Annotated in this window: 46 protein-coding genes, 7 pseudogenes and 3 riboswitches (2 of these 56 only partly in view); of the genes and pseudogenes, 18 read left to right on the top strand and 35 right to left on the bottom strand. The window is 52.7% G+C overall.

All coding sequences use genetic code 11. From position 1 onward, the window contains the following. Together GC56T2_RS04775 and GC56T2_RS04770 are read right to left on the bottom strand one after the other, a co-directional pair. Positions 1-733, bottom strand: partial view of a Ger(x)C family spore germination protein gene (locus GC56T2_RS04775; RefSeq protein WP_144973435.1) — the 5' portion only. It extends 356 nt beyond the left edge of the window; the window shows 733 of its 1,089 coding nt (coding positions 1-733); the start codon lies at positions 731-733; the stop codon falls past the left edge of the window. 78 nt (positions 734-811) lie between these two features. Continuing rightward, entirely contained in the window at positions 812-2,326 is a 1,515-nt protein-coding gene (locus GC56T2_RS04770) for a spore germination protein (protein ID WP_144973434.1), read from the bottom strand. 433 nt (positions 2,327-2,759) lie between these two features. Between GC56T2_RS04770 and GC56T2_RS04765 the strand changes: the two genes are divergently transcribed. After that, the gene (locus GC56T2_RS04765) at positions 2,760-4,421 is read left to right on the top strand and encodes a methyl-accepting chemotaxis protein (RefSeq protein ID WP_144973433.1); all 1,662 of its coding nucleotides are present in this window, start codon (positions 2,760-2,762) and stop codon (positions 4,419-4,421) included. Positions 4,422-4,485: 64 nt separating this feature from the next. On the opposite strand, the gene GC56T2_RS04760 is transcribed toward GC56T2_RS04765, so the two are convergent. Both GC56T2_RS04760 and GC56T2_RS04755 read right to left on the bottom strand, forming a co-directional pair. Then, on the bottom strand, positions 4,486-5,526 hold the full coding sequence (locus GC56T2_RS04760) for a YkvI family membrane protein (RefSeq protein ID WP_172706099.1): 1,041 nt from the start codon (positions 5,524-5,526) through the stop codon (positions 4,486-4,488). A gap of 288 nt (positions 5,527-5,814) precedes the next feature. Continuing rightward, positions 5,815-6,573: a FixH family protein gene (locus tag GC56T2_RS04755; RefSeq protein WP_144973429.1), complete on the bottom strand. Its 759-nt coding sequence runs from the start codon at positions 6,571-6,573 to the stop codon at positions 5,815-5,817. Between the two features lie 269 nt (positions 6,574-6,842). Between GC56T2_RS04755 and GC56T2_RS04750 the strand changes: the two genes are divergently transcribed. Continuing rightward, positions 6,843-8,978: an ATP-dependent Clp protease ATP-binding subunit gene (locus tag GC56T2_RS04750; RefSeq protein ID WP_144973427.1), complete on the top strand. Its 2,136-nt coding sequence runs from the start codon at positions 6,843-6,845 to the stop codon at positions 8,976-8,978. A gap of 261 nt (positions 8,979-9,239) precedes the next feature. Beyond that, positions 9,240-9,848 (top strand): hypothetical protein, encoded by a 609-nt coding sequence (locus tag GC56T2_RS04745; RefSeq protein ID WP_144973425.1) that lies wholly within the window; start codon positions 9,240-9,242, stop codon positions 9,846-9,848. Positions 9,849-9,965: 117 nt separating this feature from the next. On the opposite strand, the pseudogene GC56T2_RS04740 reads toward GC56T2_RS04745, so the two are convergent. The 3 genes and pseudogenes from GC56T2_RS04740 to GC56T2_RS04730 all read right to left on the bottom strand — a co-directional run. Continuing rightward, positions 9,966-10,337, bottom strand: a pseudogene (locus GC56T2_RS04740) (TetR/AcrR family transcriptional regulator); the annotation flags it as partial. Beyond that, positions 10,338-10,853, bottom strand: a complete 516-nt coding sequence (locus tag GC56T2_RS04735; protein WP_144973423.1) for a GNAT family N-acetyltransferase — start codon at positions 10,851-10,853, stop codon at positions 10,338-10,340. 78 nt (positions 10,854-10,931) lie between these two features. After that, complete coding sequence (locus GC56T2_RS04730; RefSeq protein WP_144977044.1) at positions 10,932-12,626, bottom strand: M3 family oligoendopeptidase; 1,695 nt, start codon at positions 12,624-12,626, stop codon at positions 10,932-10,934. A gap of 553 nt (positions 12,627-13,179) precedes the next feature. Next, a riboswitch (Lysine riboswitch) is annotated at positions 13,180-13,359 on the top strand. A 77-nt stretch (positions 13,360-13,436) separates the two neighbouring features. On the opposite strand from GC56T2_RS04730, the gene GC56T2_RS04720 reads away from it, so the two are divergent. Together GC56T2_RS04720 and GC56T2_RS04715 are read left to right on the top strand one after the other, a co-directional pair. Next, positions 13,437-14,861 (top strand): amino acid permease, encoded by a 1,425-nt coding sequence (locus GC56T2_RS04720; protein ID WP_144973421.1) that lies wholly within the window; start codon positions 13,437-13,439, stop codon positions 14,859-14,861. Positions 14,862-14,981: 120 nt separating this feature from the next. After that, a complete protein-coding gene (locus tag GC56T2_RS04715) occupies positions 14,982-17,000 on the top strand; it encodes a S9 family peptidase (protein ID WP_144973419.1) in 2,019 nt (672 codons plus the stop codon). A gap of 193 nt (positions 17,001-17,193) precedes the next feature. Here GC56T2_RS04715 and GC56T2_RS04705 read toward each other — a convergent pair whose 3' ends face one another. Then, entirely contained in the window at positions 17,194-17,763 is a 570-nt protein-coding gene (locus tag GC56T2_RS04705; RefSeq protein WP_172418596.1) for a phosphate propanoyltransferase, read from the bottom strand. Positions 17,764-17,842: 79 nt separating this feature from the next. After that, entirely contained in the window at positions 17,843-18,304 is a 462-nt protein-coding gene (locus GC56T2_RS04700) for a MarR family winged helix-turn-helix transcriptional regulator (RefSeq protein WP_144973417.1), read from the bottom strand. Positions 18,305-18,945: 641 nt separating this feature from the next. On the opposite strand from GC56T2_RS04700, the gene GC56T2_RS04695 reads away from it, so the two are divergent. After that, positions 18,946-19,680, top strand: a complete 735-nt coding sequence (locus tag GC56T2_RS04695) for a ZIP family metal transporter (protein ID WP_144973415.1) — start codon at positions 18,946-18,948, stop codon at positions 19,678-19,680. A gap of 638 nt (positions 19,681-20,318) precedes the next feature. On the opposite strand, the gene GC56T2_RS04690 is transcribed toward GC56T2_RS04695, so the two are convergent. The 5 genes from GC56T2_RS04690 to GC56T2_RS04670 all read right to left on the bottom strand — a co-directional run bounded on the left by GC56T2_RS04690 (position 20,319) and on the right by GC56T2_RS04670 (position 24,870). Continuing rightward, positions 20,319-20,861: a 1,2-dihydroxy-3-keto-5-methylthiopentene dioxygenase gene (locus GC56T2_RS04690; protein WP_144973413.1), complete on the bottom strand. Its 543-nt coding sequence runs from the start codon at positions 20,859-20,861 to the stop codon at positions 20,319-20,321. A 31-nt stretch (positions 20,862-20,892) separates the two neighbouring features. Beyond that, positions 20,893-21,525, bottom strand: a complete 633-nt coding sequence (locus GC56T2_RS04685) for a methylthioribulose 1-phosphate dehydratase (RefSeq protein ID WP_144973412.1) — start codon at positions 21,523-21,525, stop codon at positions 20,893-20,895. Further along, complete coding sequence (gene mtnX / locus GC56T2_RS04680) at positions 21,522-22,184, bottom strand: 2-hydroxy-3-keto-5-methylthiopentenyl-1-phosphate phosphatase (protein ID WP_144973410.1); 663 nt, start codon at positions 22,182-22,184, stop codon at positions 21,522-21,524. The genes GC56T2_RS04685 and mtnX overlap by 4 nt, the downstream gene beginning before the upstream one ends. Continuing rightward, the gene (gene mtnW, locus GC56T2_RS04675) at positions 22,181-23,422 is read right to left on the bottom strand and encodes a 2,3-diketo-5-methylthiopentyl-1-phosphate enolase (protein WP_144973408.1); all 1,242 of its coding nucleotides are present in this window, start codon (positions 23,420-23,422) and stop codon (positions 22,181-22,183) included. Before mtnW ends, mtnX begins: the two co-directional genes overlap by 4 nt. 67 nt (positions 23,423-23,489) lie before the next feature. Continuing rightward, positions 23,490-23,597, bottom strand: a riboswitch (SAM riboswitch). Positions 23,598-23,694: 97 nt separating this feature from the next. Beyond that, positions 23,695-24,870 carry a pyridoxal phosphate-dependent aminotransferase gene (locus GC56T2_RS04670; RefSeq protein WP_144973406.1) on the bottom strand — a complete coding sequence of 392 codons (1,176 nt, stop codon included), beginning with the start codon at positions 24,868-24,870 and terminating at the stop codon, positions 23,695-23,697. 98 nt (positions 24,871-24,968) lie between these two features. Here GC56T2_RS04670 and GC56T2_RS04665 point away from each other — a divergent pair, with 98 nt between their 5' ends. The 6 genes from GC56T2_RS04665 (at position 24,969) to GC56T2_RS04640 (ending at position 32,109) form a co-directional block, all read left to right on the top strand. Next, the gene (locus tag GC56T2_RS04665; RefSeq protein WP_144973404.1) at positions 24,969-25,784 is read left to right on the top strand and encodes a carbon-nitrogen family hydrolase; all 816 of its coding nucleotides are present in this window, start codon (positions 24,969-24,971) and stop codon (positions 25,782-25,784) included. 93 nt (positions 25,785-25,877) lie between these two features. Beyond that, a riboswitch (SAM riboswitch) is annotated at positions 25,878-26,046 on the top strand. A gap of 85 nt (positions 26,047-26,131) precedes the next feature. Next, positions 26,132-27,322 carry an S-methyl-5-thioribose kinase gene (mtnK, locus tag GC56T2_RS04660; RefSeq protein ID WP_144973403.1) on the top strand — a complete coding sequence of 397 codons (1,191 nt, stop codon included), beginning with the start codon at positions 26,132-26,134 and terminating at the stop codon, positions 27,320-27,322. A gap of 70 nt (positions 27,323-27,392) precedes the next feature. Further along, the gene (gene mtnA / locus GC56T2_RS04655) at positions 27,393-28,460 is read left to right on the top strand and encodes an S-methyl-5-thioribose-1-phosphate isomerase (protein WP_144973401.1); all 1,068 of its coding nucleotides are present in this window, start codon (positions 27,393-27,395) and stop codon (positions 28,458-28,460) included. Then, on the top strand, positions 28,447-29,607 hold the full coding sequence (locus GC56T2_RS04650; protein ID WP_144973399.1) for a sugar ABC transporter substrate-binding protein: 1,161 nt from the start codon (positions 28,447-28,449) through the stop codon (positions 29,605-29,607). The genes mtnA and GC56T2_RS04650 overlap by 14 nt, the downstream gene beginning before the upstream one ends. Next, a complete protein-coding gene (locus GC56T2_RS04645) occupies positions 29,604-31,154 on the top strand; it encodes a sugar ABC transporter ATP-binding protein (RefSeq protein ID WP_144973397.1) in 1,551 nt (516 codons plus the stop codon). Before GC56T2_RS04650 ends, GC56T2_RS04645 begins: the two co-directional genes overlap by 4 nt. Then, the gene (locus tag GC56T2_RS04640; protein ID WP_033017633.1) at positions 31,096-32,109 is read left to right on the top strand and encodes an ABC transporter permease; all 1,014 of its coding nucleotides are present in this window, start codon (positions 31,096-31,098) and stop codon (positions 32,107-32,109) included. Before GC56T2_RS04645 ends, GC56T2_RS04640 begins: the two co-directional genes overlap by 59 nt. Before the next feature lie 62 nt (positions 32,110-32,171). Here the strand turns inward: GC56T2_RS04640 and GC56T2_RS04635 are convergent, their stop codons facing one another. Beyond that, positions 32,172-32,663: a methylated-DNA--[protein]-cysteine S-methyltransferase gene (locus GC56T2_RS04635; protein WP_033017632.1), complete on the bottom strand. Its 492-nt coding sequence runs from the start codon at positions 32,661-32,663 to the stop codon at positions 32,172-32,174. Beyond that, positions 32,653-34,869 (bottom strand): PAS domain-containing sensor histidine kinase, encoded by a 2,217-nt coding sequence (locus GC56T2_RS04630; protein ID WP_144973395.1) that lies wholly within the window; start codon positions 34,867-34,869, stop codon positions 32,653-32,655. Before GC56T2_RS04630 ends, GC56T2_RS04635 begins: the two co-directional genes overlap by 11 nt. A 198-nt stretch (positions 34,870-35,067) precedes the next feature. On the opposite strand from GC56T2_RS04630, the gene GC56T2_RS04625 reads away from it, so the two are divergent. Beyond that, a complete protein-coding gene (locus GC56T2_RS04625; protein ID WP_144973393.1) occupies positions 35,068-36,840 on the top strand; it encodes a B12-binding domain-containing radical SAM protein in 1,773 nt (590 codons plus the stop codon). Between the two features lie 142 nt (positions 36,841-36,982). Then, positions 36,983-37,600 (top strand): annotated as a pseudogene (locus tag GC56T2_RS18450) (DUF4277 domain-containing protein). Positions 37,601-37,735: 135 nt separating this feature from the next. Here GC56T2_RS18450 and GC56T2_RS04610 read toward each other — a convergent pair. The 9 genes and pseudogenes from GC56T2_RS04610 to GC56T2_RS04585 form a co-directional block, all read right to left on the bottom strand. Further along, positions 37,736-38,176, bottom strand: a complete 441-nt coding sequence (locus tag GC56T2_RS04610) for a hypothetical protein (RefSeq protein WP_235597990.1) — start codon at positions 38,174-38,176, stop codon at positions 37,736-37,738. A gap of 299 nt (positions 38,177-38,475) precedes the next feature. Next, positions 38,476-38,805, bottom strand: a pseudogene (locus tag GC56T2_RS04605) (UPF0236 family transposase-like protein); the annotation flags it as partial. Between the two features lie 411 nt (positions 38,806-39,216). After that, positions 39,217-39,369 (bottom strand): hypothetical protein, encoded by a 153-nt coding sequence (locus tag GC56T2_RS17740; RefSeq protein WP_172706097.1) that lies wholly within the window; start codon positions 39,367-39,369, stop codon positions 39,217-39,219. Further along, positions 39,362-39,529, bottom strand: a complete 168-nt coding sequence (locus GC56T2_RS17735) for a hypothetical protein (RefSeq protein ID WP_011230441.1) — start codon at positions 39,527-39,529, stop codon at positions 39,362-39,364. The genes GC56T2_RS17740 and GC56T2_RS17735 overlap by 8 nt, the downstream gene beginning before the upstream one ends. Beyond that, complete coding sequence (locus tag GC56T2_RS17730; RefSeq protein WP_172706096.1) at positions 39,526-39,681, bottom strand: hypothetical protein; 156 nt, start codon at positions 39,679-39,681, stop codon at positions 39,526-39,528. Before GC56T2_RS17730 ends, GC56T2_RS17735 begins: the two co-directional genes overlap by 4 nt. 59 nt (positions 39,682-39,740) lie before the next feature. Next, positions 39,741-39,938 (bottom strand): annotated as a pseudogene (locus tag GC56T2_RS04600) (glutathione-dependent formaldehyde dehydrogenase); the annotation flags it as partial. A gap of 75 nt (positions 39,939-40,013) precedes the next feature. Continuing rightward, positions 40,014-40,985 (bottom strand): annotated as a pseudogene (tnpB, locus tag GC56T2_RS04595) (IS200/IS605 family element RNA-guided endonuclease TnpB); the annotation flags it as partial. A gap of 63 nt (positions 40,986-41,048) precedes the next feature. Continuing rightward, the gene (locus GC56T2_RS04590) at positions 41,049-42,236 is read right to left on the bottom strand and encodes an IS701 family transposase (RefSeq protein ID WP_144973391.1); all 1,188 of its coding nucleotides are present in this window, start codon (positions 42,234-42,236) and stop codon (positions 41,049-41,051) included. Positions 42,237-42,357: 121 nt separating this feature from the next. After that, positions 42,358-42,513: pseudogene (locus GC56T2_RS04585) on the bottom strand (helix-turn-helix domain-containing protein); the annotation flags it as partial. 85 nt (positions 42,514-42,598) lie between these two features. Here GC56T2_RS04585 and GC56T2_RS17725 point away from each other — a divergent pair. After that, positions 42,599-42,751, top strand: coding sequence for a ribbon-helix-helix domain-containing protein (locus GC56T2_RS17725; RefSeq protein ID WP_172706093.1), 153 nt, complete (start codon positions 42,599-42,601; stop codon positions 42,749-42,751). An 83-nt stretch (positions 42,752-42,834) separates the two neighbouring features. On the opposite strand, the pseudogene GC56T2_RS04580 reads toward GC56T2_RS17725, so the two are convergent. From GC56T2_RS04580 to GC56T2_RS04550, 7 genes and pseudogenes are all read right to left on the bottom strand, one after another. Further along, a pseudogene (locus GC56T2_RS04580) lies at positions 42,835-43,770 on the bottom strand (alcohol dehydrogenase catalytic domain-containing protein); the annotation flags it as partial. Beyond that, a complete protein-coding gene (locus tag GC56T2_RS04575) occupies positions 43,742-45,010 on the bottom strand; it encodes an MFS transporter (protein ID WP_144973389.1) in 1,269 nt (422 codons plus the stop codon). The gene GC56T2_RS04575 and the pseudogene GC56T2_RS04580, both read right to left, overlap by 29 nt. A 170-nt stretch (positions 45,011-45,180) precedes the next feature. Then, entirely contained in the window at positions 45,181-46,008 is an 828-nt protein-coding gene (locus GC56T2_RS04570) for a carbohydrate ABC transporter permease (RefSeq protein ID WP_144973386.1), read from the bottom strand. A 14-nt stretch (positions 46,009-46,022) separates the two neighbouring features. Then, on the bottom strand, positions 46,023-46,922 hold the full coding sequence (locus tag GC56T2_RS04565) for a carbohydrate ABC transporter permease (protein WP_144973384.1): 900 nt from the start codon (positions 46,920-46,922) through the stop codon (positions 46,023-46,025). A gap of 126 nt (positions 46,923-47,048) precedes the next feature. Further along, entirely contained in the window at positions 47,049-48,317 is a 1,269-nt protein-coding gene (locus GC56T2_RS04560; protein WP_144973382.1) for an ABC transporter substrate-binding protein, read from the bottom strand. A gap of 60 nt (positions 48,318-48,377) precedes the next feature. Further along, positions 48,378-50,474: an amylo-alpha-1,6-glucosidase gene (locus GC56T2_RS04555; protein ID WP_144973380.1), complete on the bottom strand. Its 2,097-nt coding sequence runs from the start codon at positions 50,472-50,474 to the stop codon at positions 48,378-48,380. 176 nt (positions 50,475-50,650) lie between these two features. Further along, positions 50,651-51,667, bottom strand: a complete 1,017-nt coding sequence (locus GC56T2_RS04550; protein ID WP_144973378.1) for a LacI family DNA-binding transcriptional regulator — start codon at positions 51,665-51,667, stop codon at positions 50,651-50,653. A 178-nt stretch (positions 51,668-51,845) separates the two neighbouring features. Between GC56T2_RS04550 and GC56T2_RS04545 the strand changes: the two genes are divergently transcribed. After that, positions 51,846-52,046 carry an alpha/beta-type small acid-soluble spore protein gene (locus tag GC56T2_RS04545; protein WP_033018461.1) on the top strand — a complete coding sequence of 67 codons (201 nt, stop codon included), beginning with the start codon at positions 51,846-51,848 and terminating at the stop codon, positions 52,044-52,046. A 12-nt stretch (positions 52,047-52,058) separates the two neighbouring features. Here the strand turns inward: GC56T2_RS04545 and GC56T2_RS04540 are convergent, their stop codons facing one another. The 3 genes from GC56T2_RS04540 to bcaP form a co-directional block, all read right to left on the bottom strand. Further along, complete coding sequence (locus GC56T2_RS04540; protein ID WP_144973376.1) at positions 52,059-53,090, bottom strand: anti-sigma factor domain-containing protein; 1,032 nt, start codon at positions 53,088-53,090, stop codon at positions 52,059-52,061. Beyond that, positions 53,087-53,836, bottom strand: coding sequence for an RNA polymerase sigma factor SigI (gene sigI, locus GC56T2_RS04535; RefSeq protein ID WP_370454518.1), 750 nt, complete (start codon positions 53,834-53,836; stop codon positions 53,087-53,089). Before sigI ends, GC56T2_RS04540 begins: the two co-directional genes overlap by 4 nt. A 516-nt stretch (positions 53,837-54,352) precedes the next feature. Then, entirely contained in the window at positions 54,353-55,768 is a 1,416-nt protein-coding gene (gene bcaP / locus GC56T2_RS04530) for a branched-chain amino acid transporter BcaP (protein WP_144973372.1), read from the bottom strand. Positions 55,769-56,086: 318 nt separating this feature from the next. Between bcaP and GC56T2_RS04525 the strand changes: the two genes are divergently transcribed. Both GC56T2_RS04525 and GC56T2_RS04520 read left to right on the top strand, forming a co-directional pair. Further along, entirely contained in the window at positions 56,087-56,428 is a 342-nt protein-coding gene (locus GC56T2_RS04525; protein ID WP_144973370.1) for a DUF485 domain-containing protein, read from the top strand. Then, positions 56,428-57,671, top strand: the 5' portion of a protein-coding gene (locus GC56T2_RS04520; protein ID WP_144973368.1) for a solute symporter family protein. Its footprint extends 292 nt past the window's final position; the window shows 1,244 of its 1,536 coding nt (coding positions 1-1,244); its start codon is at positions 56,428-56,430; the stop codon falls past the right edge of the window. The genes GC56T2_RS04525 and GC56T2_RS04520 overlap by 1 nt, the downstream gene beginning before the upstream one ends.

Genomic DNA, 57,671 nt, shown 5'->3' with positions numbered 1-57,671 from the left:
GCATGACCCGATCCTCGCCTTGTTTTCCGCGATTGCCAACCTTCAGCTGATAAACACCGTTTTTCGTTTCCCCGAGCAAAATTTTCATTAAAAAGGCATCGCGCAAGCTGACGTGCCCGACATAGTTGTCGTCGCGAAACAACGCGAGCCCCTCGAGCTTCACAAAATCGCCTTTTTTCTCAAAGTACGGCAAAAACGGATCGCTCCCCGGGGAAAAGTAGCGATACAAAAACAGATGCAAGTTCGTCTTCGGCAAGTTCATCGACTGTTCATTTTGCTCGACGAGGTTCGGCAAATAGAGCGTATCGCTGAGCGTTGTCTTCGCTGTGATGTGCAACAGCTCCTTGGCGCTGCCTTTGGCCACGCCAAGCAGCAAATGGCTTCCGACTTTGTTGTTGCGTGCCAAGCTGTGCGTAATCTGCGTCACTCCCCGCTTCGCAAACTCCTTGCCGAACAAAATGAGGCGCAGCTGCCCCTCCTCGATCGGCAACGGCGATTTCGACGACAGGCGCGGAATGAGGTCGTAAATCGTTGGCGACGTCGTCGTCAATATGTTCGGTTTCGTCATCGGTCCTTGTTTGAATGTCGGGTACACGGCTGTCCCTGTATAACGACCGTTTTCAAAATCATATCCCATCTGCTGGATAATTTGAATTTCGTCGATCGGGCGTGACGAACTGGCGCACCCGCCTAGCAACAGCAGCGCCCCGATCCATAGCCACCCGCGCCGCATCAACATCCCCCTTTACTCATCAATATCGCGCTTTTGCTTCTCGTCAAAACGGGCGGCGATCATGTCGGTCATCGTACTTTACTCATCAATATCGCGCTTTTGCTTCGCCTCCTTCGGGTCAAAGCGAAACCGCGACCGCGGGCGAAGAAACTGCGGCCGCTCCGCCGCTTGGCTGTACGGGGAGCGAATAAAGGTATCGTTCAAATGCGGAAACCGCAACGGATAAAACGGCACCAAATACGGATACCCAAACGACTGCAACCGGCCTAAATGAATGAGCAGCCAACAGACGGCAAAAGCAATCCCGACCCCGCCCCAGCCGGCAGCAAACAAAATGAATGGAAACCGGATGAACCGAATCGTGTTGGACATTTTGAAAATCGGTGTGGTAAACGACGCGAGCGCGGCCAAGGCGACGACAATCAACAAAATCGTGCTCGTCAAACCGGCATCGACGGTCGCCTGCCCGATCACAATCCCGCCGACAATCCCGAGCGTCTGCGCGACTTTCGTCGGCAGCCGCGCCCCGGCTTCACGCAGCAGCTCAATCGTAATTTCCAAAAACAGCACTTCGAGCACGGGTGGAAACGGCACATTGGAACGCGAATAAATGATCGGGCCGAGCAGATCCTCGGGAATCATTTCGTAATGATACGTCAACACGGCCACATAAACCGGCGAAGCCAGCACGGAAAACGCCACGCCGAAAAACCGGATCAGCCGAAAAAACGAACCGAGTACCCACGGCAAATAGTAATCTTCCGGCGACGTAAAAAAATCGAACAGCGCCGCGGGCCCGATCACCGCATACGGCGAACCGTCGCAAAGCACCGCGACTTGCCCGGAAATGAGGGCATACACCGCGCGATCGATCCGCTCGGTCGAGATAAAGAGCGGAAACGGCGTTCGCGAATTGTCGGCGAGCAGCTGATCCAAAATCGCGTTGTCAAACACGACGTCAAAGTGAATCGTCTCAAGCCGCTGCGTCACCGTTTGCACCACTTCCGGATTGGCCACGCCGTCGATATAGGCGACGACGACTTTCGTTTTCGATACAGAACCGATCGCCATTTCCCGAAACACCAAATTCGGGATGGCGATTTGCCGCCGGAGGAGATGAAGGTTGACGCCGATGTTTTCGATAAACCCGACTTTCGGCCCGACGACGCTGAACTCATTTTCCGAATCGTTGTTTTCCCGCAGCCCTAAATTGTCAGCCGGGGCGCTCATAAGCGCCGCTTTGTTCGGCTGCTCGCGGAAGGTGACAGCGACAAATCCTTTCAGCACTTTTTCTTCGATCAGCGCCGTGTCTTCGCTCACTTCAATGCGCTGAATCGGCACGATTTGCTGCAAATCTTCCAGCCGGACGTCTGGATGCTTTGGAATGTCATTTTGCAGATGGCAAAGAATCCGCTCTTGCAACAGTTGGGGATCGACGAGTGAATCAAAATAATAAATCGAAAGCTCTTTGCCTCCAACGCGAAACGATACTTCGGCAAAGTCGCTCGATTGCCGCAATTGTTCCCAAAGCTGCGAAACAGGGCGCTTGGGAGGGCGTTTCTTCTTATTTTTCCAAAACGTGAACAACCCCACGTCCATCCCCTCGCTTTTCCGTTTACGCCATAGTCTCCCAGCTATCCATGAGTTTTATTCATCCTCAGCAGCCGACTTGGAGGCGGACGAACCAAGAAGGTTGGTGATTTAAAGGGAAATACTGCTCTCCAACCATGTTTCTCAAACGGAAAAACCTTGCAACGTCATCATGTCATTCCTTGTAATTTCTCATCAATCGAGCGAATCTATTTTTTTCGCCAGCTTTCAAGTCCACTTCCAACCATCGATGATTTTTCTTCATCCCCCTCTGATCTCCTATTGATTCGACAAAATCTTCTATATATTATTAAAAATAGCCCCCTTGGTGAAACGTGCCGACCAGAAGGAGGCGTCTTCTTCCCTATCACGCCAGTGCGTGCTCTTTGGCTGGACGCGTGTAAAAGACTGACGAAAAGAAAAAGGAGAATGCCGAATGAGTGACTTGACGAAGCGACGCCGCGCGAAACAGGCGTTGAAAAAAGCGACAGAAACAGCGGAATGGCTGCGGCGGTCCATGGACCCGACGCGCCCCCTTGAGGAGCAGCTTGACCGCCTCCGCGCCTTGTTGGATGAGCGGCTCGGCCATGACGAATACTTTGTCGTTGTCGACGAAAACGGATACGGCCTCATCCATACTAACCGTCTACGCGAAGGGCGAACCTTCGCCGATCCGGTCGGGCTCGCCGCCGCCCGCACGAATGAGCCGCTATTGCAAGTGTACGAACGCGACACGGGCGAAGTGTTGATTGACGCTAGCTGCCCGCTTTGGACAGAGCCGAGTGGAAGACGGATCAATTTGCGGCTGGGGCGGCTCATGCATCGCCCGTATTTGCCGTGGGTGTTCGCCAGCCTCGTCGCCCTTCCCGTCGCAGTTGGCGGGGGAATGGCGGCCGCTGGGCTGCCTGTCTGGTTGGCCGCCTTGGCCGCGATGATAGCGGGCGCAGCGCTTTCGTTTTTCTGGGAACGGCGGCTGACAACCGAACTGCGCCGTTGGTACCGCGTTGCCCGCACCGCCTCTTCCGGCCAATTGCACGCCGAAGTGGAAACGGCGGGGAAACGGAACGAATTTCACCAAATCGCTTACGAAATCAACAAAATGATTCTCGGCATCCGCACGATGATCACCGAGCTCGGCAAAGCAGCGAAAACGGTGCGGGATGTCAGCCATGAGCAGCAAATGGAAATGCGCCGCTTGTCCGAATCGTTTGACGAAATCGCTGCCGCAGTGGAAACGTTCCGTGAAGGAGCCAAGCAACAAACCGATGCCGTCCGACAAGCCGATAACGTCATCCAACAAATGGTCGAGCGCGTCCAAGGAATGCGTTCCGCTGTAGAGCGGGTCGTCAGGCAGGCGGATGAAGCGTGGTCATCGGCGGCTGAGGGCATTCGCCTCATGGACGAAACGAAAACGAATATGGATGCCATGCAGATCGGCATCGGGGAGACGACCGCCTTAATCGACAAGGCGGCCAAAGAAGCCGGGCGCGTTCATGAGATGATCGCCGCCATTCGCACGATCGCCAAACAGACGAACTTGCTCGCCCTGAACGCGTCGATCGAGGCGGCGCGGGCCGGCGAGGCGGGGCGTGGGTTTTCCATCGTCGCCCAAGAGGTGCGCAAACTCGCCGAGGACACGAACGCGTTTGCGTCAGAAATTTTTTCCTCCCTCGACGCTATGGCGAACGCGCTCAAAGAAGCGGTCGATGCCGCGCAAGGAAGCGGCCGGCACGTAGAAAAAACGAAAGATTCGCTGTGGAAAACCGGGGAAACATTCACGGCGCTCGGCAACATGTTTGCACAGCTGAACGGCTTGCTTCAACAAAACGAAGCCTACGTCAACGATATCACCGCCGACGGCAGACGCCTCGGCGAATTGATGGAAGGCGTGCGCACTGTCGCCACCGAATTTTCCAACATGGTTCATGAAACATCGGCCGGGCTCGAACAGCAGACGCTCGCTCTTCATCAGCTGGCGCGTGAAGCGGATGCGCTGGCAGCGGCAGCGCGCGAATTGGATAAGATGATTTCCCGCTTTCACTTCGAAAAGACCGAGAAAACCGTTGAAGTTGGTGACAGGCCCACCTCCCTTCAATGACCGGTTTTATCAAAGCAAGCCCTTTTGCTTCTCGGCCGCTTGGGCAAGGAACAAAAGGGCTTGTTTACCGCTTTGGCATGCGCCGGCGCCAAAGAAGCCATAACAAACAAACGCTTATGTAACCGAACAACGGATAAACCATCGACAACAGCTCCCCGTAGCGAAACGGGCTGACAGCGGCAAACAGCAGCACAAGCAGCACCCCAAGCGGTTTCCCACCCCCGGGCCACCAGGCGCGCGCCTGACGTTCCAGCCCAAACAATCCGCCGATGACGGAGGTGAAAATTTCCCCGTAAATCACGACGACATAAAACCAATAAAGCACGGCGAAAAACGTCCGAACCACCTGAGCCATCGGGATTTCATCGCCCGCGTGATGCGGAAACGACAACAGCACCGTATGATTCAACAGCAGCAGCCCCGTCAGCAGCAAGCCGCCCAACACCGCGCCGCGCTTGACCACCCGCTCATTCGCCGCTTCGCGGGCGACGGGAACAAGCACCGCTTGCGCCATGGCCAAGTTAAACGCCGCATAAGAAAACGGCGCCATCATCGCTTTCAGCGAATAGTCCGCTGCTGTTGCCCCCGGTCGGCATAGATGCCCGGCTGTCGCCATTTTGAGCAAAATCGTGACGCTAAACAACACCATCATCGGCACTACAAACACATTCACGCCAAACAGCCCTTTGCGGTCGAGCAACATGACCGTCAACGCCGCGCCAAGCGTCAGCGCAATCCCCGCCTGCCGCGGCCAGCCGAGCTGCTCTTCAAACACCGCGCCCGCCCCGGCAATCATCACCGCCGTCACCCCTGCCACCATGCACGTCATCACGAAGGTCACTAGCGGACTGAGCCGTTTCCCGAACAAATAGCGGTTCAATTCATCGTAAGAGGCGGCGCCAAGGCGGCGCGCCATCACCATGAGCCGCGCCCCGCCCCAAGTGAACAGCGCGCCGCTGACTGCCACCCCGATCGTCCCCGCTGTTCCATACCGGGTAAAAAATTCAATGATTTCTCTGCCCGTCGCGAATCCAGCGCCGATCACCGTACCGACATACACGGCGGCAATTTGCCACGCCTCCGCCCATTCCGTTTTTTTTCTCACCGTCTGCCATCTCCTTCTCTTGCCCTCTCTTTTCATTCCATGTATATGTCCGCAGCGGACAAGAAAGACGGCCGAACCGGAGAATGTTCCTCAATAGAAAAAACAGGCTGACCCAAAGGGTTGTCTGCCTTCAAGAATAGAAAAAACGGTGCTGACCCAAAAGGTTGTCTGCCTTCAAGATCGACACAACATATAGTGCTGCAGAAGCAGTCAGCACGTTAGGTAGCAACGAAAGAATGGTAACGAAGACGAGGGTATCCCGATCCTTTTGGGACACCCTCGTCTTCGTTAGTGCGCCATCACTTGTTCGACTTGATGTTCATGCAGGGAGGCCGCTTCGACATGCACTTTCACGGAATACGTTCCCGGCGTAGCAAACGTCACCTCCGCCTGATAGTCACCGTTTCCGGCTTCTTTTGTTTCGACAAACTCATGTTTGTTGTCCGCCTGCCAAATCTCAAAACGGACGGTCGCCTTCGTCAGCGGCTTTCCGTCTTTCATGATGCGAACCGCTAAGGTCGCTGGTTTTCCGGCTGTCACCGAATGGGAAGATAACGACATGGACACACTGTTGTCGTGGTGATGGTCTGCCTCACCGTGCTGATGATCCGCCCCGCCGGACGGGTGGCTGTCCGATTCTCCTTTTTCAGCCGCTTGGCTTGGATTGCCGACGACAACATCTTTTTTCGGCATGTTGTGCATATCGCGCGCCGTCACATGGGCGACAACGGAATACGTCCCCGCTTCGGTGAACGTTTTGGTGACCGAATAGCGCCCGTTGCCATCGCGCTTCGCTTCCAGCATGTCGCGATCGCCGGCGCCGTGCTTCCACACTTCAAATTTTACTTCGCTCGCATCGTCTACTTTTTCACCGCCATACGTCACGACACAAGCGAGCTTCGTCGGCTTGTTCAACTCGATATGATCGGGTATCTCCATCTTCACATCAAGCACAGCCGGCGCTTCTGCCCGCTTATTGTTGTCCGAGCAGGCCGCCGCTGTGAGGCCGATCAACACGGCCGCACACGCTAACGCGAACCGTTTCATGTTCCTGTTCTCCTTTCCATCTAAGAGCTGTCATGCCATTTGCCCGACCGGACAGGTGAACAAAACAGTCTCTTTTTCTGTTTTTCAGTTTATCATAGCTTCGTCCCACCTCTATTAGTCTTCACCATTTTTTCAAAAACATTTCATCGTTATCACAAATTTTTTTGCACAAAACACTTGAAAGTCAAAAAAGGTCAAAGTATAATAAAGTCAGAAGGTCAAAGAAAGTCAAAGTCAAACTACTAGTAACGGAGAAGGGGGTATTCCTCATGCGTTGCCAAGCATGCCAACAACGTGAAGCAACGGTGTTTGTCAACTTGCAATGGAATGGTGAGAAAAAACAGCTTCATCTTTGCCATACATGCTATGAAAAACAAAAACAACAACTGTCGATTCCAATGAACTTCGGCTTTTCGCCGTTTTCGTTTGACGACTGGTTCGCTGGTCATCTGGCGGCGGCCAACGCGCAAGCGGCCGCGCCGGAAACAGCGGCCAAACACCCGCAGCGTCATGGCGGAGGATTTTTGGATCAATTTGGCCGCAACTTGACGCAAATGGCCAAAGCGGGCTTAATCGACCCCGTCATCGGCCGCGACAAAGAAATTGCGCGCGTTATTGAAATTTTGAACCGCCGCAACAAAAACAATCCGGTGTTGATCGGGGAGCCGGGCGTCGGGAAAACGGCGATCGTTGAAGGGCTTGCGCTGAAAATCGCCGAAGGAAACGTGCCGGAAAAATTGTTGAACAAAGAAGTGTACTTGCTTGATGTGGCATCGCTTGTCGCCAATACCGGCATCCGCGGTCAATTCGAAGAGCGGATGAAACGGCTCATCGCCGAACTGCAAGAGCGGAAAAACGTCATCTTGTTCATTGACGAAATTCATCTGCTCGTCGGCGCTGGCGCTGCCGAAGGGTCGATGGATGCCGGCAACATTTTAAAACCGGCGCTCGCCCGCGGTGAACTGCAAGTCGTCGGGGCAACGACGTTGAAAGAATACCGGCACATTGAAAAAGACGCCGCTCTTGAACGCCGCTTCCAACCGGTCATCGTAAACGAACCGACCGTTGACGAAGCGATCGCCATCTTAAAAGGCATTCAACCAAAATATGAGCAGTTCCACCACGTTCGTTATACAGACGAGGCGATCGAAGCGTGCGTTAAACTCGCGCACCGCTACATCCAAGACCGCTTCCTGCCGGACAAAGCGATCGACTTGTTGGACGAGGCCGGTTCGAAAGCGAACTTGCGCCTCGGCCCGACCGATGAAAAACAGCTGCAAGAGCGGCTGATGCAAATCGCGAAAGAAAAAGAACAAGCGGCGAAAGAAGAAAACTATGAGCTGGCGGCGAAACTGCGCGATGAAGAGCTGAAACTGGAGAAACAGCTCGAACAAGGCGTCGCGCAAGAACGCCCGACGGTCGATGTTGCTGACATCGAGCAAATCATCGCCGAGAAAACTGGCATCCCGGTCGGCAAGCTGCAAGCCGATGAAAAAGAAAAAATGAAACATCTCGAAGACAACTTGGCGAAAAAAGTGATCGGCCAAGCGGAAGCGGTGAAAAAAGTGGCGAAAGCCATTCGCCGCAGCCGCGCCGGCTTGAAGGCGAAACACCGTCCGATCGGTTCGTTCTTGTTCGTCGGCCCGACCGGCGTCGGGAAAACGGAGCTCGCCAAAACGCTCGCCGAAGAGCTGTTTGGCACGAAAGACGCCATGATTCGCCTCGATATGAGCGAATACATGGAGAAACATTCCGTCTCGAAGCTGATCGGTTCACCGCCGGGCTATGTCGGCTTTGAAGAAGCCGGTCAGCTGACGGAAAAAGTGCGCCGCCATCCGTACAGCATCATCTTGCTTGACGAGATTGAAAAGGCGCACCCGGACGTGCAGCACATCTTCCTGCAAATTTTGGAAGACGGCCGCTTAACAGACAGCCAAGGCCGCACCGTCAGCTTCAAAGACACGGTCATTATCGCGACAAGCAACGCCGGCGTCACCGACAAAAAAATCACCGTCGGCTTTGAAAAACAAAGCGGCGGCCCATCAAGCGTCCTTGACTCACTCAGCGCTTACTTCAAGCCGGAATTTTTGAACCGCTTCGACGCCATCATCGAGTTCAAGCCGCTCGAAAAAGCGCACTTGCTTGAGATTGTCGACTTGATGCTCGCCGATGTCAAAGCGGCGATGCGCGAACAAGGCATTGAACTCGACGTGACGGAAGCGGCGAAAGAAAAACTGGCCGAACTCGGCTACCATCCGGCCTTCGGCGCCCGCCCGCTCCGCCGCGTCATCCAAGAGCATGTCGAAGACAACATCGCCGACTGCCTGCTTGACGCTGACCAATCGGTGCGCGCGATCCGCATCGATGTTGAAGGAGACGCCATCGTGGCGCAAATCGCCTCATAACCGTCTGACGAACATCGTCTCACCTTGAACAAAAGGTGAGGCGTTTTTTTATGACCAATACCACAAACCACAAGTCGAAAGATGTCGAATTTTCACTAACGGTTGTGCTTGGCATTTTTCTTATTTGATGAGACAATCAATTTGAAAATATTGTTAGTGTTTGTAGCGTAAAAAGCGATCCTGTCTCTCGGCCTTGGTTTTGGCATCTGAAAAGGCGGGAATCCAATTCCCCCAACTTATCTTCATGAAATGGGTGATTTTATGAAGGAAAAGTTCTTCTACCCTCTTTTTATCGGCGTTCTCTTGCTGGCGGCGTGCGAGCGCGGACATGATCCTACCCCCGCTCCGCACTATGGAGAGAAAGAAGCGGCGCAAGGAAACGAGCAAAAGGAAAAAGCAAAAAAGGAACAGAAGCCGTTATCGCTAGAGGAGAAATTTCTGCCGCCACATTTTTTAGTCAATGAATTTACCGCCAAAGCAACGAGCCGATCGATTCACTTGACGATGCATTACACCCTCTCAGAGCAGCTGTATCAGTTGCTTGAACAGTATCGAGATTACTATTTCGTCATTCAATATCCAGAGGAACTTTCTCGCGTGACCCATGTTGACCGTTCGAACGTCGTCAAAGGCCCTTTGCCGGCCAACGGACAGTTGTCATATACCATCACCATTTCTTCCTCATGGATAGACGATATACCAAAAGATTTGATCAATCGAATCAATCATGGAGACTTGCGGTACAATCTTCTCATCTTGGACAAAGAGCGATCCCCTGTCCATATTTTTAATGATGTCCAGTGGTATCCATCGTTCGATCCAAACAAAGGGTCCAGCGTCATTTCGGAAGACGGCGGTGCCAGAACATGACGGCCGTTCGGTCAAACGTTTTGACCGAACGCACGTCCGTCGCTGCTTGATGCCGAAGCTATCCTCCGTTATGCGAAAGAAAGCAACCAGGCCGGCTCCTTGGCGGAAGCCGGCCGGTTAGCGCCGCAGACCGTTCATCAACACGCGGATCGTCCGTTCCATTTCGGCCTCATCGTCCCAGTTGTGGTCAGGCAAAAGGAGAAAGCGGGCGGCCAAAAAGCCGGCGAGCGATGTGATCGTCAAGCGGATGACCGAATCGACCGGCAGCTCGGCCAACTCCCCTTTCTCTTGAAAATGGCGGACAATGCGGGCGAATTTTGGATACACATGCTCGGTAAACACGCGTTGAAAGCACTGTTTAATCTCGGAATGAAAGGCCAGCTCCTGCCAGAGCACGCGAATCGCCGGCAGATACGTTTTCACAAAGGCGTAGCGGTTGGAGAACACCGCGCGCAAAAACTGTTCGTACGTCTCATATTCGTTGTCAAACTAGTTCATCGTTTGAATGTCTTGCCAGCCGTAGCACCACTCCGATAACGCTGTTCCGCCGATTTCCACCCTTTCCTCGGCCAGTTTTTCACCGCCAAGCCGTTCGTAAAAACCGCGTGACGGATTGTCGGCAAGCACCCAGACGACGAGCGAATGAATGCCTTTTTGCGCCAAGTCGCGGGCCAAGGCTTGCACAAGCCGCCGTCCCCATCCTTTTCCTTGCGCCTCTTTGAGCAAATACACCGCGTACAGCTCCCCGTCATATCGGGCCGCTGGGCCGTCGCTCGCCCGGTTTCGTCCGCCGGAGATGAATCCAACGACGCGCCCGTGTTCCTCGGCGACAAACACGGAATGGTCCGCTTGGCTGAGCCCCTTCTCCCATAACGCTTGTTTTTCTTCCACTGCCAACGTCTCCAAGTACGCGTCCGGCACGATGCCGCTGTACGTTGTCTTCCAACTTTCCACATGGACAGCGGCAATCGCCGGCGCATCAGTGAAAACTGCTTTCCGAATCATCGTTTTTCCCCCTAGCGCAATGAGTGCTTCTCCGTCTTGAAGAAAGAAGGTGAAACGATGCCGTTCCACCTTTTTCATTCACAACGCTTTGTCATCGACACTGTCCAGCCACCGCTCGATATGGCCGATAACCGAAGCGACCGCCCCGTCGGCAAACGGCGATTGGAGGTTGGCGCATTGGACGAGCTCGGTAAACGGCCGGCTGCCGCCCAATCGGCAAAGCGCCACATAGTCGCGCCACGCCGCAGCCCGGTCGTCTTGCGCCCGCTTCCAAAACTGGAACGCGCACACTTGCGCGAGGGTATAGTCGATGTAATAAAACGGATCGGTGTAAATGTGCCCTTGCCGCTGCCAAAAGCCGCCCCGTTCAAGGTAATCGTGGCCGTCGTAATCCTTTGTCGGCAAATACACGTTCTCAATGTCGCGCCATGTTTTCTTCCGCTCGGCCGGCGTCATGTCCGGGCGCTCGTAGACGGCGTGCTGGAATTCATCGACCGCGACGCCGTACGGCAAAAACAAGAGCGCGTCGCTCAAATGGGCGAACCGATATTTGTCGGCATCTTCGGCGAAAAACAGCTCCATCCACGGCCACGTGAAAAATTCCATGCTCATCGAATGGATTTCGCACGCCTCAAGCGTCGGCCAGTTGTATTCCGGGATATCGTAATGGCGGCTTTCGTACACTTGGAACGCATGGCCGGCTTCATGGGTCAATACGTCAATGTCGCCGGATGTTCCGGTAAAGTTCGAGAAAATAAACGGCGCTTGGTAGTCGTCAATATACGTGCAATAGCCGCCGCTCGCTTTCCCTTTTTTGGCGACGAGGTCCATCAGTTCATGTTCGATCATATAGCGGAAAAACGCGCCCGTTTCCGGCGACAGCTCTTCATACATGCGCCGGCCGTTGTCAACGATCCAAGCGGCGTCCCCTTTTGGCGCTGGGTTGCCGCTCGGGAACATGAACGGCTCATCATAATACGTAAGCCGGTCGACCTGAATCCGTTGCCGCTGGCGCTCGCGCAGCTTGGCGGCGAGCGGGACGATGTGCGTTTTCACTTGCCGGCGGAAGTTGGCGACCATCTCAGCATTGTAATCGGTCCGGCCTAAACGGGCATAACCGAGCTCGACAAAATTTTTGAACCCGAGCTTCTCGGCGATCGCCGTGCGCACATGAACGAGCTCATCGTACAGCTCATCAAGCTCTTTTTCATGATCGGTGAAAAACGAAAACCTCGCTTCGCTCGCCCGTTTGCGCACCGAGCGATCCGGCGATTCGACGAACGGCTGCAGCTGGGCGAGCGTCCGCTCTTCGCCTTCAAACATGATTTTCGCTGAGGCGATCAGCTTCGTATATTCGCTTGCCAGCTTGTTCTCTTTTTGCAAGTCTTCCATCACTGCCGGAGCGTACGTTTTCAGCTGCGTTTCCGCCAAGGCAAACAGCTGCGCCCCCCACGTTTTTTCGAGCTCGGCGCGAAACGGCGACTCGACAAGGGCGCGGTAATAGTCGTTGACGAGCCCTTTGACGATCGGCTCCGTTTCATCGAAAAAGTCTTGTTCTTTCTTATAAAACTCATCGTTTGTATCGATCGTATGGCGAATGTGGCACAAATTCGCCATCGTGCTGTAGCGGCGGCGCAGCTCGTTCACCCGTTTCATCGCCTCGTGCTGACCGGCGGCGCTCCCGGCGCGGCGGAACGCATCGAGCGCTTCTTGAAACGCGTCCTGCAACTGATCGATGTCCGGCCGCTCATAGCGAAACTCGGAAAATTTCATCGTCATCCCCTTCTCTCTTCACGAATGATCTCATCACCATGCATTGGGCTCGTATTTTTTCGCCCTTTTTGTCTATTCGCCGTCGTGCAAAAATCTCCTGCCTTTTCCAACCTTTGAATTTTGCCCGGACGATCCGAAAAAAGCGGGAACATCCTTCTTCCGTCCCACATCTTTCTAAGAGGCGGTGATTTACTCGCGCAACCGCTTCCCAGCATCGTTTTTCAAATAGAAAAGCCTTGCAACAGTGCACACTTTTTTTCATCGACCAAAGTCACCAGCCTTTAAGAGGTCGGTGATTTAAGGAAGCAAGCCGCTGATCAAACCTGTTTCTCCAATAGAAAAGCCTTGTCGCATCAGGATCGTCTTTCAAACGCTCCCCCACCGGTCAAAAGAAACAACCGTTTTTCACAAGACATCTAAAAGGCTGGTGAAAAACCGCTTCGTACCGGCTTTTTCCATCCGAACGGTTCGGCACCGTTTCCAGCAAAAACAACTTGACGTTTTTTGTCGAATTAAGTACGATAATGTCGGCAACCATATACCCCCTCTCCACCAATGGGATAGAGGTTGCGGTGAACAAAAGTAGCGCTGCCGAGGCTCGGAGCGGCTGATGACGCAGCGGGAAAGGGTTCACCGCCGAAGTTTGCGGCGCGCTCCGGCGCCGCAAGCTGGGACTGCGGCCGAACAGGCGCAGGACTGCCATCGCCTACGGCGATGGAGCGCTATCGCCATTCAGTCTGGATGCGAACATGCCATGCACCCGCTGAAGAGGCGCGGGTGCATATTTTTTTCGAAAAGGAGTGTTAGCGGTTGGGCAAGCAACAAAAACTAGGCGTTTGGGTATTAACGGCGCTAGTCGTCGGCAATATGGTCGGTTCGGGAATTTTTATGCTGCCGCGTTCGCTCGCGGAGGCTGCCAGCCCCCTTGGCGTCATGCTCGCTTGGCTGTTGACCGGAACGGGCGTTTTGATGACGGCGCTTGTGTTTGGAAACTTAGCGATTCGCAAACCGAACTTGAGCGGCGGGCCGCAAATTTACGCGAAAGAGCTGTTCCCGAAAGGGTCGAACTGGTCGATTTTATCCGGGTTTATGTCATCATGGGGCTATTGGGTCGGCAACTTTGCCGGCAATGTCGCCATCATCACAACGTTTGCGAGCTACTTATCGACATTCTTTCCTGTCTTGACAAGCGACCACACCGTGGCCATGATCGGTTCGTTTCCTTTGAAACTAGGAAATTTGCTGACGTTTCTCGTCTGCACGGCGCTCCTTTGGGGGATGCATGCCATCATTTTGCGCGGGGTGGAAAATGCTGGAAAGCTCAATTTTGTGGCTACCGCCGCCAAAGTGCTCGGCTTTTTCCTGTTTATCGTCGTCGCGCTGTTTGCCTTTGACAAGGCGGTCATCGGCCCGCTTGACGCTCCGCGCTATGACGGGGATGGGCAAGCGATCAGCCTGCTCGGGCAAATCAACAACGCCGCGTTAGCGACGCTCTGGGCGTTTGTCGGCGTTGAATCGGCGATGGTGTTCGCAGCGCGGGCCCGCAAACAGGCGGACGTCAAACGGGCGACGATCGCCGGTCTTCTGATCGCTTTGGCCATTTATATCGGCATCAGCTTTTTGGTGATGGGCGTCTTGCCGCAAGAGAAGCTCATTCAATCGGAAAAACCGCTCGTCGATGCCATTGTCGCCATCGTCGGTCCTATCGGCGGCTACGTGCTTGCCGGACTCGGCCTCATCAGCTTGCTCGGTTCAACGCTCGGTTGGATTTTGTTGAGCGCTGAGGTGCCGTACCAAGCGGCGAAACAAGGGATGTTTTTGCCGTCTTTTTTAAAGGAAAACGACAGACGGGCGCCGAGCTTTTCATTGGCCTTGTCCAATGCGTTGGCCCAGCTGTTTATCTTTTCAACGATTTCCCACTCGATGGCCGCGGCGTTTGACTTTGTCATTTACATCGCCACGCTGGCGTACCTCGTCCCGTACTTGATTGCGTCCGTCTTTCAATTAAAGCTTGTCATCACGGGCGAAACATATCAAGGGGAGCGCAGCCGCCTAACGGATGGCGTCGTTGCCGCTGTAGCGACCGTCTATTCGGTCTGGGTCGTCATCGCTGGCACGGCGGACATCAAAACGTTCCTCTTTGGTCTCACTTTGCTCGCGAGCGGTTTGATCTTTTACCCGCAAGTGAGAAAAGCAGCACAGCACGAGCGACAAAAACAAAAACGATCGGCATAATCGAAAGCGGGCGTCCGTCTCAACGGACGTTCGTTTTTTTTTCACCAAAAGCAGGATTTTTCTTTCGAAAAGCGAAACAATCTATCAACCAAGCATTTCTTACGAAAGAAGGGATCAGGCATGAACAGCGAACACGAAACGAAACGCCGCGGCATGACGGCAGAAGACTTGCTTCGCCTCCGCTCCGTGCGCGACCCGCACTACGCCCCGGACGGGACGCGCGTCGTGTTTGTGGAAAAATCGATCGACGAGGAAAAACAGTACCGCTCGCATCTATCGATGTGGAGCGAAGACGGCTCCGTCCGTCCATGGACGTTCGGGCGCTGGCGCGATACGAAACCGCGCTTTTCCCCAACGGGGGAAGAGATCGCCTTTTTATCCGACCGCTCCGGACGCGCACAGCTTTGGCGATTGCCTGCCCATGGCGGCGAAGCGCACCAGCTGACGTTTTTCAAAAATGGGGTGCGCGATTACGTTTGGGCGCCGGATGGAACGTTTCTCATCGCCCTAACGACGATCGGCGACGACGAAACGATCGCCGACCGCGAAGAGCCGGAAAAAAAGGAAGCGAAGCCGGCGGACCCGAAACCGCGCGTAGTCGAGCGTCTCTATTACAAATCAGACGCGGCAGGATTTCTTGACGACAAACGACCGGTGCTCGTGCGCATCGATGCGGCGACGGGAAAAGCGGAAGCGTTAACGAGCCGCGAGGAGGAAATCGGTTCGTTTGCGGTGTCGCCCAATGGACGGACGCTTGCCTTTGTGGCCAACCGGAACGAAGATCCCGACACCGTCTTTACACGCGACATTGTGCTGCTTGACCTCGAATCGAAAGCGGAAACGAATGTGACGAACGGATGCGGCACCTTCACCTCGCTCGCTTGGTCGCCGGACGGAACAAAACTCGCCGCCATCGGCCATGATTTGGCTTATCTCGGGGCGACGCTTCACCGGCTTTACGTTTTTGAGCCGGAGCGTGGAACGGCGCGGGTGCTGACCGCCGATTGGGACGTCCATCTCGGCGATGCGATGATCGGCGACATGCACGCTGATGCGAAAGGCCCGGGCCCGATTTGGGCAAACGACGGGAGCGGCCTGTATGTCACCGCCTCGGAGCGCGGGCGCGTCAACGTATTTTTCATCCCGCTTGACGGACCCGTCGTTCCGATCATCGAAGGAGACTTCCATGTATACGGCCTCGCCGTCCATCCGAACGAACAGCAGGCCGTTGCCGCGATTAGCGAGCCGACAGTGATTGGGGATTTGTATGCCATCTCACTTGAAAGCGGCGCAAAAACGCGGCTCACCACGGTCAATGAAGCGCTCGAGAACGAAGTCGCGCTCGCTGATGCCGAACCGTTTACCTACCAATCAACAGACGGTTCGGACATTCAAGGCTGGATCATGAAACCGCCCGGGCTTGGCGAAGGGGAAAAGGCGCCGCTTATCGTCGAAATTCACGGCGGGCCGCATGCGATGTACGGATTTACCTTTTTTCATGAATTTCAATTGCTCGTTTCGCGCGGTTATGCCGTCTTATTCACGAACCCGCGCGGCAGCCACGGATATGGCCAAGCATTTGTCAATGCCGTGCGCGGTGACTATGGCGGCATGGATTATGAAGACATTATGGCCGGCGTCGACGCCGCCATTCGCCAATTCGACTTCATTGACGAAACACGGCTTGGCGTCACCGGCGGCAGCTACGGCGGCTTTATGACAAACTGGATCGTCGGGCATACGAACCGGTTCAAAGCGGCCGTCACCCAACGTTCGATTTCCAACTGGCTCAGTTTCTCCGGCGTGAGCGACATCGGCTACTTTTTCACCAAATGGGAGGTCGGCTGCGACATGTGGGAAGACGCCGAGCGGCTTTGGCATCATTCGCCGCTCAAATACGTCAAACAGATGAACACGCCGCTCCTTATTCTTCATAGTGAGCGCGATTACCGCTGCCCGATCGAGCAGGCGGAACAGCTGTTTATCGCCTTGAAACAACTCGGGCGAGAAACGAAATTCGTTCGCTTTCCGGACGCCAACCATGACTTGTCGCGCACCGGCAACCCGACGCTTCGCCTCGAGCGGCTTCGCCATATCGTCGAATGGTTTGACCGTTATTTGAACGAATCGCTGCATTAACCCGAAAGGAGGAGCGGCCATGCACGCCCTTGTCATCAATCAGCGGCGGTGTCATTGATGCCATTCGACGTGATGCGCCGTTTCATCTCATCGGCACCCTAGATCGATCAGAGAAGAAGCGTCCGCGTTAAAGGGAAGCGCCCTCTCGGTACAAACGAGAGGGCGCTTTGTTCGCCTTTGACACGAATGATTTTCACGACGGAAGCAGCTCAACATAATCGCCCGTTTTCAGGCCGGCTGCGTTCGCTTCATCCGTGTCGATGTGCATATCTAAGGCAAAATCGTCGCTGACGCGGACGATGACTTCATCAAAAATGAGCGCCCGCTCCCCTTGCGTTTTCACCTTCACGACTTGCTTGTCGCGAACGCCGAACGTCTCGGCATCTTTCGGCGTCATATGAATGTGCCGTTTGGCAATGATCACCCCTTTGTCGACGGTCACCGTCCCCTTCGGTCCGTGAATCGTAATGCCCGGCGTTCCGTCAATGTCGCCGGATAAGCGAACCGGTGGCGCGACGCCGAGCTTGAAGCTGTCTGTTTTCGAAATCTCGAGCTGCGTCAGCGAACGGACGGGACCGAGGACGCGGACGTTTTCGATTTTCCCTTTCGGCCCTTCGACCGTCACCGTCTCGTTCGCCGCAAACTGCCCGGGCTGCGACAACGGCTTGAGCACCGTCAACTCGACGCCTTCGCCAAACAGCGCCGCCATATGCTCGCTCGACAAATGAATGTGGCGGTTCGACACCCCCACGGGAATCATCATACACGTTCCCTCCTTTGGCGTTGTTGCTTTCTTTATTAACGTATCCATTTTCGGCAAAAATAAAGAGACTGACACACCGTCAGTCTCGATCGGTAAGGGCATGTTTCGCCCCGTATCCTAATTTTTTCAACAAAGCGATGGCCTGCTCCTTCTCCTCTGCCGTAAGCGCGGACACGGTGTCATGAATGGTTTCGGCGTGTTCTGGAAAAACGCGCTCAATAAACCGCCGTCCTTCTTCCGTAATCGAAGCGTATGTGACGCGGCGATCCCGCTCGCAAGCGCGGCGGACGATCAACCCTTTGTTTTCCAGTTTATCGACAACGTACGTGATGCTGCCGCTGGCGAGCAAAATTTTCTCACCGATTTGCTGGAGCGGTTGATCGCCTTTATGATATAACAGTTCCAACACGGCAAACTCCGTGGGATTGACCCCGAATGAGTGGATCGATTTGTTGACTTGATCGCTGACCGCACGATACGCCCGCGAGAGAACGATAAATAATTTTAACGATTGCTCGAGTGCTTGTCCTTTCTGTTCCATAACATCCAATCCTTTGCATTTGGCCGTTTCTTACTTGCAATTATACTGGAACAGAAAACGAGCAGGCAACCGTTTTTTTATGTATGCATTTTTCTCGCCAACCCCGTTCCAATTCCGTTATGATAAGTTATCATATAAGCCGCGCTTGTTTTTGGCGGCATCGCTCTTTTTGTCACCGTGCCAGCTTGCCAAGGGATTGAGCCGGAATTGCTTTATGACAGCCTATGTAGCAGCGCCTAGGAGGCCGGGGATTGACTCGTGGATACGGCTTTGCCGTGTCATTTCTCCATTCGAAAACCTTGTTTCATCAGTCCTACTTTTCACGCGTTCCCTCATTGATGAAGGGAATCTGCCGTTTTTCACCAGCTTTCTAGGAGGCTGGTAATTTCATCGTATACGATGGGCAATCTCATTTCTCTAACGAAAATGCTGCATCGGCCCTGCTTTTCAGGCGTTTTCCGATTGATGAAGGGAATGAGCGGCATTTTGCCAAAAAAGCAGGCTGATTTCGCCAAGCTTTTCTGACTGAGAACGAGATGGAATCGCAGAATTTTGTACGAAATCGCCGCCTCTTTGGGCGATTGTCACGTTTTCTTTGCCAGCGCATATGAAAAGAATAAAGGATGAGGAGGAGGGATTCGATGAGCGAAGTGTTGGTCGGCAGCGTGCTGTCCGCCTTATCGACCGGGCTTGGCGCCGTGCCGATTTTGTTTATGGCCAAATCGCTCACCCATCGGTGGCGCGACATGTTGCTCGCCTTTTCTGCCGGCATTATGATGGCAGCTTCCATGGCTAGCCTAATCCCGCAAGCATTGCAAACCGGCGGTTTTGGGGCGCTTTTGATCGGATTGGCGGCGGGGGTGCTTGTTTTAACGCTGCTTGAAATGACTGTGCCTCATATAGATTTGGAACATACAAAAAGCGGCTTGCAATTTGATGAAAAGGCGCTGCTCATTATCGCTGCCATTACAATGCACAACCTTCCGGAAGGGCTGTCGGTCGGAGTCAGTTACGCCTCGGACAGCGCTTCCTCCATCGGCAATTTGATCGCCTTAGCCATCGGCTTGCAAAATGCGCCGGAAGGATTTCTAGTCGCCTTGTTTTTAGTCAACCAGCAAATCGGCCGCTTCAAAGCCTTTTTGATCGCCACGTTAACGGGGGCGGTTGAAATCGTCACCTCGCTGCTCGGCTTTTATTTGACTTCCGTCTTTCGCGGCTTAGTTCCGTATGGATTGGCGTTTGCTGCCGGAGCCATGCTGTTTATTATTTACAAAGAGCTGATTCCGGAAAGCCATGGCGATGGACACGAACGAGCAGCAACGTATGCGTTTATTGTCGGCATTTTATTCATGATATTTTTAACCCAATCGTTTTAACGCCGGCCTTCGCCTCGTTAGGAACGCACCAAACGCCCTCCTGGCAAGGGCCAAACACGTTTGACCATCTCTAGGGGGCGGGTGATTTAGTGCAAAAACGACTGATTCCACTCATTTCTCAATTAGAAAAACCTTGCAGAATCCGCTTTCTCTTCTGAATGAAAATGCCGCCGATCGGGAGTTGACAGTGGTTTTTCACCGGCCTTCTAGGAGGCCGGGGATTAGCTCGCGCAACCGCTGATGGGCTGTTTTTTGTATAATATGCAAAGGCCGCGAAACATGAGTTCCGTGCACAAGAAAGCAAAACTTCCATCAAGGAGATGGATCGTACAAGAGGGTGTCCCAAAAGGACCGGGACACCCTCTCTCGTCGCTATATATAGGCACTAACCGCTTCCTTGCCACACGAGGTGGGAGCTTTCTTGAGGGGAAAGCGCCCTTTGGGACAGCCCCCTTTTCTGCCGTATACAGGTTGGGCTGCTTCTGTCGCACGGTCTGTTGCGCCGATCTTGAAGGCAGACGACGTCAGCCCCTTGTGCGACCGGATCGTCAGCGCAGCGGCGCGCCTAGGCGAAAAAGGCGGGGAAAGCAGACGATTCGGAGTAATCAGCCGTTTTCCGCCGTATCGCGACAGCCGCTTCAGCGGGTTCCTTCTTCTGTTTCCTCATACGGATGAGCGACCCAACCGGACGGATCGATGAACAGGCGGACAGCCACCACCCGGCGGTCATCCATCAATGTGAAGTAGTGCGGATTCCCTTCCGGCACGGAAATGACATCGCCGGCTTCGAGTTCCACATCGAAATAGCCCGTTTCTTTGTCGCCTTTGATGATGAAAATGCCGTGGCCGGCCGTAATGGCGCGCACTTCATCTTCTGTATGAATGTGGACTTGTTCAAACTTTTTCAGCAGCTCATCCAAGTTCGGCGTCGCGTCGGACAAAGCGACAATGTCCCATGTTTTGTAGCCGCGGCGCGCCGCCAAGTCTTCGATCTCGTCTTTAAATGCCGCTAAAATTTCCGCTTTCTCTTCATCGCTTAACACATACTTGTCGCGCAAATGTTCCGGCAGCTTTGTAATATCCCAATGCTCGTACAAGACACCTTGGCTGTTTAAAAACGCGCGGACGTTGTCCTCTCCCTCAATCACTTGACCAGTTTTTTTCACTTTAATGACTGCCATCGTTTTCATCCTCCTTGGAAATGAATATAGATCAACCAACTGGCAAGCCAGCCCGTTGCAAAAGCAGCCGCTTTACTTGCCAGCGGAACAAAAACTCCCATGCTTCCAAATGTTTTTTCGCTTCAAAGGCGTCGCGGCCCCAGACGGTGATGCCGTGGTTATGGATCAATACCGCGCCCGTATCGCCGTCGACATGTTTCGCAAATTTAGCGGCCAACGTCGGGATGTCGGCGTCATTGTCAATGATCGGAATGCGCACCGCGGCGTTTTCCTCCCAAATGCCGAACGCTTTGATGATTTCTTGGCCGGAAAAAACCGCCTCCCCGTTTTGGGCGTACACGTCGGAAATGAGGTTGTTGTCAACCGTATGGACGTGCAAGACGCAACCGGCCTTCGTCCGCCGATAAATCTCGACATGCAGCAGCGTCTCCGCCGACGGCTTCAAATGCGTGTCTTCCGCCGGGTTTCCATCGCCATCAACGAGCAGAAAATCTTCGTCTGTCTGCTTCCGTTTGTCTTTGCCGCTGGCCGTGACAAGAAAGGTGAGCGGATCGTTTGTCACTTTGATCGACAAATTGCCGCTTGTCGCGAAAAACCAGTCGCGGGCGGCAAGCTCGGCCTTCACCCCGGCGAGCTCGTTCCATTTTTGCACGACGAGGCTCATACGATCACCTCCACCTGCTGCAAATGATCCATCACATCAAAAAACGTCGCAAACGGCGCATGGGGTAAGCCAAACTCCTGGCATTTTTGGAGCAAAAAATCGCGCGCCAACACGTAATCCGCTTGCTTCGCCACCGCTAGGTCCGTAATCGAATCGCCGATGACGACATGATACCCGTCCGGGCGGGAAAGCTTGCGAAGGAGCGACGGCTTGCAGCAGCCGCAGCCGTTTTGGCACTCGCTGTCGCACGCGTAAGGCCATGTGATGCGGATCGTCGCGCCGCTGAAATCGGAGCCGTTGCAAAAAATGCGCTCTCGTTCGATGATCCCGTCAAGCAGCGGATAGACAAAAAAGTCGATCCCGCCGCTCACCACATAGAGCGGAATGCCCTGCTCTTTCGTCCAAGCGGCGAATTCGCGAAACCCTTCCCGCAAACGGGCGGTGCCCCGCAGAAAATCGACGATTTCGCCCTTTAGCGAAGACGGAAGGAGGGAAAACATCTTCCCGACCCCTTCCTGAACGGAGATGCGCTCAGCGAGAATGTCGTCTTTGAGCGCCTCCCACTCCGGCGGGGCGAACTGTTTCATAATGGCGATAATGTTGTCGTTTTCCGTAATCGTGCCGTCAAAATCACAAAAGAGAACAAGCTGTCTTGTCATGCTTCCACCTCAACAGCGCCCCAGCGGTCGATCGCTTTTCGCAGGGCCTCGTTTTCAACAGCCGCTTCGCGGAGCGGCCGACCGGCCAACACCGCATCGATCGCCGCGCGAAACGCCTGGCCGCCGCCGATCGCCCCGTCCGGATGGCCGTGAATGCCGCCGCCGGCGTTGACGATGCTGTCAAGGCCGAAATCGCGGAAAAGAAGGGGCACGAGACCCGGATGAATGCCGGCCGACGGCACCGGAAAGGCGCGCGCAAACGGCTCTTGGTCATCGGTGAGCGCCCGGGCGATGCCAAGCGCCTGCTCGCGCTCGAGAGCGACGCTGCCGTACGGCGACGGGAACAGGACGAAATCAGCCCCGGCGAGCCGCAACAGCTTGCCGAGCAACAGCGACGGGGCGACCCCGTAAAACTCAGACGGCGTGATCGCGCCGCTAAACGCCGGATGCGCCATAATCGGCACGGTGATGTTTTCATCCTCGCGCAGCCCTTGCAACACATCAAGCCCGTAGGCGAACACGTTAAACAACAGCACATCGGCGCCAAGCTCGGCGGCCCGTTTCGCTTTTTCTTTCAGTTCAAACGTTTTGCCGGTCAAGTTGACGGCGTACAGCGTCCGTTTGCCCGTTTGTTCGTACACTTCCCGAAGCGCGGCCTTTCCTTCCGTAATCCGCTTCTCAAACGGAAGAAGCTCGCTATCAAACAAAATTTCGTCATCTTTGACTAGGTCGACGCCGCCAAGCGCCTGTTTTTTCAATTCGGACGTCAAATACGCCAAATCGCGGCCGATGATGCCTTTAAAAATGCTCATCAACAGCGGGCGGTTATATACCCCGACTTTTTCGCGAATGCCGCTGATGCCAAAGCGCGGCCCCGGAAATTGCCGCTTCCACTCATCCGGAAACTCAAGGTCAAGCAGCCGCACTTCCCCATCAAGCGACAACTTTCCGAACGTCGTCACCAAAAGCGCCGGCAAATCAGCGCTGAAGTTGACCGTCGGATAGGCGATTTTGACGATCGCCCGCTTCAGCCGCTTGCCGAAATACGCGTTTACCCGCTCGCTTTCGCCAAGCTCCTCAACGGCGACCACTTCCCCTTTATGTTTGCGAAGCTGCTCCTGCTCCAACGCCGGCAAGTCGGTCCATGTGCCGACCGTCAAGCCGAGCGCGATCCCTTCCGCCTTTTTGCGGATGTCTTTCTCGTCATGAAGCAAATACGTTGCCATCACTGCACTCATCATTCATCCCTCTTTCCAAAGAAAAAAGCCCCTTCATAAGAAGAGGCGTCATTCGTTTATGGCGCTCTTCTTATCTCTCAGCGTTTCCGCTGCAAGAATTAGCACCGTGCTTGAATGTACCAAGCCGGTTGCCGGGCTTCATTGGGCTCGTCCCTCCGCCTGCTCTTGATAAGAATGCTTGCGTAACTATACACTTGTCAAACGATTTTGGCGAGTATGGCAAATTTACTTTGAATTATGACAGCCTTTGCCGCCGTTGTCAATCATTTTTTTCAAAACAGTCCGAGCCGTCCGATCCGCTCCGCCGCTTCACAGAGCCGCGCCTCATCGGTCAATAGGCCGACGCGCACATACCCTTCGCCGTGCTCGCCAAAACCGATGCCCGGAGCGACGGCGACATGCGCCCGCTCAAGGAGCACATCGGCAAACTCGGCGGACGACCACCCTTTCGGTACGGGGAGCCAGGCGAAAAACGACCCGGACGGCGCCGGTGCTTCCCAGCCGATCTCGCGCAAGGCAGAAATGAACGTATTGCGGCGCGCTTCATACAGCGCGACAAGCTCGTTGACGCAATCTTGCGGGCCGAGAAGTGCTGCGGCCGCCGCTTCTTGGACGGCGCCGAACAGGCTGACGTACAAATGATCTTGCAGCAGCTCAAGCGCCCGAATGATCCGCTCGTTGCCGACGGCAAACGCGACGCGCCAGCCGGCCATATTGTACGTTTTCGAAAACGTGTAAATCTCGACGCCGACGTCTTTCGCCCCGTCAACTTCGAGGAAGCTGACCGGCTTTTTGCCGTCAAAACCGATCGCCCCGTAAGCAAAATCGTGCACGACGGCAATGCCGTGCTTGGCGGCGAACGCCACCGTCTCGGCGAAAAACTCGTTCGTCGCCGTCGCACCGGTCGGGTTGTTCGGATAGTTTAAAAACATCAGTTTCGCCTGATCGGCGACCGCCGCCGGAATGGCGCTGTAATCGGGCAAAAATTGCTGCTCGGCGACAAGCGGCATCATTTCCATCCGCGCGCGGGCGAGCGCGATTCCCGACCAGTAATCCGGATAGCCCGGGTCCGGGACGAGCACCACATCGCCCGGGTTGACGAGGCAAAGCGGCAGCTCGACAAGCCCGGCCTTGCCGCCAAACAAAATGGCGACTTCGCGGGTCGGGTCGACCTTAACTCCATACTCGCGCGCATAAAAGGCGGCAACGGCTTCTTTCAAAAACGAGTAGCCTTGAAACGGCGAATATTTATGGTACTTCGGATTGGCCGCCGCCCGCTGCATCGCCTCAACGATATGCTTCGGCGTCGGCTGGTCCGGATTGCCTTGCCCTAAATTAATGACATCATGCCCGGCTTTGATTTTCTCTCCCACTTTGGCGACAAGCGAAGCAAAAAACTGCTTCGGCAGCTGTTCAAGCAGTTCGGAAAAAGGAAATTCGATCGTCATCGCCCACACCTTCTCAAAAATTCTTGAAATTCTAGTGCAACATCATATATCGTAAAAAGCAAAATGTAAAGCAAATTTTTTCATTGGGGTGAAAAACAATGACCATCCGCATCGCTTGCCTCCAGCTCGATATCGCGTTTGGCGATCCGCAAACGAACGAACAGCGAGCCGAAACAGCCGTGCAATCCGCCGCCAACGAAGGAGCCGATATCGTCGTGCTTCCGGAACTATGGACGACCGGCTATGACTTGGCGCGCCTAGACGAAATTGCCGATGACGATGCCGTGCGGGCGAAAGCGTTCGCCTCCCGCCTAGCGCAAACATACGGCGTCCATTTCGTCGCCGGCTCAGTCGCCAAAAAAACCGCTGCCGGTGTGACGAACACGATGATTGTCGCCGACCGGAGCGGCCAAATCGTCAGTGAATATAGCAAACTTCATCTGTTCCAATTGATGGATGAGCATTTGTATTTGCAGCCGGGAAACGAACCAGGGTTATTTTCACTTAGCGGGCTGTCGTGCGCCGGAGTCATTTGCTATGACATCCGCTTTCCGGAGTGGATTCGCGTCCATGCTTTAGCCGGGGCGGAAGTGCTGTTTGTCGTCGCCGAATGGCCGCTTCCTCGCCTTCACCATTGGCGGACGTTGCTGATGGCGCGAGCGATTGAAAATCAATGCTACGTCATCGCCTGCAATCGGGCCGGAAGCGACCCGAACAACGTCTTTGCCGGCCATTCACTCATTATCGACCCGTGGGGCGAAATCATCGCCGAGGCCGATGAAAAGCCGGGCGTTCTTCTAGCGGACATCGACCCGGCGCTCGTTAAAGAGGTGCGTGCGCGCATCCCGGTGTTTGCCGACCGCCGGCCGCACGATTACGACGAGGCGGCAAAAAAATTTTTCAAAACGTATTGACAATCCGCCTGCCCAACCTGTATCATTCGAATCAAGCAACCAAACGATTGTTAACATCGTGAAAATTGCAAAAACTCAATAGCTAGACCGGTACTCTTATCAAGAGTTGGCTGAGGGAATTGGCCCAATGAAGCCCAGCAACCGACCGTAATGCTATCGTGAGATAGGGCGCACGCCAAGGGCGGCGCCGGAAGCGACCCGCTTCCGCAGGGCACGGTGCTAAGTCCAACAGAAAGACCGCTGTCTTTCTGAAAGATAAGAGGCGCGAAGACGATGCATCTTCAAGCCTCTTTCCGTATGCGAAAGAGGCTTTTTCATTTGCCAAAACGTAAAGGGGGAACGTGAAAATGACGATTGTCCAATCAGCTGTTTACGAACCGCTCACCGAACAAAAAGCGACCGCCCTCGCCGTCCGCCTCGGCTTGTTCCGCGACGGGGCGCCGCTTCTGTGCCGTGAGATCGGCGACGGAAACTTGAACCTTGTTTTTCATATCGTCGACCAAGAAACGAAGCAAGGCGTCATCATCAAACAAGCGCTGCCGTACGCGAAAGTTGTCGGGGAAAGCTGGCCGCTTACGTTAAAGCGCGCCGTCATTGAAAGCAACGCGCTGCGCACGTTTGCCAGCTATGTGCCGCAATACGTTCCGAAAGTCTACTATTCTGACGAATCGCTCGCCATCACGGTGATGGAAGATTTGTCCCGCCTGCAAATCGCACGCAAAGGGCTGATCGAAGGGAAAACGTACCCACTGTTGTCGCGGCATATCGGCGAATTCATCGCCAAAACGGCGTTTTACACGTCTGATTTCGGCATGAATCAACAAGAGAAAAAGAAGTTGGCGCAAAGCTTTGTCAATCCAGAGCTATGCAAAATTACGGAAGACCTTGTCTTCACTGATCCGTTTTTCGACCATGACACGAACAACTTTGAAGATGAATTGCGCCCAGACGTTGAAACGCTTTGGCAAGATGACCGCCTCCGCCTCGAAGCGGCGAAGCTGAAGCGTAAGTTTTTAACTGAAGCGGATGTGCTCTTGCATGGCGATTTGCATACCGGCAGCATTTTCGCCAGCGACGACGAAACGAAAGTGATCGACCCGGAATTCGCCTTTTACGGCCCGATCGGGTTTGACCTTGGCCAATTTTTCGCCAACTTGCTGTTAAATGCGTTGTCCCGCCCTGAAGCGGAGCGTCAACCGCTCTTTGTTCACATCGACTCAACATGGAAGGTGTTTACGTCCATTTTCGCTGAGCTGTGGCAGACGGAAAGCGTCGAAACGTACGCCGCGACGCCCGGACTGCTTGATGAGGTGCTGCGGCAGGCGTTCGTTGACGCCGTCGGTTTTGCCGGCTGCGAAGTCATCCGCCGGACGATCGGCCTCGCCCATGTGGCGGATCTCGACGGCATTGAACAAAAAGACGAACGGCTCGCTGCGAAACGGCACGCGCTCCGTCTCGGCCGCCGCCTGATCGTTGAGCGCGCCGAACTGGCGGGAACGGACGGCTTCCGCCGCCTGTTTATCGAAACGGAACGATGACACCCTCTGTCCGGGCCGGCCGTCCAACGCCAGCTTGGGCCAATCGACCAACCGAGAAAGGAAGACGACGATGAACTCATTTGTCATCCCGCGCTCTGTCGAATGGCATGAGACGCATGTGACGATTTTAAACCAACAAAAACTGCCATCGGTCACCGAATACATCGACTTGCATACGCTCGAAGACGTCCATGAAGCGATCGCGACGTTGAAAGTGCGCGGGGCGCCGGCGATCGGCATCACGGCTGCCTACGGCTTGGCGCTCGCCGCCTCGCGCTATGAAACCGAAGCGGTGGACGAATTTCAGCGCCGCTTGCAACAAGACCGCGACTACTTAGCGAGCGCCCGCCCGACGGCCGTCAACTTGTTTTGGGCGCTCGACCGGCTCGTCGCCGCCGCGAACAGCGCCGCTTCCGTCAACGAAGCGAAAACAACGCTCATTCACGAAGCGATCCGCATCCAAATCGAAGATGAGGATGTGTGCCGCCACATCGGCGAATACGCCTTGTCCCTTTTCCGTCCGGGCGACCGGGTGATGACGATTTGCAACGCCGGTTCGATCGCCACCGCCCGCTACGGGACGGCGCTCGCCCCGTTTTATTTGGCGAAAGAAAAAGGAATCGAGTTGTCCGTCTACGCCCTAGAAACGCGGCCGGTGTTGCAAGGGGCGCGCCTGACCACCTGGGAGCTCATGCAGGCGGGCGTCGATGTGACGCTTATTACCGACAACATGGCGGCGCAAACGATCAAGGCGAAACACATTAACGCCATCATCGTCGGCGCCGACCGGATCGCGCGAAACGGCGATACAGCGAACAAAATCGGCACGTTCGGCCTCGCTTTGCTCGCCAAATCGTTCGGCATTCCGTTTTACGTTGCTGCCCCGCTGTCAACGATCGACATCAAGACAAAAACAGGGGCGGATATCCCGATTGAAGAGCGCCATCCGGACGAAGTGACCCATCTCGCCGGCGTGCGCATCGCCCCGGAAGGCGTCAACGTGTACAACCCGGCGTTTGACGTGACGCCAAACGAACTCATTACCGCCATCATTACCGAAAAAGGCATCGTCCGCGGCCGTTACGAAACGGCGCTGTCATCGTTATTCGCAAAGGAGGAGCACCATGAAACAATTTAAGGCCTTATCGTTCCTTTTTCTTCTTTTCTTTGCTGTGTTCTCCATTTTAGCCGGCTGCACGAACGAGCAAGACGCCATGAGCGCCAAGCCGGCCAATGAAACGAAACAAACGAACAACAACGACGACGCATCGTCCAACAGCTCAACCGCCGCGAGCAGCGAGCAGGCGGCCATTCCGGAAAAACTGAAAAAACCGGTGAAAATCGCCGCCATTATGCAACTGTCGATCGGCACATTCTCCTCGCAATACATCGCCGGCGTGAAAGAACAAGTGCAAAAATTCGGCGGCGAAGTGCAAGTGTATAACGCCGACAACGATTTGACAAAGATGGCATCGTATGTTGAAACGGCCATTACGCAAAACGTCGACGCGATTTTGCTTGACCACGGCCGCGCCGATGCGCTCGAAGGGCCGGTGAAAAAAGCCGTCGCCAAAGGCATTCCGGTTGTGGCCTTTGACAATGATTTGAACATTCCCGGCGTCACCGTTATCGACCAAGACGACTATAGCCTCGCTTGGAAAACGTTAAAAACGCTCGCCGAAGATTTAAACGGCGAAGGTGAAATCGTCACGATTTGGGTCGGCGGCTTTACCCCAATGGAACGGCGCCACGTCATTTATGAGGCGTTTAAAAAACGCTACCCGAACATTAAGGAAATCGCCAAATTCGGCACAGCGAGCGCCAACACCGCGCTGGACACGCAAACGCAAATGGAAGCGATTTTGAAAAAATACCCGAACAAAGGCGACATTGACGCCGTCTTCGCCACATGGGACGAGTTCGCCAAAGGGGCGACGCGCGCGATCGAGCAAGCTGGACGCACGGAAATTAAAGTGTACGGCATCGATTTGAGCGATGAAGACTTGCAAATGATCCAAAAACCGAACAGCCCGTGGGTGGCGACGACGGCGACGGATCCGGCGGAAGTCGGCCGCGTGCAAGTTCGCTTCGCCTACCAAAAAATTGCTGGTGAAAAAACGCCGAACATTTACTCGCTCGAGCCGCATTTAGTGAAACGGTCCGACCTGCCGGACAAACAAGTATCAATGAGCGACCTCTCGCAATACATCCCGGGCTGGGGGCAATCGAACGTCGCCATCTCGCCGTGGATGAAAACGCTGGAAGCTCAGGTGAACAAAAAATGAACGGATTGTCAATGCGGGGCATGGAAAAATCGTTTGGCGCCGTGCGCGTGCTTGACGGCGTGGACTTCGACGTTCGTCCGGGCGAAGTCCACGCCCTTTTAGGCATGAACGGCGCCGGCAAAAGCACGCTGATGAACATGTTGGCCGGCGCCATTTCGCCAGATGCCGGCACGATCGCAATCGACGGCGCCCCATGCGCGTTTTCCTCGCCGTTTGACGCGAAACGAGCCGGCATCGGCTTTGTCGTGCAAGAAGTCGACACAGCGCTGTTTCCTGGTTTGCCAGTGTACGAAAACATCGCCGCCGATGAACTCGCTCGCGCCACGCAGCGGCCGATCCGTTCGCTGCGCCAAGAAAAAGAGCGGGCGGCTGCTCTCCTTCGCCGCGTCGGCCTTTCCATCCCGCCGACGAAGCTCGTGCGCGACTGTTCGCTCCACGAAAAGCAGCTGATCGTGCTCGCGAAAGTGCTGTCATCCGACGCGCGCTACATCATTTTGGACGAACCGACCGCGGCGCTGAGCGAGGCGGAAACGAAGCGGCTGTTTGCCATCATTCATGAGCTGAAACAGCAAGGCGTCGGCTTTATTTATATTTCTCATAAGCTGAAAGAAGTGCAAGAAATCGCTGACCGGCTGACGATTTTGCGCGACGGCCGCGTCGTCTATCAAGGCGCGACCGACAGCCTGTCGCTTGAAGACATCGTCCTGCATATGACCGGGACGAAGCGAAGAACCTCTGCCAACCAGGCGCGCACGTACGGGGGCGACATCGCCTTTGTCGCCCGCGGAATCACGATTGACAAAACCGGCACGACCGTCGACCTATACGCCCATCGCGGGGAAATTGTCGGCATCGCCGGCTTGGTCGGCGCCGGCAAGACGGAGCTTGCTGAAAGCTTGATCGCCCATCGAAAAACGGCGGGCGAATGGGAAATCGAGGGGCAGCGCTATGTATTTCCGTCACCTTACGAAGCCATCGAAGCCGGACTTTGCCTCATTCCCGAAGAGCGGCGCAAACAAGGGCTGTTTTTGCCCGAATCGGTGCGAGCAAACATCACCGTGCGCCTTCTTTCCCACCTGACGCGCTGGCAATGGATCAAGCGGGCACAAGAAGCGGAAGCCGCCAATGCTCTCGTGCGCTCGCTCGCCATCCATCCGCCGTCAAGCGCCACGGCTGTCCGCCATTTGAGCGGCGGCAACCAGCAAAAAGTCGTGATCGGCAAATGGCTCAACACAAATGCACGCGTCTTTTTGTTCGACGAGCCGACGAAAGGGATCGATGTTCACGCGAAGCAGGACGTGTTTGCCATCATCCGCTCCCTTGCCGATGAAGGAAAAACGGTGCTGTACTTTTCCAGTGAATTTCAAGAGCTTCTTGACATTTGCGACACCATCTACGTGATGGTCGACGGTCGGCTGCTCGCTCGCCTGCCGGCCGCCGACCTTACGTACGAGCAGCTTGTTTATTATTGCAGCGGAGGTGAAATCGATGAATCAGCCGGCCGTTTCCGCGACGCCGTCGAAAAAAACGGCGCCGTCTATTCTTGAGTTTTTGTATAAACATGGGACATTGCTCGCCATTCTGGCCGTGATCGCCTATTTTGGCATCACGCAAGACCGGTTTTTCACGTATGAAAACTTCAGCGACATTTTGCGTTCGATTTCGATCGTGACGCTCGTGGCGATCGGCATCACGTTTTCGCTCATCGTTGACGGCTTCGATTTATCGGTCGGGTCAACGGTCAGCCTTGCGACGATCGCCAGTGCGGCGGCGCTTGTTCTGTATCGCCAAGAAATTTTCGTCACCTTGCTCGTGCCGCTGTTGCTCGGCGTCGCCGTCGGACTGCTCAACTCGCTCTTGATCGTCAAATTCAAATTGCCGGATTTGCTTGCAACATTGGCGACGATGTACGCCATCAACGGGGTACAGCTCACCTATACGAAAGGATTTTCGATTTATAACGATATGCCGCTGCCAGACGGCGGCACGGCGCCGGGCAAATTCATCCCTTCCTTTCTATTTATCGGCCAAGGAGAGCTGTTCGGCGTGCCGTTTTCCGTTTTGCTGATGCTGTTTGTCGTTATAGCTGCCCATTTGTTTTTGACATACACCAAACCGGGGCGCCTCTTTTATTTGACGGGGGAAAACCGGGAAGCGGCAAGGCTGTCGGGGATTCCGGTGAACCGTTACCGGACGTACGCGTACGTCATTAGCGGCTTTTTCGCCGCCCTTGGCGGCATCGTCCTCGCTTCACGCATCGGCACCGGGCAAGTGTCCGCCGGCGCCTCGTTTTTGATGGACGGCGTCGCCGCCGCCTACATCGGCTTTTCCGTCTTTGGCGCCGGCAAGCCGAACGTCATCGGCACGTTGTTCGGCTCGATTTTGATGGGGGTGTTGTTGAACGGCTTGACGATGGCCAACGTTCCGTACTACGCCCAAGACATTATAAAAGGCGCCATTTTAGTCGGCGCCCTCGCGTTGTCGCATTGGCAAAAAAAATAACGCCCGATCCCGCCCCTGTGGACTCGAGCCCCGGGGGGCGGCGTTTTTTTGCACCTTTGCGCCTATTTGTGGCGCCGCTCGAGCGCCAACAGCTTCTCCTTCACATCGGTGCGGCTTCCGGCATAGCCGGTCAAGGCGCCGTTTTTGCCGATCACGCGATGGCACGGAACGATGATCGCCAGTTCATTCGCCCGGTTCGCCTGTCCGACGGCGCGCACCGCTTTCGGCCGGCCGATTTGCGCGGCAATATCGGCGTAGGTCGCCGTTTCGCCGTACGGAATGCGGCAGAGCGCCTTCCACACGTCTTGTTGAAAAGCCGTGCCTTGCCACCGCAGCGGCAAATCGAACGCTTGACGGCGGCCTTGAAAATATTCATCCAACTGCGCAAGCGCGCGTTCCAAAAGCGGCGACCGGCTTTCTACAACCGGATGCCTGCTTGCAAACGCGCGCCATTCCTCCGAAAACAGCTCAACTTTCACAATCGCCTCACCGTCAGAAGCGATGTACATATCGCCGAGCAGCGCTGAACGGTATACCGCATAGTCAATCGTCATCGTCGTCCTCTCTTTCCGTTCGCTCGATCGGCAGCGTAATATGGAACGTCGTGCCGACGCCGACCTCGCTTTCCACGTCAATTTTCCCTTGGTGTTCTTCGATAATTTTATAACTGACCATCAAACCGAGCCCGGTGCCGCGCTCTTTTGTCGTATAAAACGGCTCGCCGAGCTTTTTAATTTTATCTTTCGGGATGCCGCACCCTTGGTCGGTGATCGAGATGCGCACATGGCAACCGGCGCGGGCGATGCGCACCGTAATGTCCCCGCCTTTTGGCATCACTTCAATGGCGTTTTTCAAAATGTTAATGAACACTTGCTTCAGCTGGTTCGGCTCGCAATACACCGGCGGCAGCGCGCGCTCGAAATCGGCAATGATTTGCACGTTATGCATCATCGCTTGGGCGCTGATCAAATCGATCGTATCTTGCATAATTTTGCAAATGTCGTTTTGCTTGTATTGCACCGCCTGCGGTTTCGCCAGAACGAGAAACTCGGTGATGATCGACTCAATCCGCTTCAACTCCGACATAATAACATTAAAATACATTGAATAGTCACCGTCAATGCTTCCTTGCAGCAGCTGGATAAACCCTTTTAACGCCGTCATCGGGTTGCGGATTTCATGGGCGATGCCGGCGGCCAGTTCCCCGACAACGTTGAGCGTATCCGATTTGCGAAGCTGCAGCTCCATCTCCTTCCGTTCCGTCACGTCGCGGAGCATCATCATCCCGACGCCGGGAATCACTTCTTTTTTCAACGAAAATTCGACCATTCTTCCTTTCCATTCATCGGAAAACTCCACTTCTCCACTCGCCTCACCGGCTCGCTCGCATTGAGCAAGCAGCTTGTTCAGCTGGCGGCGCGCCCGATCTGGAACGCAATCTCCCACGGTTCGGCCGAGCAGCTGTTCTTTGGCAGCCGCAAAGATGTCGCAGGCGATCGGATTGGCGTCAATGATGCGATGCTCCCGATCCCAGAGCAAAATGCCGTCCATCGCATGGTCGAAAATGCTGCGGAACTTTTGCTCGCTTTCGCGCAGCTCGCGTTCGATTTTGCGCCGCTCGCTCACATTGCGAAAAATCGTCAAATGATAGCCGTCGATCGCCCCTTTTTTCATCGTAAACTCGAGCTGTTTATCCTCACCGTTCGGCATATGGAACGTCAATTCATCGCGAATTTCTCCTTTGCGGCGAAATTCGCTAAAAATGCGCTTCACCTTTTCCTCTCCATAGTCGACAAAATCCAATAAATTGCGGCGCACAAGCAAGTTCAACGGCAGCTCGAACGTGCGGCTCGCCGCTGGGTTGGCGTTCAATATGTAGCCAAAGTCGTCCCAAATGAGAATCGCTTCGTGCGCCTGCTCAAAAATGGCCCGGAATCGTTCTTCGCTTTTTTGTAGTTTGACCTCCATATTTTTCCGCTCTGTCACATCGCGCATAATGGCCATGTAAAATCCGCTGTACACGTTCGACGTCGCCGTCAGCTCGAACATTTTCACCGTGCCATCGGGGCGAATGAGCGACAGCTCGCCCTTGGCTGTCCCTTTTTCTTTCATCTCCACCAGCAAACGGGCGAACTCCTCGGCGCACTCGCGGGCGACAAACTGCTGGAACGATAAGTTCAGCAACTTGTCTTTTTCCAAATTCAAACTCAGCGAAAACGCCGGATTCACGTCAATAAAGCGGCCGAACTCATCAAAAATGACGATGCTGTCGACCGCGCGGTTAAAGACGTCGCGAAACAAAAACTCGTGAATGATCCGCTCGCGCTCAAGCGCCTTATGGGCCGAAACATCGCGCATCATGACGAGGTCAAATTCGTCGAACACATCTTTTTTCATCGAAAATTCAACATGCTTGACCTTGCCGTCCGGCAGCTTGATGAGCAATTCATCGCTAAACGAACCGAACTTTTGCAGCATCGAGCGCTGAAACAGTAAAATATCCGGCGGCACGAGTTCCAAAAATGAAGAGAAGGAACGGCCGACGAGCGAAAACTTATCCATTTCAAACAGCTTGCACGCCGCTTCGTTCACATCGACAAATTCGCCGTTTTTATTTAAAATGACGATCGCATCGAGCGACCGCTCGAAAATGATTGAATAGCTGTTTAACCGCTCCTTCAAACGTCGATTTTCTTCTTCGAGCAGCCGCACGTCCGGCGATGCATGTTGTTCTTCCCGGGGAGAAAGGCTTTTGGCCATATCGATCTCTCCTTGTCTATTCAAACCGTATCAACTATATGTATATTCGCTGTGGAAAAATTTACTCCTCCCTTTATTTACGAAGATTTTGCAAAAATCTTTTCTTCAATGTTCGACAAGTTTTTTCTTCTTTTTCATTTGGCGAAACTGCGCTATAATGAAAGGTTAGTACGAATGGGAAAAGGGGTTTTCATTTCGATGAACATTATTTGCACGACCTTAAACGCCAAATACATCCATATGAACTTAGCCATCCGCTATTTGAAAGCATACGCCCAGCCAGAGTTTGACGTCAAGCTCGTTGAATATACGATCAAAGATCCGGCCATGAACATCGTCGCCGACTTGTACCAGCGCCGGCCCGATGTCGTCGGCTTTAGCTGCTACATTTGGAACATTGAAGAAACGATTAAAGTCGTAAAAATGATAAAAAAAGCGGCGCCGAATCTGATCATTGTCGCCGGCGGACCAGAAGTGTCCTATGATGTGCGCGAGTGGATGGAGCGGGTGCCGGAATTGGACTTTATCGTGATCGGCGAAGGAGAAGAAACGTTTAAACAGCTGCTGTTCGCCCTAAACGGCGGCGGGGACGTAAGCAATATCGCCGGGCTGGCGTTTCGGGACGGGGACCGCATCGTCGTCAATCCGCAGCGGAACAAAATTCGCTTGGCGGACATGTCGTCACCGTTTCGCTTTCCAGAAGACATCCCCCATCTTCCCAACCGGATCGTTTATGTCGAAACGAGCCGCGGCTGCCCGTTCAGCTGCCAGTTTTGCCTGTCATCCATTGAGGTTGGCGTCCGCTATTTTGACCGCGAAAAAATCAAAGATGACTTGCGCTATTTGATGCAGCACGGGGCGCGGACGATCAAGTTCGTCGACCGGACGTTCAACATCAGCCGCAGCTACGCGATGGACATGTTTCGCTTTTTAATTGACGAGCATGTGCCGGGGACGGTGTTTCAGTTTGAAATTACCGCCGACATCATGCGCCCGGAGGTGATCGAGTTTTTAAACAACGAAGCGCCGCCTGGGCTGTTCCGCTTTGAGATCGGCGTTCAATCAACGAACGATGAGGTGAACCGCCTGATCATGCGCAAGCAAAACTTCGCCAAGTTGTCGCGGACGGTGACGATGATTAAAGAAGGCGGAAAAATTGCCCAGCACTTAGATTTGATCGCCGGGCTGCCGGAAGAGGATTACGACTCGTTCCGGAAGACGTTCAATGACGTATTCGCTCTTCGTCCCGAAGAGCTGCAGCTCGGGTTTTTGAAACTGCTGCGCGGCACCGGGCTGCGCCTGCGCGCCCATGAATACGGCTACGTATATATGGATCATGCGCCGTACGAAATACTGAGCAACAACGTTCTTTCCTTTGAGGACGTGATTCGCATCAAGCAAGTGGAAGATGTGCTCGAGAAATATTGGAACGCCCATCGGATGGATGAAACGATTGAATATTTAGTCACCGACGTCTTCCCATCGCCGTTTGACTTTTTCCAACAGTTTGGCACGTATTGGGATGAACGCGGTTGGGCGCGCATCGGCCACCAGTTAGAAGACTTGTTCCGCCGCCTCCATGAGTTTTTGCGCACCTCTGCGCCAGACGCTTTGCCGATCGCCGAATCGCTCATGAAATACGACTACTTGCGCAATCAAAAATATAAGCCGCGCAAGCCGTGGTGGGACGAAAAAACGGAAAAAACGGCGCGCGCGGCCGTCTACCGGGCGCTGCTTGAGCGCCCTGAGGCGCTCGGAGCGGATTTTGCCGCCCTTGGGCTCGGGGAAAAAGAACTGTTTAAACATACGGTCGTTGAAATCGTGCCGGTGGATGTCGGCCGCTATACGGCCAAAAAACAGCTTTCGTTCACGCCAACCGTCATCGTCGCCTACTTCGACCCGTCCGGTGCCGGTGCGACGCTGTTTTCCGCGCCGCTTTCAGCGTTGTCGGCTTCTTCGGCATCGGCGTAGACGGAAAGCTTTTTATCATGGCCGGCCGCTCAAGATATCCAACTCACATTTCGCACCCTCTCGACAAAAATCGGGAGGCTTTTTTTATCTTCCTGTCGAATCAAACCTTGAAACACAAGGAAAGCAAAGGAGTTTGCCCATCATGGACGTTCGAATTCGGGCCATTATATGAAAGTTCTTATTTGAATAGAATAAGCACCGTGTTCAAAGATCTTGACCTTCCTCAGTTGATGGATCATCTCGTTCCCGTGAATTCGCAATGCCAAACTCGAGCCAGCGATATCGTCAAACTAATCATTCTGGATATCTTGAGCGGCCCCGGCAAGCGCTCGTTCATTTGGAACAATGGGCGCATGACATCGATTGGTCGAAGCGGATTCGGCTAGGGCTGGAGCCGTCTTGGTTCAACGACGATGCCATCGCGCGTCATTGGGATCGACGGTATGAGGCGAATCTCCATCAAGTCCTTTCGTCTTGCCTCGTGCAGATCGACAAGAAAGAAAGCCTCTCTCTGTTGGCCTTGGCCATTTCCCGCGCCGGGCGTCCGTTCATCACCCCGGAACGCCCATGAAAGGGCGCGGGGGGCCGGAAACTGACCCGCCCGACCGGGCAGGCGATTTTTCAATTGTTCCGGTATGTGAACGTCGTCCTACTAGAGCTGCCGGATGGGCACATCCAACGCGCGTTAGGGAAACCGCTCACCCCTGATCAGCGAAGGATCCTGCAAAGATTGGACATGGACGAGAGCATTGACGTGTAACGTCATACGGAACGACTAGCGATAGTAAAAAAAGGATTGCCATCGCTCGTTGTGTTGGTCGAAATGGTATTCTGAAAAACGAAATAAAAAATCCTTTCTTTCTACCCTGTTAAGGTGCGAAAGGTGAGTTAAAGATTATTCCTGAGTCAAGTAATTAAAATGTTTATCAGTGATATATGTTAAATCAATGTCAAAATTCATCTTATCTAAGATAGGTTTAATATACTCTACTAAATGTGTGCCAACCTCAAAATGATGAGGGAATTTACTAATATAGAAAGAGTTATTATTATCACAATTTGGCTTATGTTCAACTAACCCTTCGATTACCTCAGCAATTTGGTTCACAATATTTTCTTCTAATTCTTTTTCTGAAATTATTACCGTGTGGATATAATTCTCCGCGCCTTCAAATGAATCCTCATCCTCTATTTCCTTTAAAATAGGAAAATCATCTAAAACACTAGGTCTCCTATAATCTAAAATCAATAGCATACAGACAGTTTCATTATCTTGATTATCTAAACGAAACAACTCTAAGTCTCGCAATTTCAACATTCTTACCAATTTGAACATTAATATCACCTCTTTAACTTTGAATTCCCTTTTTCAATGCTATCTTTTCAAAGTAATGAAACATAATTAATCCGATTATAAAATATACTAAAGAATTTAAAAAAACTATACTTAAATGAACTATCTAAGTTGCAATAAAGAATTTCCGATTGAGTTAGTCAAGACTTTGTGGAGAACATTTTTTCGGTCTACTACGGCGTTGTCAATCACTGGTTGGTAGACCATTTTTAGGAATTGTTATCACAAGCGCTTTCGGACTCTCATCCCTCATCTTAGAGATGGTTTTTTTATCCATTTTTTCACATACATCCACCGCCCCGAAGCGCCCACAATGCTTGGTAGATCGGCGTCCCCGATGACTGTTGAAGATACGGGATGTTCTGGCGCATCACCTCCGCCAACAACCGTCCTGCCTTCCGTTTGGCCTGTTTGATCCGCTCCAGCTTCGTCGGGGCCGAGGCTACCCTCTGGGGCTCTTCCTCCTCCAACTGCCCCGTTCTCCACCCTATTCCGTCGATTTGGGCCACCATCGCCTTCAGAAACGCCCAAAGTCCTTGGTCCTTCCAGCTGCGGCGGGATTTCACCCGGTACGCGAACCGGCTCATCACACTCTCGACGTGGCCCAAAGGTAAAATAGGAAAGTCGTATGCCTATGAAATCCGGCGTTTTTTTCTAGGGGGCCACATCGTGAACTCCTTGATATCGCAGCATTTTGGCCATTTTCGTTTGCCTAAAATGACCTCAAAACTGTCGAACTCGGGCCTTACGTCCGGAGTGTTGTCAGTGCTTTTCTTTTCCATTGAGCACCCGCTTACCGACTCCTTCCGTCAGCGCATGCGGATGTTCCCGATTCTGGATGATCAACGGCGGGCTCGTTTCCGTGAATCGATGAAGTCGCGTCTCACCATCGCTGCTGTTTCGCCACATTCGATTCATTCGCAAATGGGAGCTGCCCATTCATGGCACGAAAAAAGAACGCCGCTTCCGGCGCCCTTATTTTTTCGCTTGCCTGCTGTGAAAGCGGCTGGCAGACAGCCCTCTCACCGCGGTGGGTCTTCCTTTTTTGTTTCCTTCCTCTTCGCCCGTTTTTGCTCTTCCATCAGCCAAATGGGTTGATGAGCGGCAAAATCGCCCCATTCAAACGCCATTTCTTCATTTCGTTGGACAGGCCGCTCCTTCTGATCGTTATCCATCGCCGCCTCCTTGGCGTCCTTTTTTCGAATTGCGGTTCGCGCCGCGAATCATGTCTTCTTCGCCGGCGTATTGCGCAGCAAATTCCGTATCCGGCAGGCTCTCGGTCGGCGTTTTATTGTTGTTTTTCGCTGCGTCAAATTTCACTTTTCGTTTCATCATCGTTTCGTCTCCCCTTCATCCACCGTTTTTCGCTCATAAGCGACAAGCACAATTTCTTCCCCCGTCTCTTCGCGCAACCGCTGCTCCAACTGCTGGAGCTGGCGAAGCGTCCCGTCATGAAGACGGGCAACCGGGAATGCGATGTCAGCCACCTTGATCCTCCTTCCGCTTTTTTCTTATCGTGCCTCGGCCAGGCACGCTTTATGCACCATTACGGCTTCAGCACGACTTTGATGCAGCCGTCTTTCTTTTCATCGAAAATTTCATACGCATATTGTGCCTCATCGAGCGGAAGGCGATGCGTAATAATATCGGTCGGGTCAAACTTTCCTTCGACAATCCACTCATACAGCATCGGAATGTAATGAATGACCGGCGCCTGTCCCATTTTCAGCGTAACGTTGCGTGAAATTGAACTACTCCCGCTTTCGCTTCGCTTAGAAGCGGGAGATTCCTACGAACTTCGCTCGATCGAGCGAATATCTTAGTAGGCGATCCCCACAGTTCCTGCGGTTAGAAGCCTGACGGCTTCGTTTTTGATATTCATACTTGCGTTCACATCTCGATCATGATGGGTACGGCACACGGGGCATTCCCATTCGCGCAAAGCGAGATGTTTCACGTCTTTATTTTGATAGCCACAGCACGAACAAAGCTGGCTGGACGGAAAGGTTTTTGCTACGGTGACGACTTGTTTCCCGTACCATTTGGCTTTGTATACGATCATGGTTTTAAACATTGACCATGATACTTCTTGAATGGCTTTTGCAAGGTTATGATTTTTTAACATATTACCTACTGACAAATCTTCCATCCCGATGATGTCGTGGTTTTTGACAATCTCGGTGGAGATTTTGTGTAGATAATCGTGTCGTGCGTTTGTGATTTTTTCATGCAATCGTGCAACTTTTATTCGTTGCTTATTCCAATTCGAACCGCCTTTTTTTCGTCTGGAAAGCACACGTTGTGCTTTCGCTAATTTCTTTTCTAACTGACGAAGCCATTTCGGATTTTCATACTTTGTTCCATCAGAAAGAATGGCGAAGTCCTTTAAACCAACATCGATGCCAACGGCTGAACCCGTTTTAGGCAACTGTTGTACTTCTGCTTCAACTAAAATGGACACAACGTATTTCCCGCTCGGAGTTCGTCTCACCGTAGCCGACAAAATGCGGCCTTCTACCTCACGACTTTTTGCCAAACGAACAAACCCAAGTTTCGGAAGTTTGATTTTGTTTCCGTCAATGGCAATATTTCCGTTTGTATATTTTGTTGTGTAGGATTGCACCTTATTCTTTTTCGATTTAAAGCGGGGTTTGTCATTTTGCTTTTTCAAAAAGCGGGAATACGCATCGGCAAGGTTTTTCAATGAGGATTGTAGCGCAATACTATCCACTTCGTTTAACCAAGTTAATTCTTTTTTTAGTTGTGTTAATTGAGAAGAACAAATTTTATATCTGTAGATGAGCATTTTTCATTACAGTAATTTCCATTCCCTAAGAGACAAACAGGGTCCCCCTTAGGCGACATGGAGCTGTTTTTTAATCACATCAATGGGAATATCTTGTTTTGCGGCGTCATAGATGAACTCGACGACGCTGTGCCCTTTCCGAGACCGAAGAAGCTCCAGGCCGGAAGAGAGGTCTTGTTGAGATTCCGCGATGCTGTATACGCAGGCGAACAGCACCACGGCCCAATACCGTTTCACCGCCCGAATGTGACGAACACGGTATCCATCGAGCTTCAGCTGGTCTTTGGCCTGCCGGAAAAAGCATTCGATCGTCCAGCGCTGGGCATAGTAACGCAAGATCTCTTCATCGCCTAGCTCCCGGTCGGTGCTCAAGACGACATGGAGATGATCTGGCGTCATCGGTTCATCCGCCTTCCAAGCCAGCAGCACCACCGCGTCATCGAGGCCATGGATCGCTCCCTCGTAGCGATACACGCGGTAACGCTCCTTCCCCACCGTGACGAGGCGGGTGTCGTTGGGCTCGATATAGCGGGCGAACTTCTTCGCTTGGATGGCGATGCCTTTCGGATAGAGAATCCGGTTCGTCTTGAGCATGGCGATGACATGGAATCCTTGTTTCAGGCAGGCTTCGATGAGCGCTTGGGACGGATACCACGAATCCATGAGCACATACACCGGCTGAGCCCGTTTCCCCTTGAGCGAGGAAAGCATCTCGATCGCTAGGTCGATCTTGCTTCTTCCCGCCGTCTTGTCATACAGACGAAAGGCGAACGGAAACGCTTGCGAGAAAGTATGCACCATCAGCCAAACGAGCGAATGCCCCCAAACGGATTGATGATCTTTGTGCGAGTAGTGCCAATCACACCCTTGAATGGCGCGGGCAGCCCGTGACGAAGGCTTCGTTTTTTGGCAAATGGTATCATCAATCGAAACAAAAAGGGGTTGATTCTCCTGTTTGGCTAGGCGTTCGATCTGGCGAAGGATCCATTCTTGCAGCTTCTCAAGCAGTTTTTCCTCGTTCCAAGGGCTTTTCGTGAAAAAGTGGCTCAGTGTCGTTCGATGATTCGGGTGAAAACTCCAGTACCGGACATCCGTCAATGTCCCCGAAAATCCCTTGGTCGTCAAGGCGTCGACAAGATGAACGAGATGCTTGATGACCGGCTTCGAGAAATAAAGCGCCAATCCCAGCGTCATGAAAAACTTGTGGATTCCTTGATGATGTGCTAATCTATTCATGAGACATGAACCTCCTTGTGGGTAGTTGGTAGCACATCTATTCTAACCAAGGAATCGGGTTCATGTCTCCTTTTTTGTTTAGTTGTCAATTTATGTTAGCAAATTTGCTCATCTACAGTTTATATGTTAATCCCTTGCCCGTTTGCTTGTAAGTATCCTCCCATTTCGCTAAAAAATAGTTGAATACAAAACGCGAGCAACCGAATGTTTTCGTCATCAACGCTTCTTGCTCTTTGTTTGGGTAGATACGGAATTTGTATGCTTTATGGACCAACATTGATTTTCACCTCCTTTTTGTGTATAATACTAATACACACTTATTATATCATGTGTTATTTCAATACACAATAGGAGGGATTCCGTTGGATAAGCAAGTGATTAATATGCGTTATCCTGTTGAATTACTAAAACGCATTGACAAATTCAAAAAAGAAAAAGGATTCACTACGCGAACACAAGCCATTATTTATCTAATTCAATATGCACTTGATATGTCGGACAATCGAAAGGGATGAACCCTTTCTTGTTCGAAAGCCGATTCATCTCCCACTTACTCCGCTTCGCTTCGTTGAAGTGGGAGTCTTCTCGGCTAAGACGATAAATCGCCAAGCGGAAACTGGTTGTAGCGGGAGCCATACACTCCAACGAGCTGAATCGTTCCGCCTTTGCGCACCGCCTGCGAGGCGATAACGATCGCCCCCATCGCGCCCCCTTGCAGCTTCAGCGCCGAGCCGATGAGCCCAAGCGGGGTCATTTTTCCGTCTAGGCCGATGCAATCGATGACTACATCCGCCCCGCCGCCGGTCAGCTCCTTCATGTATTCACCGGTGTTTTCGTATTCGGTAAAGTTGATCGTCTCTACTTTATTCGTCTTTTTCGCGTGCTCAAGCCGGTAATCGATGTAATCGACAGCGATGACGCGCTTCGCTCCTTTCAGCCAAGCGAACTTTTGCGCCAACAGCCCGACCGGCCCGCAGCCGAGCACGACGACTGTGTCGCCGTCTTTCACTCCTGCTTCATCGACGCCCCAAAACGCGGTCGGAATAATGTCGGACAAAAACAATAATTTTTCATCTTCCAATTCACAGTCGTCGGGAACGACAAACGGGGTGAAGTTGGCAAACGGCACGCGCAAATATTCAGCTTGCCCGCCCGGGTAGCCGCCAAACGTTTCGGAATAGCCGAAATACGCCCCCGACTCGCCGTTTGGGTTTGATGCGTCACATTGACTCTCAAGCCCGTGCTGGCAATACCAGCATTGTCCACAGGCAATCGTAAACGGCACGACGACACGGTCGCCTTTTTTGACTTTCGTCACCGCCGGTCCGACTTCCTCGACGATGCCCATCGGCTCATGGCCGATAATAAAATCTTCCGGCATGTTCGGGACCATGCCGTGCACGAGATGAAGATCAGAGCCACAAATGGCGGTGCTTGTGATTTTTACAATAATATCATCATCCTTCAAAATTTTCGGATCTGGCATTTGTTTCACCGCGACATCTTTAATGCCTTGATATGTCACCGCTTTCATTTTCTTTCCCTCCGTCCATTTCTGGATGTATGAGCCAAAAGGCAAGCCCTCCGCCGACGAGCGCCAGCGCGCTAAGCAAGAAAAGGAGCGAGGCGACGCCGCTGTTCATGAGCCACGCCGCCAACGGGGGACCGGCAGCCACCCCGATAAAACGAAGCGAGCTGTAAACCGATGTCACCGTCCCGCGTTCCTTTTTCTCGATCCCCTCTGTAATCAAAGCGTCCAAACACGGAAGGGCGATGCCGATGCCAATACCGGCGGCGGAAAACAGCGCCAGCCAAAGGAAAAGGGACGAATCAACGGGAACGAGGAGCAACGCGGCGGCGGACAAAACGCAACCCGCGACCGCCCCCCATTTCATTCGCTCCTTCCGGCCGCCAATCAGCCTGCCGGCGACAAACGAGGCAAAACAGAGCGCTCCGAGCGGGATAGCGAGCACCCATCCTTTCCTCACCCCGTCGATGTGATAAACCTCTTCAAGGCGGCTCGAAAGAAAAAATAAAAAGGCAAACAACACAAGCATGAGCAGGCCGCCAATCGCAAAAACAGCAGCAAGCCAGCGCCCTTCACGATGGAAAATCACCTTCACCGCCGCCGCGAAGTCCCGAAACGGCAACGGCCGCTCCCGATGCACCGGCGCTTGGATGGACCAAACCATCAACGCCGCCGATAGCAGGCAAAAGACAGGAAATGAAAAAAACGGCAAAAACCAAACGATGCCAGCCAGCATCGCCCCGAGAATCGGACTTAGCACTTTGCCGAAGGTGTTCGCCGTTTCAACCGTTCCTAAATAACGGCTCGCCTCCTCCTCATCCGGAAACAAATCGCCGACAAGGGGCAGCACAACCGGAAAAGCCCCGGCCGCCCCAAGCCCTTGCAGCATGCGCCCGGCCATGATCCACCCATACGGTTCATCCATTCGCCACGCCGTCCATCCAGCTATCGCCCCGCCAGCTGCAGCCAACAGCAGGCTCGGAATGATCACGTTCTTTCTTCCAATGCGATCGCTTGCATATCCGGTAAGTGGAATGAACAAAATCGCCACAACGGAATACATCGTAATCAGCAAGCTTGACTGCAGCGGCGTAATGCCGAGCTGCCGCTCCATCACCGGCAACACCGGGATGAGCATGGAATTGCCGAGCGTCATCACAAGCGGAATCGAGGCAAGCGCAGCCGCCCCCCATCCTCGCCTTATCCTCTTTCCTGCCTGCCTCGGCCACCGCATCGTCCATTCCATGGCGTTGATCCCTTTCCTCGCAGCGTAGGTATTTCACCTATATGATGCTCGTTTTTTCAACGCCTATGCCGCATGGAAAAAAAGCTGTACCAAGGTCAGGAAGACCTTGGTACAGCCTTATCAAAGCCCTTTCTTCCGTTCTCAACGCGCACACAGAAACAAACCCATCTTTATTTCCCGCCCGTAAACGAAATCCCTTTTATAAAATAGCGATTGAAAAACGCATAAATGATCAATACCGGCAAAGTAAACACCATGGAGACGGCCATGATGTAGTTCCAATAACTGATGTATTGCCCTTTGAAGCTGTTCAGGCCAAGCGGTAGCGTAAACAGCTGCGGATCCGACAAAATAATAAGCGGGCGCATAAAGTCGTTCCACGAACCCATGAAGACGAAAATGGCCTGAGCCGCCAGCGCCGGGCGGGCGAGCGGCAGCACGATCCGGAAAAAGGTTCCGAACCGACCAAGGCCGTCAAGCTCCGCCGCTTCTTCCAACTCTCTTGGAAAGTTAATGAAAAATTGCCTCATCATGAAAATAAACGTCGCGTTTATCATCGTCGGCACAATCATGCCTTGATACGAGTTCAACCAGCCGAGCTGTTTCAAAATCAAATAGTTCGGAATCATCGTCACTTGAGCTGGAACCATTAAGACGGCCAAAATGATCAAAAACAGCGGTTTTCTCCCGGGAAATTGCAGCCGTGCGAGCGCATAGCCAGCCATCGAGTTAAACAATAAGTTCAGCACCGTGACGACGACCGCAATCACTACGCTGTTCAAGAGCCAACGCGGAAACAGCTCCTGTTCCACAAAAATTTGCTTGTAGTTCTCAAGCGTGAAGTGGTTGGGAATCAACGAAATCGTACCGCTGACAATTTCCTCAAGGGTTTTGAAGGAAGAGGATAGGGCCCATAAAAAAGGAATGAGCGTAATGACCGCATAAATCACAAGCACCGCATACAGCAAGGCTTTTCCGATCCGTGTTTTTTTCCTCATTCGTCCTCAACTCCTTAATAGAGGGACTCCTCTTTCGATAACTTTCGTTGCAGCATTGTCGCCACGAGAATGACGATGGCTAACGCAAATGCCAACGCGGCCGCATATCCCATCGTCCCTAACGTTTTGAACGCGTATTGATAAATGAGAAGCACCACGGTTAACGTCGAGTTGTTCGGCCCGCCAGAACCGGCCGAGAAAATGTACGATTGGTCGAATAACTGGAATGTTCCAATTAACCCCATAATCACGACAAACGACGTCACTGGGCGCAAATAAGGGATGGTAATGTGCCAAAACTTCTGCCAAGCATTGGCCCCATCTAATTCCGCAGCTTCGTACAAGGAATCAGGAATATCTTGCAATGCCGCCAAGTAAATAACCATAAAATACGGAGCCGTCGACCATATATTCATGATCATGATCGCGTTCAAAGCAACGTCTGGATCGCCTAGCCAATTGTAAGTCGGCAGTCCAACCGCTTCAAGCACATGGTTAATGAAGCCGTTTTGGTTGTACATCCACATAAAAATAAGGGTCAGCACGGCAGAGGACGTTAATGTTGGCAAAAAGTAAACGATGCGGAAAAACTTTTCTCCTTTTAACCCTGCGTTTAAAGTAGCCGCCAATACAAGAGCCAAAACGGTCTGACAAGGAACGACAATAACGACGTATTTCACGGTGTTCCACAACGCGATTTTTGCCCGAGTATCATGCGCCATGCGCGCAAAGTTATCAAACCCTACAAACTCAAAAGATGCCGTTCCTAACAGCTGCACTTTATGAAATGCTAAAAAAACGGCAAATACGATCGGACCGATGATGAATAAAGCAAGCACAAACAAAGCGGGCAACAGGAAGGCGTAGGCCGCTCCTGTTTCTCGCCACATTCGCTTCGTTCCTGTCCATTTCATTCGTTTTCATCCCCTTGCGCTCAAGTCACTGTCCCCTTCTTCCGCACGCAGCCACAAAGCCGCAGTTAGCAAAGAAAGAAACAGCTCGCGGCAGAGGAAGAACCCCTCTGCCGGAGGCTTGGTCATTTATTTGCCTTCAATTTCTTTGTTCGCTGTTTGTTCCGCTTCTTTCAACGCCTCAGCAAGCGGACGCTCCCCTAAGAACGCACTGATAAATTGGTTGTTAAAGTTGTTAACAATAATCGGCAAGTTCGTCCCGTTCTGCCATACCGTAGCGTACGGGGCGCCAGCCACTAATGGCGCACGCAGCGGGTCTTTATCAAACCCAAGCTCGGCGGCAACCGATTTGCGCGTCGGCAAGGCATAGCCTTTACTTGTCCACGTCTTCATCCCTTCTTTTCCGGTCAAATACGAAATCAGCTCCCACGCCGCTTCTTTCTTTTTCGAATCTTTGTTCATGACATACGCCACCGTATACGCCATCGTCGCTTTTTTGCCATTGATCATCGGGACTTCAGCCGTTCCAAATTCTAAATTCGGAAATGTATCTTGCAAAAACGGAATCGCCCAGTTGCCTTCAATGACCATCGCTGCCTTGCCTTGGCCGAACATCTCGCCGCCCCATGTGGCCCCAACTTCATTCGGCTGAGCCGCCGTTTTCTCTTTCAAGTGCATATCAACGATCGGCTGAAGCGCTTCCACCACTCGTGAATCGGCAAAACTAGCTTTGTTGTCCGTGACGACTTTGCCGCCTTTGGACTCGGCGATATAGTACAGCCGGGCCAATTCTGGAGCAACGCCAAACCCGTATACTTCTTTCCCTTTTGTCAGCTTTTTCGCCGCTTCTCTCAGTTCATCCCACGTTTTCGGCACCTCGACGCCTGCCTCTGCAAACATTTTTTTATTGTAAAACAGAGCTAACGTCGAATAATCTTTCGGAAAACCGTAGATTTTTCCGTCTTTCCCCTTAAATGCGTCGAGCATCGGCTTTTCAAAATCGTTCACATCAAACTCATCGGTCACATATTTGTCAAGCGGCTCGAGCGCCCCTGTCTCAATGAGCGCCGGAGCTTCAAACGCATCGAGATAAAACACATCCGGCCCTTGTCCCCCTGCCAAGCGGGTTTTAATGACATCCATATACTGATCGGCGATGACCTCATACCGAACTTTGATATTCGGATGTTTTTTCTCAAAATCATCAAGCGTTTGCTTCAGCAGCTTTTGCTCGCTAGGATTGCCGCCCCAGCCGGCCAGCGTGACCTCCACTTTCTCTCCTTGCTTCGTTCCTCCGTTTGCCTGTTCACTTTTTTCACCGCCTCCACAACCGGACAAAAGACCGCCAAGCAGCACCGTCGTAATGCCTAGCGTCGCCATCCATTTTGTTTTCGCCATGGAAACAACCTCCTTAACAATGGTTTATATCCACAGAGAGAGGAAATCCCCTCTCTGTTTTTAACGAATGACAACATCCCATCCTGTCGTATTTTCGTCGATTTGAACGTCAAACGTTTCCGGCCCGCGCATGACGGTCAATGACAACCGTCCGCCGCCCATCGGGATGTTTTCGACCCGCAATACGTTCATCGTATCAAGCAGCATCGGCGACAAGTAAATTTTCTTTTCCAATGCGTTAGGAAACAGTCCTAATAAAGCTTGGATAAACACGAGCGGCGTCCCGGCTGCCCACGCTTGCGGCGAACAGGCAACGGGATAGCGAACCGGTTTGCCGGCTAGGCGGCTGTATCCGCAAAACAGTTCTGGAAGTCGATCATATTCAAAGTAGTTCGCCGCTTCGATCAATCCTTCGATCACGGCCTTCGCCTCAAGGCGTTTGCCCATCTTGCTTAGCCCGAGCAAAATCAAGCTGTTGTCGTGCGGCCATACGCTCCCGTTATGATAACTCATCGGGTTATATGCCGCTTCTCCTTCCCCCATCGTGCGGATCCCATAGCCGGAAAACATTTTCGCCGAAAGAAGCGTGCGAACTACCGCTTCGGCCCGTTCATCGGCAAGCATTCCCGACATCAGCACATGCCCGGGGTTGGATGTCACGGTTTTCACTTGTTCTTTGTTTTCATCTAAGGCAATGGCATAAAATTGCACATCTTCCATCCAAAATCGTTCCTCAAATTTCGCCTTCAACGCCTCGGACTGGCGCCGCAGCTCCCGCGCACGCTCCGTCTCCCCAAGATGGTCAAAAATATCGGCAAGGGCCGTTTTCGCATGATACACATATCCTTGCACCTCAACAAGAGCAATCGGCGAACGGGCGTACTCGCCATTTTGATGCACAATGGAATCTCCCGAATCTTTCCAACCTTGATTGGCGATGCCTTTGCTTGATTGCTGATGGTATTCAACAAACAAGTCGCCGTCACGATCGCCGTACTGATCGATCCAAGCGAGCGCGGCGTCAATAGGTTCGCGCAGTTGATCGACCAGTGCAAAATCTCCTGTCCACTTGACGTACTCAGCCAGCAACACCAAAAACAGCGGAGTCGCATCAATCGTTCCGTAGTAAGGAGTAAACGGGATTTGATTCGTGTTGGCCAGTTCGCCAAATCGAATTTCGTGCATGATTTTTCCTGGCTGCTCATCCCGCCACGGATCTTCTTTTTTTCCTTGATATCGGGCCATCGTGAGCAATGTCCCTTTGGCCACCTCTTGGTTAAACGGGAGAAGTTGCAGCGCGGCGATCAAGCTGTCGCGGCCGAACGGCACACCGAACCATGGCAGTCCGGCAACAGGAAATGGCCCGTATCCCAAATCGGTCATTAACACCCGCAAATCGATGATTCCCCGGCGAACGAGGCGTTCTAGGCGCTGATCATCGGTGATCATGTTCGCCGTCTTCTCCTCCCAGCGGTCATATGATTGTTTGAGACGGCAAAGCGCCTCCGCTAACGGTACGAGTCGTTTTTCCTCCCCTTCGCCTACATGGGGGATAATCGTAAACGTAACGGTTTGCTCTTCGGCGTGCTGGAGGGCAAAATCAAAAGTAATGTCCCCATGTTCCGACACCGCCTTTTCCGGCCGATCCCAAATGACTTCGGTCGACCGCCTGATCCCGTCCGCTCCCACATAGCCAAACGTAAGAGAGCGGGTGCCGATCATCTGTCCGGTCCGTTTGCCTACTTCCCCGCTCTGAAATCCGCGTACGATAAACATATCGGCAAAGTCGGCATCGAGATGGACACTCATTTCAAAACGTACCGGCTTAGGATGATAGTTTTTTAGTTTGATAGTTTCATAGAGAGCGTTGTCGTATATGAAGCGCTTTCGTTCAATTTCCAACGATTCCCGCCATAACACCACTTCGCCGTTTTTCTCCATGTGCGGATTCGTCAACAGAATCGTAGCAACATAATTTTCCGCCGCATCAGACGACAACAACACCGGTTTTTCCCCATTGATGCGCAAATCCCATTTGCTTAAAAAACGAGTGTCTTTCGTGTATAAACCGAGCCCATACGGATGATGCTCCGGAATATTTCCTTCGCGATCCGTCAATAAAAATACATCGTTTTCTTTGATCACACGGTAATCCATGTTGCTTCCCCCTGCTGATGGTTTTGATCCAATTCCGAAACGTTTCGGGATCGAAATAACAAAAAATCCAGCTGAAAACGTTTTTATTAACGAACAAATTTTCTTTCCTATCCCGAAACGTTTTCAGTTTTTAAGAAAAAAATTTCGCCTGCCTTCTTTGAAAAAGAAGGGGAAGGTTAATTGATCCCCTTAACCGTTGATTCGCGAATTTTTAGCTCTATCGGCAGCATTCTCACTCGCGACTCCGCCCTTCCCTCCAACATAGCGATCAGCAGCTTGGCGGCTTCATAACCCATGGCGAACTTGTCCTGAGCGATCGTTGAGAGCGGAGGCGACGAATAGGAAGCTAAAATAATGTCGTCATACCCGATGACGGCAACATCATCCGGCACCCGTTTCCCAAGCCGCTTGGCCGCTTTGATCACCCCTAACGCCATCAAATCGCTGGCGCAAAAAAAGGCCGTGATCTCTGGATAATGCTCAAGCAGCCGCAACGCCTCTTGTTCAGCAATCTCTTCGCGAAACGCCCCGTCCGCGATCCAATATTCCCGCACCGGCAGCCCGGCGTCAAGGAGCGCTTCCTTAAACCCTTTCACCCGCTGTTCGCTTACAAAAGCATACTCATAACCGTTGATCATGGCAATGCGCCTATGGCCAAGCTCAACTAAATGACGCACCGCCATTTTGGCTCCCTCAACATTGTCGGTCGTAACGTATCCAACCGTCTTCGACTCAATCGGAATGTCGATTAAGACGCAAGGGATGTCGCTTTCCACCACCTCGTGCAAATACGGGTCATCGGTGCGAATTCCCTGCAAAATCACCCCATCAACGCGGCGCTCGCGGCACAATTGCGTGTACGTTTTTTCCCGTTGTTTCGTTGAGGTTGTACTGAACAGCACCATGTCATAATCGACTTCACTCACATACTCGTTGACCCCCGCCAATACTTCAAATGTAAAATTGTCCTTGGCGCTTTCTTTTGTAAGTCCGGAAACGAGCAAGCCGATCGTTTTCGTTTTGTTCATGACAAGCCCGCGGGCAAGCGTATTTGGACTATAATTGAGCCGCTTGGCGATATCGATGATTTTTTGTCTCGTTTTTTCATTTACATCGGAATACCCGTTTAAAGCGCGCGAAACGGTTGTCACGGAAACGCCGGCGGCCTTAGCGATATCCTTGATGGTTGTCACTGCCATTCCTCCAAAACGTTTCGGATCTTTTGCTGCTCTTATTATAACGAAAAACAGAAAACGTTTGCAACGACTTTTTTCATCATCTTGCCTCCCTTTAATTCCCACCTATATCCCAGCAACGGTTTGCTTATACTAATGATGCCACATCGAAACATGACGAAGGAGGCAAAAAAGAATGGCACGTGGAAGCAACAAACTGCTTGTTCCAGGCATTGAACAAGCATTGGAACAAATGAAATACGAGATCGCCCAAGAGTTTGGCGTACAGCTTGGGGCTGGCACTGTTTCGCGCGCCAACGGCTCTGTCGGCGGAGAAATAACGAAACGGCTCATCGCTCAGGCGCAAAGCGAGCTGACGGGCCGAAGAACGGAATAAAGCCGAGCGCAATCACTCGGCTTTTTTTGTGTTGCCATCCGTTGCTTTCGTCTTTCGGTCGGTCTCGTTTGGAGCGAGCGAACCGCGTGTAGGGTTGCCTTTTCCCTCCCCGGCCCGTTTGTTTTCATCATGACCGCCCGGCCGCAGAGGACGGGCGGTCCCATTGTTTTTCCCTTTGGGGGACATTTTGTCCGCAGGGGACGGTTTTGAAGGGGAATCAGCGTTTTTCCGCTGATGCGGCGGCTGTTGTTCGTTTTTCTGCCCCTTCGGTTTGGGCTCATCGTGATGTTTCTTCGTTGGTGCCGACGGCTTCGTGGACGACGGCGACGGTTCGTTTCCTTTTTTCCCTTCCTTCTCTTTGCTGTTTGGCGAATGAGAGGGCGATGGCGGGACAGGTTTTCCTTTTTTCTCGATTTGCAGCAGCTTTCCTGTTGTCATTCCCCGTTTGACGGCTCGATGGCGCACTTCCATCGTGCTCTGTTTCGTTGTGACGACAATCTGTTCATCGGCTACCGCTTGCCGGATTTCCGCGAGCTCGGCGGACAGCTTCCGTTCCGAAGAGGGGTCGCGTTCAGTTTCCACCGTCGTAATCAGCACCTCTCCCCCCGCTCTTAAATACCCTTTTTGTTCACTCAAAGCAATAATTTGTTTCGCCACCGTTGAAAACGGTTCGCTTTTCCATGCTGAAAGCGCCGCGAGCACGTCGCTCCCTTCTTCATTATAGGCTTTGAGCGTCAATACGCGCAGCTCATCATCCACTCCGGCTTCAATGCTCGGGTTGATGTCGATCGACATATACGCGTACACCGCATCGGCGGGCCGCTGTATCCAAGTGGCCACCAGCAGCGCGGCAGCGATGACGGCGCTCACAAGAGCGTATCGAAAGGAGCGGCGCCGAAACGGAAACGATGAATGGACCGGTCGCGCCTCAATTTCTTCCCCTATTTCGTACTCTCGTTCTTTTTTTAGCTGTACGAATTCTCCTTCCGGCGTCAGCACCGTGACGAACTCTTCGTCCCATTCGAGCACAATCCCCTTTTTCATGATGAAAGCACCCCTTTTATATAGTCCTTTAAGTAAAGATAATCACCCGCCAAAATGACCGCGACCGCAATAATGTATTTTCTGTTTCTCTCGATGGTTTTGCGGCTGACGGATGCCATTGTTTCGAGCTGTTTGATGGGCAATTGCTTTTTCTGAAACAAGAGGGCAAGCCATTCCTCGTTTTCAACCAACAACTGGGCGACACGAACAGCGTTGAGACGGGCATCCTTATGTTTCGGTGACTGTTCAACCAAATCATGGAAATCAATGCCGAACTGTTTTAGCACCTGCCGGTAGTGAATGATTTCTTCGCGCCGCTGTTGCTGCTCGATCTGCTTGTAAAACTCATCAATGGACAGTTTGGCATCCAAATACGTCTGGGCTGCCTGTTCGCTGTCCTCGCCGTCCTCAACGTGCCAGACCGATTCGCGCATTCGCGCCTCTTTCCGAATGTAATCGATCAACCGCCGCTTAATGAGCAGCTCAGCGAAGGAGAGAAACGAGCCGCCCTTGTGCGGCGCATATTTTTCGATCGCCTCATTGAATGCAATCAACCCGATGCTCGCCTCATCATCTTCCTCACGGATGAACCGCTTGCAGACGCTCGAGGCGGTTTTGGCGATAAACGGCTTGTATTGCTGGATCAAGTCATTGCGCAACGCTTCATTCCCTTGCTGGATCTCTGCCACCGTCCGTTCAAGCGTTCTCTCTCTCTTTTTCAATAATGTGCCAAACATCGATTTCACCCCGCTTAAATGAAACGGACTGACGCTCTTCTTTACACTATTCGTACATCGTAACGGAAATGTGGGCGTCGTTCAAGAGAAAGGTGTCGCAACCGGGGAACTCGTTTAGAAGGTTGGTGATTTAGTGCAAAATACTGCTGATTCCATCCGTTTCTCAATGAGAGAAGCCTTGCAAAATCAGCTTTCTTTTCTGAATGAAAATGCCGCCGATTCGTGTGTGACAGCGGTTTTTCACCACCCCTTTAGAAAAGACGGCTGAAACATCACCGGTTCGCTCGCTGGGTAAAAATCAGAAATAGAAAAATCATCCTTATGGTGTAATACCGATGATTGACTCGTGGCAGCTGTGTTTCACCGACCTGCTTGAGAAATGTGGCCGGCCCCGGTGTTCCCGTCCCCTTTCCAAGCTCCATTTGCCCAACCTCTGTCCGTTTTTCCGCTGCTTAGCCGTCCGAAGCAAAAAAGAGGTTGTCCAAACGACACCGTTTGGATCAACCTCTCTTCTTTTGACAATCGTCAGCCGACTTTCTCTTCTTTGGCACCCGCCTGATTGAGGACGCTGTGCTTGCGACCATACACAAAGTAAATGACTACGCCGATTAACAACCATGAGATAAAACCGATCCATGTCGTCATCGGAAGCTGAAGGACTAAATAACCGCAGAACAAGACAGCCAAAATCGGAACGACCGGGACGAACGGAACGCGGAAAGCCCGTTTTAAATTAGGCTGGGTCTTGCGCAATACCAACACGCCGATTGAAACGGTAATAAAGGCAAAGAGCGTGCCGATATTCGTCAGTTCGGCCAATTTGTTGAGCGGGATGACGCCGGCAAACACCGCTACAGCCGCTCCAGTCAGCCACGTATTAACATACGGCACTTGGCGCGTTGGGCTGATGCGGGCAAACACGTTCGGCAGCAACCCGTCGCGGCTGATGGCGTAGAAAAGGCGCGTCTGTCCATACATCATCACGAGAAGCACCGTCGTAATGCCGGCGATCGCTCCGAGCGAAATAAAACCAGCGACCCAGTCTTGATTGATGTAGTTTAACGCGAACGCCACCGGGTTTTTCACGTTCAATTGATCGTACGGAACGATGCCCGTCAGCACGAGCGAAACGGCGATGTACAATAACGTGCAGACAAGCAGCGACACAATGATGCCAATCGGCATATTGCGTTGTGGGTTCCGCACTTCCTCGGCAGCTGTTGACACGGCGTCAAACCCGATATAAGCGAAAAACACTGTTGCAGCGCCGGTCGCAACACCTGCAAACCCGTACGGCATAAACGGTGTCCAGTTTTCCGGCTTGACATACCAAACGCCAACCGCTAAGAAAAGCAAGATGACAGCCACTTTAATAAAAACGACGATCGTATTGAAACGGGCTGATTTTTTCGCGCCCATGTTCAGTAAAAACGTAATGAACAAAATAATAAGAATAGCCGGCAAATCGATGATTGTGCCTTTCTCCGGGTCATATGCGCTCGTGAGCGCCTTCGGCAGCTCAATGCCAAACCCAGCGAGCAAGCCTTGGAAATAGCCGGACCAGCCAACGGCAACCGCCGATGAAGCGACGCCGTACTCCAAAATCAAATCCCATCCTAAAATCCAAGCGAACAGCTCGCCAAATGTGGCATAGCTATATGTGTACGCGCTTCCGGACACCGGTACGGTCGAAGCGAACTCCGCGTAACAAAGCGCCGCGAACACGCACGCTAACCCGGATAAAATAAACGAGAGAACGAGCGCTGGACCGGCATGCTCTGCCGCCGCCACCCCGGTCAAGACGAAAATGCCCGTCCCGATGATGGCGCCGATGCCGAGCATCGTCAAATCGAACGCCCCTAATTCCTTGCGCAGCGAAGCTTCTTTCGCCACCGATTCATTGATCAGCAAGTGGATCGGTTTTTTACGAAACAAACTCATAGATGTCTCCCCTTGTCGTTTTTTGTAGAAATTTGTTGAATTTTATCGAAAAGTACAGTTAGCATTCTACATGATGATGGTTTTTTTGTAAAGTGCGAAAATAAGAAAAACAGCAAAAAATTTTTTCCGTTTGGCGCGCCAAAGCAAAAAAATTTTTCGTTATCGATCAAATAAAAACAATTTACAAATTTTTCAGTCAAATGTATAATGAACATGTGACAAATTTGTGACAAGAAAGGAGGACGGTCTTTCCAACCAGTGGTGCGCGTTGATATCTCGTTTTGAAAACGTTTTAATTCAAACTAAGGAGGGATTTTCATGGCCGTCAAAAAGCAATCATTTTCCGAGCCGGTCGGCGCCAATTACGAAGCGATCGCCCAGTCCGCTTCATTTCGCGCCCTCATCCAAGCGAAGAAACGCTTTATCGTTCCGGCGACCGTCTTTTTCTTCGTTTTTTACTTCACCCTTCCGGTATTAACGTCGTATTCGAAAGTGCTCAATACTCCGGCGATCGGACCGGTCAGCTGGGCTTGGCTGTTTGCGTTCGCGCAATTTATCATGACATGGGCTTTATGCATCCTTTATTCGAAACGGGCTGCTAAGTTGGACGACATCGTTGAACAAGTAAGGCAAGAAGCGAAGGAAGGAGGAAACGCTTAATGAACGGATTAGCCTTTTTCCTCTTCCTCGTCATCGTCGTCTTGACGCTTGTCATTACGTACTACGCCTCGAAACGGACGAAAACGACGAGCGAGTTTTATACGGCCGACAGCAGCCTTACCGGCTGGCAAAACGGGCTGGCCATCGCTGGCGACTATATGTCCGCAGCGTCTTTTTTGGGCATCGCTGGCATGATCGCCCTGACCGGATTTGACGGTTTCTTTTACAGCATTGGGTTTCTCGTCGCCTACCTTGTCGTCTTGTACATCGTCGCCGAACCGCTGCGCAACCTCGGCAAATACACGATGGCCGACATGATCGCCGCCCGTTTTGATGATAAAAAAGTGCGCGGTGTCGCCGCCTTGAATACGATCGCCATCTCGACTTTTTATATGATTGCACAACTTGTCGGCGCCGGCGGCCTTATTAAGCTCCTGCTCGGGCTCGATTACATTTATTCCGTCTTGATCGTCGGCATTTTAATGACCGTGTATGTCGTGTTCGGCGGCATGACAGCGACAAGCTGGGTGCAAATCATCAAAGCCGTTTTGTTGATGGTCGGTACGTTTATCATTTCCATCATCGTCTTTGCTAAATTCGACTTCAGCATCGCCAAAATGTTCCACGAGATGAAAACGGCAACACCACTTGGTGAAGCGTTTTTAAACCCGGGCAACAAGTTTAAAAATCCGCTGGACACGATTTCGCTCAACTTGGCGCTCATCTTAGGGACGGCTGGATTGCCGCATATTTTGATCCGCTTCTTCACCGTCAAAGACGCGCCAACCGCGCGCAAGTCAGTCGTTTATGCAACATGGGTTATCGGTGTTTTCTATGTTTTGACCATCTTTTTAGGATTTGGTGCCGCTGCGTTTGTCGGTCATGATAAAATCGTCGCCGCTGACCCTGCCGGCAATATGGCGGCCCCGCTGCTAGCCGAAGCGCTTGGTGGAGACTTCTTATTCGCATTTGTTGCCGCGGTTGCCTTTGCCACGATTTTGGCGGTTGTCGCCGGACTTGTGTTGTCAGCGGCCTCGGCGTTTGCCCACGATTTTTACAGCCATATTTTGCGGCGCGGCCAAGCAACGGAAAAAGAACAAATGTTGGCGGCGCGCTGGGCATCGGTCGGCGTCTCGGCACTATCAATTTTGTTAGCGCTGTTCGCGCAAAAAATGAACGTCGCCTTCCTCGTGTCGCTGGCCTTTGCGGTGGCGGCGAGCGCCAATTTGCCGACGATCGTGTT

Origin of the sequence: Geobacillus sp. C56-T2 (assembly GCF_007829715.1) — a bacterium.
Lineage (GTDB): Bacteria > Bacillota > Bacilli > Bacillales > Anoxybacillaceae > Geobacillus > Geobacillus icigianus.
Note: the sequence above shows the minus strand (reverse complement) of the source record. Positions and strands in the feature narration are given on the sequence as shown.

Excerpts from the sequence above, each read along its gene's own strand:
- GC56T2_RS04765 (WP_144973433.1), top strand. The coding sequence starts at position 2,760 with ATGAGTGACTTGACGAAGCGACGCCGCGCGAAACAGGCGTTGAAAAAA.
- GC56T2_RS04755 (WP_144973429.1), bottom strand. The coding sequence starts at position 6,573 with ATGAAACGGTTCGCGTTAGCGTGTGCGGCCGTGTTGATCGGCCTCACA.
- GC56T2_RS04750 (WP_144973427.1), top strand. The coding sequence starts at position 6,843 with ATGCGTTGCCAAGCATGCCAACAACGTGAAGCAACGGTGTTTGTCAAC.
- GC56T2_RS04745 (WP_144973425.1), top strand. The coding sequence starts at position 9,240 with ATGAAGGAAAAGTTCTTCTACCCTCTTTTTATCGGCGTTCTCTTGCTG.
- GC56T2_RS04735 (WP_144973423.1), bottom strand. The coding sequence starts at position 10,853 with ATGATTCGGAAAGCAGTTTTCACTGATGCGCCGGCGATTGCCGCTGTC.
- GC56T2_RS04730 (WP_144977044.1), bottom strand. The coding sequence starts at position 12,626 with ATGAAATTTTCCGAGTTTCGCTATGAGCGGCCGGACATCGATCAGTTG.
- GC56T2_RS04715 (WP_144973419.1), top strand. The coding sequence starts at position 14,982 with ATGAACAGCGAACACGAAACGAAACGCCGCGGCATGACGGCAGAAGAC.
- GC56T2_RS04705 (WP_172418596.1), bottom strand. The coding sequence starts at position 17,763 with ATGATGATTCCCGTGGGGGTGTCGAACCGCCACATTCATTTGTCGAGC.
- GC56T2_RS04700 (WP_144973417.1), bottom strand. The coding sequence starts at position 18,304 with ATGGAACAGAAAGGACAAGCACTCGAGCAATCGTTAAAATTATTTATC.
- GC56T2_RS04695 (WP_144973415.1), top strand. The coding sequence starts at position 18,946 with ATGAGCGAAGTGTTGGTCGGCAGCGTGCTGTCCGCCTTATCGACCGGG.
- GC56T2_RS04690 (WP_144973413.1), bottom strand. The coding sequence starts at position 20,861 with ATGGCAGTCATTAAAGTGAAAAAAACTGGTCAAGTGATTGAGGGAGAG.
- GC56T2_RS04685 (WP_144973412.1), bottom strand. The coding sequence starts at position 21,525 with ATGAGCCTCGTCGTGCAAAAATGGAACGAGCTCGCCGGGGTGAAGGCC.
- mtnX (WP_144973410.1), bottom strand. The coding sequence starts at position 22,184 with ATGACAAGACAGCTTGTTCTCTTTTGTGATTTTGACGGCACGATTACG.
- mtnW (WP_144973408.1), bottom strand. The coding sequence starts at position 23,422 with ATGAGTGCAGTGATGGCAACGTATTTGCTTCATGACGAGAAAGACATC.
- GC56T2_RS04670 (WP_144973406.1), bottom strand. The coding sequence starts at position 24,870 with ATGACGATCGAATTTCCTTTTTCCGAACTGCTTGAACAGCTGCCGAAG.
- GC56T2_RS04665 (WP_144973404.1), top strand. The coding sequence starts at position 24,969 with ATGACCATCCGCATCGCTTGCCTCCAGCTCGATATCGCGTTTGGCGAT.
- mtnK (WP_144973403.1), top strand. The coding sequence starts at position 26,132 with ATGACGATTGTCCAATCAGCTGTTTACGAACCGCTCACCGAACAAAAA.
- mtnA (WP_144973401.1), top strand. The coding sequence starts at position 27,393 with ATGAACTCATTTGTCATCCCGCGCTCTGTCGAATGGCATGAGACGCAT.
- GC56T2_RS04650 (WP_144973399.1), top strand. The coding sequence starts at position 28,447 with ATGAAACAATTTAAGGCCTTATCGTTCCTTTTTCTTCTTTTCTTTGCT.
- GC56T2_RS04645 (WP_144973397.1), top strand. The coding sequence starts at position 29,604 with ATGAACGGATTGTCAATGCGGGGCATGGAAAAATCGTTTGGCGCCGTG.
- GC56T2_RS04640 (WP_033017633.1), top strand. The coding sequence starts at position 31,096 with ATGAATCAGCCGGCCGTTTCCGCGACGCCGTCGAAAAAAACGGCGCCG.
- GC56T2_RS04635 (WP_033017632.1), bottom strand. The coding sequence starts at position 32,663 with ATGACGATTGACTATGCGGTATACCGTTCAGCGCTGCTCGGCGATATG.
- GC56T2_RS04630 (WP_144973395.1), bottom strand. The coding sequence starts at position 34,869 with ATGGCCAAAAGCCTTTCTCCCCGGGAAGAACAACATGCATCGCCGGAC.
- GC56T2_RS04625 (WP_144973393.1), top strand. The coding sequence starts at position 35,068 with ATGAACATTATTTGCACGACCTTAAACGCCAAATACATCCATATGAAC.
- GC56T2_RS04610 (WP_235597990.1), bottom strand. The coding sequence starts at position 38,176 with ATGTTCAAATTGGTAAGAATGTTGAAATTGCGAGACTTAGAGTTGTTT.
- GC56T2_RS17740 (WP_172706097.1), bottom strand. The coding sequence starts at position 39,369 with ATGGATAACGATCAGAAGGAGCGGCCTGTCCAACGAAATGAAGAAATG.
- GC56T2_RS17735 (WP_011230441.1), bottom strand. The coding sequence starts at position 39,529 with ATGATGAAACGAAAAGTGAAATTTGACGCAGCGAAAAACAACAATAAA.
- GC56T2_RS04590 (WP_144973391.1), bottom strand. The coding sequence starts at position 42,236 with ATGAATAGATTAGCACATCATCAAGGAATCCACAAGTTTTTCATGACG.
- GC56T2_RS04575 (WP_144973389.1), bottom strand. The coding sequence starts at position 45,010 with ATGGAATGGACGATGCGGTGGCCGAGGCAGGCAGGAAAGAGGATAAGG.
- GC56T2_RS04570 (WP_144973386.1), bottom strand. The coding sequence starts at position 46,008 with ATGAGGAAAAAAACACGGATCGGAAAAGCCTTGCTGTATGCGGTGCTT.
- GC56T2_RS04565 (WP_144973384.1), bottom strand. The coding sequence starts at position 46,922 with ATGAAATGGACAGGAACGAAGCGAATGTGGCGAGAAACAGGAGCGGCC.
- GC56T2_RS04560 (WP_144973382.1), bottom strand. The coding sequence starts at position 48,317 with ATGGCGAAAACAAAATGGATGGCGACGCTAGGCATTACGACGGTGCTG.
- GC56T2_RS04555 (WP_144973380.1), bottom strand. The coding sequence starts at position 50,474 with ATGGATTACCGTGTGATCAAAGAAAACGATGTATTTTTATTGACGGAT.
- GC56T2_RS04545 (WP_033018461.1), top strand. The coding sequence starts at position 51,846 with ATGGCACGTGGAAGCAACAAACTGCTTGTTCCAGGCATTGAACAAGCA.
- GC56T2_RS04540 (WP_144973376.1), bottom strand. The coding sequence starts at position 53,090 with ATGAAAAAGGGGATTGTGCTCGAATGGGACGAAGAGTTCGTCACGGTG.
- bcaP (WP_144973372.1), bottom strand. The coding sequence starts at position 55,768 with ATGAGTTTGTTTCGTAAAAAACCGATCCACTTGCTGATCAATGAATCG.
- GC56T2_RS04525 (WP_144973370.1), top strand. The coding sequence starts at position 56,087 with ATGGCCGTCAAAAAGCAATCATTTTCCGAGCCGGTCGGCGCCAATTAC.